Here is a 56,360-nt window from a genome sequence, read left to right as displayed (position 1 = left end):
CGCTACTTCGCGGGCAAGGAGGAGGTGGCCTTCGCCGTCCAGGAGATGACCGAGGCGCACTTCCTGGCGGCGGTGCGGGCCCGCCCGGCGCACGAGGCGCCGATGGAGGCCCTGCGCCAGGCGATCCTGGAGGGCTGGGACGAGATCCGCGAGACCGTCGAGTCGGCCGTCCCGGTCGAGCTGTATCTGCGCATGTACCGGACGATCGAGTCGACGCCCGCCCTGCTCGCCGCCCATCTGCGCCGCTCCGCGGCCATCGAGGAGACGATCGCGCGCGTGCTCGCCGAGCGCGAGGGTGTCGACGTCGCGACCGACCCTCGACCGCGCCTGGTCGTGGCCGTCTTCGGCGGAGTGATACGGGTGACGGAGCGTCAGTGGAGCACCGGCGAGGACTTCAGCCTGGAGGCGATCCGGACCCTCACCGCCACCTACCTCGACCAGGTCGGACCCGCCCTGGCCGGGAGCTGGCGCGACCACTGAGGCGGGTATCACGTCCGCCGAAACGTGATACCTGTCACTCGGTTACCGCGAGACCCTCCCGTTCTCCTAGTGTGTCCTCCCAGTGACTTCCTTCGAAACCTCCCCGCAACTCAACGTCTGGCGCGCGCTGCTCGCCCTGGGCGTGGTGTTCGTGATGCTCGCGACCACCGGTTGGACCGCCCTGCGCAGCCATCGGGAGGCGAGCGCCCTGCAGGCCTCGCTCACCAAGTGGGAGCACGGTCACCTGCACGGCCACCGGCTGCCGGACCCGGAGGCGTCCCCCGCGCGGATCGCCCGTTTCTTCGCCTCGCTGACCGCGCAGGAGAGCCGGCGCCTCGCGCACCGCTACCCGCTCGCGGTCGGCAACATGAACGGCGCCCCCGTCGAACTGCGCTACCGCGCCAACCACATCGCGCTCGACCAGGCGCGCAAGGTCGACAAGAAGCGGATGCACGACAGCCGGCTCTCGCCGGCCGGGCAGCAGCAGGCGGGCAGGCGGATGCACCGCTTCGAGGACCTGCTGGCCGGGGGCCGGAAGATCCTCGCCTTCGACCCCGAGGGCTCGGGCCGGGTCGCGGAGGTGTTCGGGAACCTGCCGAAGGCCGAGCGGATCTCCGTCGTCGTCCCCGGCGTCGACACCGACCTGCTCACCTTCCAGAAGACGTACCGCCCGTACTCGGCGCCGGTCGGCATGGCCAAGGCGCTGTACGCGGCGGAGCGGGCGGCGAGTCCCGGGGTCCGTGCGGCCGTGATCGCCTGGGCCGACTACACCGCGCCCGCCGGGCTCGGCGTGGACGCGGCCACCGCGATGCGCGCCGAGGACGGCGCCGTACGCCTGAACGCCCTGCTGCGCGCGCTCCCCGGCAGCGCGCCCGTGCAGATGTTCTGCCACAGCTACGGCTCGGTGGTCTGCGGTGTCGCGGCCCACGCGATGCCGCGCCGGGTGGCCGACATAGCGGTGGCCGCCAGCCCCGGCATGCGGGTCGCCAAGGCCGCGCACCTGCACACCCGGGCCCGGGTGTGGGCGATGCGGGACGCCACCGACTGGGTCCAGGACGTGCCGTACCTGGAGGTCGGCGGCCTCGGGCACGGCGCCGATCCGGTGTCCGGAGGATTCGGCGCACGGGTGCTGTCAGCACATGACGCCCAGGGACACAGCGGCTATTTCGAGCCGGGCACGGACAGCCTGCACAACCTCGCCGACATCGGGGTTGGCGCGTACCGCTCGGTGACGTGCGCCCGCGAAGACCAGGTCTGCCGGGCGGGTTTGTCCGGCACCGAGACGGCCTGACGCGCGTAGAGGCGAAGAAACTGCGGTCTGCGTGGGGTGGCGACGGAGGAGCGCGTGCCGCATACGATGAGCCGCATGGGTGACGTACTGGCCGGATTTCATGCCGCCTGGGAGTTCGAGTCCGACTCTGTGCTCATCCGTTACGAACGAGGGATTCGAACACCCAAGCTCTTCCAGGTTCTGGGGGAACGGCGCGTCCCGCTCGCGGCGCTCTCGGGCGTGACCCTCACCCCCGGCAAGCGCGGCACCGTCGTCCTGCGCGCCGAGCCCCGTCCCGGCGCCGATCCGCTGATGGAGGCGGCCGACGGGCAGCTGAAGGAGGGCTGCGATCCCTACCGGCTGGTGCTGCCGGCCGAGCGCGAGACCCTCGCCGAGTACTACGCGGACGAACTCCGGGCGCAGCTCAGCGAGTCCGGCCCGGCCGAACGCCATCTGGTCCCCGCCCCCGAGGCGCCCCTGCACTTCAAGGCGTACGACGCGAAGGTGTCCTTCGACGGCAGGGCCGTGCGCTTCCGCTGGTCCTGGACCGGCGCCTCCTCCACCAAGTGGAAGGCGGGGGACCAGAGTTTCCCGGTCACCGAGCTGAGCGGCGTCGAGTGGCGCTCCCCCGAGGTCTTCGAGGGCCACCTGCGGCTGCTGGCCCGGGACGCGGGCGCCGAGCAGCAGCCGCTCCAGCCGGACCAGGACCCCGCGTCCGTCGTCTTCGGCCTCGGCTACGGACCGGTGCACGAGTCGCTGCCCTTCGCGGCCGCGGTCCTCGCGGCGGTACGGGCCCGGGGTCCGGTCGCCGCGGTGCCGGCCGCGCCGGGACGCCGGGACCCCGCCGACATCGCCGAGCGGATCCGCCACCTCGGGGAGCTGCACCGGGCCGGCCTGGTGACGGACGAGGAGTTCGCCACGAAGAAGGCGGAACTCCTCGCGCAGCTCTAGGCGCTGTTCGCGGCCCGGCTCGGCTTCTCCTGTGCGTAGAAGCTGATCTTGCGGTCGAGTACGGCGAGGGTGTCCCGGAGTTCGTCGATCCGGGCCAGCACGTCCCGGCGGGTCGATTCGAGGAGTTCCTGCCGCTCGGCGTAGGTGCTCTCGCCCTCGCGCACCAGTTCCGCGTACCGGACCATGTCCGCGACCGGCATGCCGGTCAGCCGTAGCTTGTTCACGAAGTCCAGCCAGTCCAGGTCGCGGTTGCTGTAGCGGCGCTGACCGGTGTGCGAGCGGTCGATGTGGGACATCAGACCGATCCGCTCGTACCAGCGCAGGGTGTGGGCGGTCAGGCCGGTGAAGGCGACGACCTCGCTGATCGTGTAGCGGTCCTGGCCCTCGGGGCGTGGGTGCCGCCGGGGCGGGGCGGAGCAGATGTCGGCGGGGGTCGGAGCTTGCTCGGTGGCCGCGGGCGTGGTCTGCATCACCGTCATGGCCCCACGCTATGGCCTTGGAGTGCACTCGAAGCAAGCCGGTACCCGGTAAGAAGTCCACCGGTAAGAAATCCGCGGGACGCGTGGGCGGGTGATCGCTAACGTGCGGGCCATGAGTCTCGCACGCCGTGCCACGCCCGAGGACGCCCCGGAAGTACTGCGCCTGCGCCAGGTGATGATCGACTCCGTCTTCTCCGCCGGCGGTTCCACCCACTGGCACGGGGAGTCCCTGCCGACCCTGCGGACCCGCCTCGCCGAGGACGAGGACTTCGCCGCCCTCGTCGTGGACCATCCGCGGCGGCCTGGGGCGCTGGCCGCGCTGGCGGTCGGCACGCTGGAGTACCGGATCGGGCGGGCGGGCAATCCGCTCGGCACGATCGGGTTCGTCTTCAGCGTCGCCACCGACCCGGACGCGCGCCGCCGCGGGTACGCGCGCGCGTGCATGGCCGAGCTGCTGGAGTGGTTCCGCTCCCGCGGGGCGGGCCAGGTGCAGCTCACCGCCTCCGCCGAGGCCCGGCCCCTCTACGACTCGCTCGGCTTCCGGCCCAAGCCGGACCCCTTGATGGAGCTGACGCTCTGAGCCGCTTAGGCTCGACGGCATGTCGCTGCAGAGCCTGACGCTGATCGAGAACTGGCCCGTCCCCACCGCCGCCGCGGGGGTCGTACGGGCCGACGGCGCGGTCCTGGGGACCCACGGACCCGCCGGCCGGCGCTTCCCGCTGGCCTCGGTCACCAAGCCGCTCGCGGCCTACGCGGCACTCGTCGCGTACGAGGAGGGGGCGATCGAGCTCGACGAACCCGCCGGCCCGCAGGGTTCGACGGTCCGTCATCTGCTCGCCCACACCTCCGGGCTGGCCTTCGACGAGCACCGGGTGACGGCCCCGCCCGGGGAGCGGCGGCTGTACTCCAACGCCGGGTTCGAGCAGCTCGGCGACCACATCGCCAAGGCGGCGGACATCCCCTTCGCCGAGTACCTGCGCCAGGCGGTGCTGGAGCCGCTCGGCATGACGTCGACCACACTCGACGGCTCGCCCGCGAAGGACGGGGTGTCGACGGTGGACGACCTGCTGCGGTTCGCCGCCGAGGTGCAGGCGCCGCGGCTGCTGGACCCTCGGACGGTCGCCGAGGCGATGACGGTCCAGTACCCGGCGACGAAGGGCGTGCTTCCGGGGTACGGACACCACAACCCCAACGACTGGGGGCTGGGCTTCGAGATCCGGGACGCCAAGTCCCCGCACTGGACGGGCTCCTCGTCCTCCCCGCGCACCTTCGGACACTTCGGGCAGTCCGGTACGTTCCTGTGGATCGACCCGGCCGCCGGGGCGGCGGGCGTCGCCCTGACCGACCGTGCCTTCGGGCCCTGGGCGATCGAGGCGTGGCCGGCGTTCACGGACGCCGTGCTGGCGGAGCTCCGCTAGCCGGACAGCTCCCAGAGCAGCAGTTCGGCCGTGCCGACCGCCACGGCCTCCAGCCCCTTTGGCCGCGTGACGCGCGCCGAGTCCCCCGGCCCCAGCTCCTGCCCGGCCAGCCGGACCTCGCCGCGCACCACGTGCGCGTACACGTACGCCGCGTCCGGTACGGCGGTCCGCTCGCCGGGCACCAGGCGGCGCACGTGGAGCAGCGCTCCCGCCTGCGGGACGGCGTACGGGGTGGAGTCGGCGATGCCCCGGACGATCTCGTAGGCGGGGGTGCCGCCGGGTTCGAGCGGGGCCAGCCACATCTGCACGAAGGTCAGGGGGACCGGCCCGTCGTTGCGTTCCACATGGCGGACACCCGCCGCCGAGCTCAGCCGCTGCACGTCGCCCGGCCGCACCACCGTCTCGTGACCCTGCGAGTCCCGGTGCGTCAGCTCGCCCTCGACCACCCACGTGACGATCTCGGTGTGGCTGTGCGGGTGCTCGTCGAAGCCGGCGCCCGGGGCCAGACGCTCCTCGTTGCAGGCCAGCACCGCGCCGAAGCGGAGATTGTCCGGGTCGTAGTGCGGCCCGAAGGAGAAGGCGTGGCGGGACTCGATCCCGGCCTCCGGCTCTCCTCCCGGGTAGCGCTCCGCGGCGCGCCTGACGTCCATCACGGCACCACCGTAGACCCGCCCCGAACCCCGCACGGGCCCGCACCCGCCACCCACCGGCGCACGCTCCCGTCCGGATAAGGCAGTCTTGTCCCGTGCCCGAACCCGAAACACGCAAGTCCGCACCCGCGGCGCACGACGTGCACGCGCACGCCGCGACCCTGAAGCGGCTGGAGAAGTCGTCCGGCAGCCTCGCCGCGCAGGCCATCGCGCGCATGGACGAGACGCTGTCGTGGTACCGGGCCATGCCGCCGGAGAACCGCTCCTGGATCGGGCTCGTGGCTCAGGCGGGCATCGCCGCCTTCACCGAGTGGTTCCGGCACCCCGACGCCCCGCAGGCCATCTCGACGGACGTGTTCGGCACCGCGCCGCGCGAGCTGACCCGGGCCATCACGCTGCGGCAGACCGTGGAGATGGTGCGCACCACCATCGAGGTCATGGAGAGCGCGATCGACGAGGTCGCGGCGCCCGGCGACGAGCGGGTGCTGCGGGAGGCGCTGCTCGTGTACGCCCGGGAGATCGCCTTCGCGACCGCCCAGGTGTACGCCCAGGCCGCCGAGGCACGCGGTGCCTGGGACGCGCGGCTGGAGTCCCTGGTGGTCAACGCCGTGCTCAGCGGCGAGGCCGACGAGGGCGCGGTCAGCCGGGCCGCCGCGCTCGGCTGGAACTCGCCCGAACACGTGTGCGTGGTGCTCGGGACCGCGCCCGACGGGGACAGCGAGCTGACCGTGGAGGCCATCCGACGGGCCTCCCGGCACGCCAAGCTCCAGGTGCTCACCGGGGTGCTCGGGGACCGGCTGGTCGTCATCGCGGGCGGCAGCGACAACCCGATCGCCGTGGCCCGGTCACTGATCGGCCCGTTCGCCGCCGGACCCGTCGTCGCGGGGCCGGTGGTGCCCGATCTGCTGACGGCGACCCGGTCCGCGCAGGCCGCGGCGGCGGGCCTGAAGGCCTGTTCCGCCTGGCAGGACGCACCGCGCCCGGTCCTGGCCGACGACGTGCTGCCGGAGCGCGCGATCATGGGTGATCCCAGTGCGCGCGAGCAGTTGGTGGAGGAGATCTACAGACCACTGGAGGAGGCCGGATCGGCCCTCCTGGAGACCCTCTCCGTCTACCTGGAACAGGCGAGCAGCCTGGAGGGGGCCGCCCGGATGCTCTTCGTTCACCCGAACACCGTGCGCTACCGGCTCCGACGTGTGACTGACGTCACCGGGTGGTCGCCATCCGATGTACGATCCGCGTTCACACTGCGGATCGCGCTGATCCTCGGGCGTCTGGTCGATGGAGATCTTCAGCCCTAGCCTTTTGTCGGGGGCCCACAAAACCCCCTCGTGTTCTTCGTCCCTGTCCTCACGGGCGGCCTTGGCCGTCCCCAAGAGAGAGTGTGAGAGTGCTCGTACTCGTCGCTCCCGGCCAGGGCGCCCAGACGCCTGGCTTCCTGACCCCCTGGCTCGAACTCCCCGGTGCCGCCGCCCGCGTCGCCGGCTGGTCCGACGCCCTCGGTCTGGACCTCGTCCACTACGGGACCCAGGCCGACGCGGCCGCCATCCGCGACACCGCGGTGGCGCAGCCGCTGCTGGTCGCCGCCGGGATCCTGTCCGCCACGGCACTGGGTGACATCTCCCCGGGCGCGGTCGCGGGCCACAGCGTCGGCGAGATCACCGCGGCCGCCTTCGCGGGCGTCCTGGACGACACCGCCGCGCTCACCCTCGTCCGCAAGCGCGGTCTGGCCATGGCCGAGGCCGCGGCGATCACCGAGACCGGCATGTCGGCGCTCCTGGGCGGCGACCCGGAGGTCTCCGTCGCGCACCTGGAGAAGCTGGGTCTGACCCCGGCGAACATCAACGGCGCGGGCCAGATCGTCGCCGCGGGCACGCTGGAGCAGCTCGCCGCGCTGAACGAGGACAAGCCCGAGGGCGTCCGCAAGGTCGTCCCGCTGAAGGTCGCCGGCGCCTTCCACACGCACCACATGGCTCCCGCCGTCGAGACGCTCGCGCAGGCGGCCGCCGACCTCGCGCCCGCCGACCCGACGGTCACCTACGTGTCCAACAAGGACGGCCAGGTCGTCTCGACCGGCGCCGCGGTCCTCGACCGTCTGGTCGGCCAGGTGGCCAACCCGGTCCGCTGGGACCTGTGCATGGAGACGTTCCAGAAGCTCGGCGTCACCGCGCTGATCGAGGTGTGCCCCGGCGGCACCCTGACCGGCCTGGCCAAGCGCGCCCTGCCCGGCGTCAAGACGCTCGCCCTGAAGACCCCCGACGACCTCGACGCGGCCCGCGAGCTCATCGCCGAGCACGCCAACGCCTGACCCCAAGGAGCCGTACCGATCATGTCGAAGATCAAGCCCAGCAAGGGCGCCCCGTACGCGCGCATCCTCGGTGTCGGCGGCTACCGGCCGACCCGTGTGGTGCCCAACGAGGTGATCCTCGAAAAGATCGACTCGTCCGACGAGTGGATCCGTTCGCGCTCCGGCATCGAGACCCGGCACTGGGCGGGCCCGGAGGAGACCGTCGCCGCGATGGCGATCGAGGCCTCCGGCAAGGCGATCGCCGACGCGGGCATCTCCGCGGAGCAGATCGGTGCCGTGGTCGTCTCGACCGTCTCGCACTTCAGCCAGACCCCGGCCGTCGCGACCGAGATCGCCGACAAGCTGGGCACCGACAAGGCCGCAGCCTTCGACATCTCGGCGGGCTGCGCCGGATTCGGCTACGGACTGACCCTGGCCAAGGGCATGATCGTCGAGGGCTCGGCCGAGTACGTGCTCGTCATCGGCGTCGAGCGGCTGTCCGACCTGACCGACCTGGAGGACCGCGCGACGGCCTTCCTGTTCGGCGACGGCGCCGGCGCCGTGGTGGTCGGCCCCGCGCAGGAGCCGGCCATCGGCCCGACCGTCTGGGGCTCCGAGGGCGACAAGTCCGAGACCATCAAGCAGACCGTGCCGTGGGACCGGTTCAGGATCGGCGACCTGTCCCAGCTCCCCCTGGACAGCGAGGGCAACGTCAAGTTCCCCGCGATCACCCAGGAGGGCCAGGCGGTCTTCCGCTGGGCCGTGTTCGAGATGGCGAAGGTCGCCCAGCAGGCGCTGGACGCGGCCGGGATCACCTCGGACGACCTGGACGTCTTCATCCCGCACCAGGCCAACGTGCGGATCATCGACTCGATGGTGAAGACCCTCAAGCTGCCGGAGCACGTCACGGTCGCCCGTGACATCCGCACCACCGGCAACACCTCGGCCGCCTCGATCCCGCTCGCGATGGAGCGGCTTCTGGCGACCGGCGAGGCGAAGAGCGGCGACACCGCGCTCGTCATCGGATTCGGGGCGGGTCTCGTCTACGCCGCCACGGTCGTTACCCTCCCCTAGGCACTCCGTGCCGGATCATGTGGTCCGGCACGAGCGCCGCACCTCCTGCCGCTGACGCGGTGGGCGCAACACACCGTCTGGATATCTAAGAAGGAGCGCCTGACATGGCCGCCACTCAGGAAGAGATCGTCGCCGGTCTCGCCGACATCGTGAACGAGATCGCCGGCATCCCGGTTGAGGACGTCCAGCTGGACAAGTCCTTCACCGACGACCTGGACGTCGACTCGCTGTCCATGGTCGAGGTCGTCGTCGCCGCCGAAGAGCGCTTCGACGTCAAGATCCCGGACGAGGACGTCAAGAACCTCAAGACCGTCGGTGACGCCACCGACTACATCCTCAAGCACCAGGCCTGATCACCCCTCAGACCGAGGCTGCAAGGCCCCGCCACCCGGCGGTGGCGCCGTAGTCCCCGCTGACGCGGGGGTAGCCCTCCCGTATCCGTTGGAGAAAGAATTCCCGTGAGCCCGACCAATCGCACCGTGGTCGTCACCGGTATCGGCGCAACCACACCGCTGGGTGGCGACGCAGCCTCGACCTGGGAGGCCCTGCTCGCCGGCAAGTCCGGCGTCCGGCCTCTGGAGCAGGACTGGGCGGCCGAGCTGCCGGTCCGTATCGCCGCGCAGATCGCCGTCGAACCGGGTGAGATCATCCCGCGTCCGCAGGCCCGCAAGCTGGACCGGTCCGCGCAGTTCGCGCTGATCGCCGCCCAGGAGGCCTGGAAGGACGCCGGTTTCACCGCCCGGGCCGGCGAGGACCTGTCCGTGAACCCGGACCGGCTGGGCGCGGTCATCGCCTCCGGCATCGGCGGCGTCACGACGCTCCTCGACCAGTACGACATCCTCAAGGAGAAGGGCGTACGCCGCGTCTCCCCGCACACCGTGCCGATGCTGATGCCCAACTCCCCGGCGGCCAACGTCGGTATCGAGCTGGGCGCCCGCGCGGGTGTGCACACCCCCGTCTCGGCCTGCGCCTCGGGGGCGGAGGCCATCGGCTACGCCATCGAGATGATCCGCACCGGTCGCGCCGACGTCGTCGTCGCGGGCGGCACGGAGGCGGCCATCCACCCGCTGCCGATCGCCGCGTTCGGCAACATGATGGCGATGTCCAAGAACAACGAGAACCCCGAGGGTGCCTCGCGCCCCTACGACTCCGGCCGCGACGGCTTCGTCCTCGGTGAGGGCGCGGGCGTGATCGTCCTGGAGTCCGAGGAGCACGCGAAGGCCCGCGGCGCCCGGATCTACGTCGAGGCCGTCGGCCAGGGCATCTCCGCCGACAGCCACCACATCACGCAGCCCGAGCCGTCCGGCAACGGCATCGCGCACGCGCTGCAGAACCTGCTGGACAACTCCGACCTGAAGCCGGCCGAGGTCGTGCACGTCAACGCGCACGCCACGTCGACGCCGCAGGGTGACGTCGCCGAGATCAAGGCGCTGCGCAAGGTGTTCGGGGACGACGTCGACCACATGGCGATCTCCGCGACCAAGTCGATGACCGGTCACCTGCTCGGTGGCGCCGGCGGTATCGAGACCGTCGCCTCGGTGCTCGCGCTGGTGAACCGGATCGCCCCGCCGACCATCAACCTCGACGACCTCGACCCCGAGGTCAACGCGGACGTCGTCCGCGGCGAGGCACGCAAGCTCCCCGAGGGCCGTATCGCCGCGCTGAACGACTCGTTCGGCTTCGGCGGTCACAACGTGGTCCTGGCGTTCCGGACGATCTGAGCGACGCCGGTACGCAAGTGAAGGGCCCCCACCGGGCGGTGGGGGCCCTTCCTCGTGTGCGGATCCCGGCGCCGAGGTGCCGGGGTGCCGGGGTTTCTACACCACCTGGTGCAGCCAGCGGACCGGGGCGCCCTCGCCGGCGTAGCGGAACGGCTCCAACTCGTCGTCCCACGGCTTGCCCAGCAGCTTGGCGAGCTCGGCCTCCAGGTCCGTCTCGCCGCGCTGAGACCGCGTCAGCGCCGCCCGCAGCCGGTCCTCGGGGATGAGGATGTCGCCGTGGATGCCGGTGACGGCGTGGAAGATGCCGAGGTCGGGGGTGCAGCTGTAGCGCTCGCCCTCGGCGGTGGGGCAGGGCTCCGCGGTGACCTCGAAGCGCAGCAGATGCCAGCCGCGCAGCGCCGAGGCGAGCTTGGAGGCCGTGCCGGCCTCGCCCTGCCAGGAGAACTCCGAACGCCAGGTGCCGGGTGCCGCGGGCTGCCGGATCCAGTCGAGGTTGACGCGTGTGCCGAGCACCCCGGCGACGGCCCACTCGACGTGCGGGCACAGCGCGCGCGGCGCGGAGTGCACGTACAGAACTCCACGTGTCGTCACCGGGACCTCCGGGCAGAGCGGGACATCTTGCGGACTGGCTGGGCGGCAGTTGGTCGACGGCCGCGTTGATGGCGAGGCTACCGTGCGGCGGCGCAAGGAGTGTGACGTACCGTCGGTCCCAGTGCCAGGAAACCCCCGCCATTCACCCAGGGGGACGCTTGTACGGGTGTGAGCCGTTCCATGCCGCCCGCCGGGAACCCTCGCGCGTTGTCATGGGTTGGGGACCATGACGGCACGACAACAGGAGAGGGACCACGGCATGCGAAACCGACGCCGGCGCCGGCGGAGTGTCCTCGCCCTCACCGCCGTGGCGGCCCTGGGCCTGGCCGGTTGCGACGCCGCGGGCGACGACTCCCCCGCGCCGGACGGCACCCGCGCGAAGACGGCCCCGGTGCGCCCGGTGTGGAACCGCAGCCCGTCCTCGATCGCCGCCGTCGGCGACTCCATCACCCGCGGCTTCGACGCCTGCACGGTGCTGTCGGACTGCCCCGAGGTGTCCTGGGCGACCGGCACCAGCTCCCAGGTCGACAGCCTGGCGGTACGGCTGCTGGGGCGGGCCAGGGCGGCCGAGAACAGCTGGAACTACGCGGTGACCGGCGCCCGGATGGCCGATCTGCCCGCCCAGATGGCCGAGGCGGTCACCCGTCGGCCCCAGTTGGTGACGGTGATGGCGGGGGCGAACGACGCCTGCCGGTCCTCGGCCCGCGCGATGACCTCGGTGGCCGACTTCCGCACGGGGTTCGAGGAGGCGATGCGCACGCTGCGCACCTCGCTGCCGAAGGCGCAGGTGTACGTCGCGAGCGTGCCGAACCTGAAGCGGCTGTGGTCCCAGGGCCGGACGAACCCGCTCGGCAAGCAGGTGTGGAAGCTGGGCATCTGCCCGTCCATGCTGAACGACGCCGACGACCTGGACACGGCCGCCATAGTGCGGCGGGACAAGGTGCAGCGGCGGGTGGAGGCGTACAACCGGGTGCTGCAGGAGGTCTGCGCCAAGGACCGCAGGTGCCGCTTCGACGGCGGCGCGGTCTTCGACTACGAGTTCGGCACCGACCAGCTCAGCCACTGGGACTGGTTCCACCCGAGCACGGACGGCCAGGCGCGGCTCGCGGCCATCGCGTACCGGACGATCACGGCCGAGGAGCCGGTCGCCTAGGGGTGCCCTAGGGTTTTCCACATGAGCGAACTTTTCGGTGCGCTTTCCGACGGTCGCCCGGTCCACCGCTGGACGCTGGAGCGCGCCGGGGTGCGTGTGCGGGTCCTGACGTACGGCGGGATCGTGCAGTCCGTGGAGGTTCCGGACCGATGGGGGTCCCCCCGCTCGAGCGAAGTCGAGAGTGGGGGAGGGCGGGCGGCGGACGTCGTGCTGGGGTTCGCCGGCCTGGACGGTTATCTGGCGCACCCGGAGCCGTTCCTCGGCGCGCTCGTCGGCCGGTACGCCAACCGGATCGCGGGCGCCCACTTCCCGCTGGACGACCTGACCTACGCCCTGGCGCCGAACGACGGGCGCAACTGCCTGCACGGCGGCGAGCACGGGTTCGACAAGCGCGTCTGGGACGCGGAGCCGGTCGGGCACGGGGTGCGCCTGAGCCGGGTCAGCCCGCACGGCGAGGGGGGTTTCCCGGGCCGGCTGAAGCTCTCGGCCACCTACACCCTGGACGCGTCCGGGGCGCTGCGGATCACGTACGAGGCGGTGACGGACGCGCCGACCGTGCTCAACCTGACGAACCACAGCTACTTCGACCTGTCCGGCTCGGGCGACGCGGGCGGCCAGGAACTGCGGCTCGCCGCGTCCCGGTACACCCCGGTCGACGCGGAGCTGATCCCGACCGGCGTGCTGGAGGACGTGACGGGCTCCCGCTTCGACTTCCGTACGGCCCGCAAGGTCGGCGCCGGGTACGACCACAACTTCGTCCTCGACAAGGGCCTGACCGAGGCGCCCGAGGTGGTGGCCGAGCTGCACGATGCGGCGTCCGGCCGGCTGCTGACCGTCGCGACCACCGAGCCCGGGCTCCAGCTCTACACCGGTGACCACCTCGGCGCCCCCTTCGCCCCGGGCAGGGGCGTGGCCCTGGAGACCCAGCACTTCCCGGACTCCCCGAACCACCCGCACTTCCCGACCACCCAGCTGCGCCCGGGCCGGGTGTTCCGCTCGGAGACGGTGTACGGCTTCGGCGTACGGGGGTAGGGCCGCCCCGGCGCACGGGGACGGGGCCGCTTCGGCGCGCCGTGCCGCGGGGGCCGGTGGGGAGGTCGTTGGCCCCGGTCCAGGGGTCAGGTCCCGGACCGGGGCCGCTCGGTGGGGACTGTCGTCCCGGGTCAGACGTTAATCGTGGCGGCGAGACGGTGGTCGGTGAGGGAGCGGCTCGCCGTGATCTCGTACGAACCCTTCACAAACTCCCACGCCTTCGCCTTCTCGTCCCAGACCTCGAAGGCGCGTCGCGGGAGGTCGACGGTGACCTCGACGCTCTGGCCGGGTCCCGCCTCGGCGCCCGCGAAGCCCGCCAGCCAGCGCGCCGGGCGCTCGGCGTCCGGGGCGCCCGGGGCCAGATAGACCTGGACCACTTCCCGCCCCACCCGCGCCCCGGTGTTGCGGACGCGGATCCGCGCGGTCGTCCCCTCGACCTCCAGTGACTCGTACGTCCACTCGGTGTAGCCGAGGCCGTGCCCGAAGGCGTACGACGGGGTGCGGCCCGCCTTCTCCCAGGCCCGGTAGCCGATGAACACGCCCTCGGTGTAGGCGAGCGCGCCGTGCTCCGGGACAACCCGGGTGACCGGGGCGTCGCGCAGGGAGCCCCAGGTGGTGGGCAGCCGGCCGCCGGGCTCGTGCGCCCCGGTCAGCACGTCGGCCAGGGCCGCGCCGCCCTCCTGGCCGGGGAACCAGCTCAGCAGCACGGCCGCGACCTCGTCGCGCCAGGGCAGTTCCACCGGGGAGCCCGAGTTGACGACCACGACGGTGCGGGGGTTGGCGGCGGCGACGGCGCGGACCAGGTCGTCCTGGCGGCCGGGCAGCCGCAGGTCCCGGCGGTCGAAGCCCTCGGACTCGACCCGCTCGGTGGTGGCGACCACGACGACGGCGGTGTCGGCGCCCCGGGCGGCCTCGGCGGCCTCCGCGATCAGTTCGTCCGGGTCCCGCGGGGGGCCCTGGTGGGCCAGGGCGAAGATGACGTTCTTGAGGGGGACGCCCCGCGGGTGGGTCACCACGTGGGTGAGGGAGACGTCGACCGGTTCGCCCGCGGTGAGTTCGGCCTGGGCGCGGGGCACCGGGGCGTCGAAGAAGACGGCGAAGGGGTCGCCGCCGGACGGGCGCTGGACGTCGTCGTAGTACGTCGTGCCGCCGACGGTGAGCGTGAACGCGCCCAGGCCCTTGATGCCGAAGGTGTGCGGGCCGCTCTCGCGCGGGGTGAAGGTGCCGGTCAGTTCCACGGTGTGCAAGGCCACGTGACTGACGCCCGTGGGCAGGTCGGAGCCCAGCCACTGGATCTGGCCGCCGGGGGCCGTGCCGGTGCCGAGGACGTTGCCCGCGGCGTCGCGGCAGACGGCGCGCAGGGTGAAGTCGCGGCCGCCGACGGCGAGTTCGGTGTCCGGATCGGCGCCGACCGCGTAGCTCAGGGCGCCGTCGGGGAGGGCCGCGGTGAGGCCGTCGAGGGGAGAGACGATCCGGGCCGGGAAGACGGTGGCGGAGCCGCCGCCGAGGACCCGGGCCTCGCGGGCGGCGGCGCCGGTCAGCGCCACGGTCGCACCGGCCGTCAGGGGCAGGGCACCGCGCTCGTTGCGGACCAGGACGAAGGCGCGGCGGGCGATCTCGCGGGCCAGGTCCGCCCCGTCGACCGGCCCGGGCACCTCGGTGACCGCGGGTTCGGCGCCGTCCAGGACGCCGACGCGGGCGGCGAGCCGCAGCACGTTGCGTACGGCCGCGTCGACCGCGGACTCGTCGACCTCGCCGTCCCGCACGGCCCGCGCGAGGGGCGCGCCGTACACCGTGACCGGGCCGGGCATGGCCACGTCCAGGCCGCCGGTGAGGGCGCCGACGGTCGACCGGGCGGCCGTCCAGTCGGAGACGTTGACGCCGTCGAAACCCCATTCGCCGCGCAGGACTTCCTGGACCAGGTGGCGGTGTTCGGTCATCGTCGTGCCGTTGACCTGGTTGTAGGCGGTCATCACGCCCCAGGGCCGGGCCTGCGCGACGATCGCCTCGAAGGGCGCCAGATAGAGCTCGCGCAGGGCGCGTTCGCCGACGAGGTTGTCCACGGTGAAGCGGTCGGTCTCGGCGTCGTTGGCGACGAAGTGCTTGACGGTGGTGGCGACGCCACCGGACTGCACGCCGGTCACATAGCCCGTGCCGATGCGCCCGGTCAGGTACGGGTCCTCGCTGTAGCCCTCGAAGTGACGGCCGCCGAGCGGGGAGCGGTGCAGGTTGACGGTGGGCGCGAGCAGGACGTGGACGCCCTTGCGGCGGGCCTCCTGCGCGAGCAGGACGCCTGCGCGGCAAGCCAGTTCGGGGTCCCAGGTGGCGGCGAGCGCGGTCGGGGAGGGCAGGGCGACGGACGGGTCGTCGGCGGTCCAGCGCACGCCCCGGACGCCGATCGGGCCGTCGGACATGACCAGGGAGGCGAGGCCGATCTCCGGCAGGGCCGGCAGGCTCCACATGTCCTGGCCGGACAGGAGCCGGGCCTTGGCGTCCAGGTCGAGTCGTCGCAGGGCCGCCTCCACGACGGCCTCACGGGCCGCGTCCGCTCGGGCGTTGCCGGTCTCCGCCACGGTGGTACCTCCTCGTCGAAGTCCGCTGGGTACCTCCCATCGTGTCCATCACCCGGTCACTGCCGCCAGACGACCGCCAGTGCCTTGCTGATCGCGCAGACCAGTGCGAAGGCGATCCCCCAGCCCACCGCCCCGGCGGCGAACAGGGCGAGCACCCCGGCCCCGAACCACAGCAGTTCGAAGCCGACGCGGACCGCTCCGCGCGTCTTGTACGACGCCTTCCGCGAGCCGAACAGCGCCCAGAGCACGACGAGTACGGCGGGCGCGGCGAGTCCGAGCAGCCACCGCGCGGGGGTGGCCGCGTCCCGGGTGAAGCCCCAGCGGGCGGCGGCCGCGAGGGCGCCGAGTTCTATCAGGAACAGGACGCCCAGGTTCACGGCCTTCGCTGTCTTCATGCGCGGCAGTATCACCTGCCGCCGGGCACCGCCGCCACGATCTCGATCTCGACCAGGGCCTTGGGGCGGAACAGCCGGGGCACCTCGAAGGTCATCCTGCTGCCGGTGCTCGACGAGCACGCCCCCGCGCGGGCGGTGTACGCGGCGACGCCGCGGGGGCGGTCACTGGCCTCGGCCACGGAGGCGTTCCTGGCGGGGCTGCGGGAGGCCACGGCGAGGATCCCACGCCCCATGGCGTAGACCACTCCCGTCACGCGATACTTCCGCCGTCCCGCACGAGGCACCCACCGCGACGGAAGGACCTGAACTTCCTTGACCTCCTTACGCGTTCGGATCGGCTTCCTCTCCATGGCCCTGCTGGCGGGCCTGTCGGCCCCCGCTTCGGCGGTGTCCGCCGACGGCGCCCCTGCCCCCGTCCCCGCCCCGACCGTCGAGGAACAGCGGCTCGACCGGGCCGTGCCCCAGGAGATCCTGCGGCGTTCCGGATTCGACGCCGTGGCACCGGAGTTCGCCCGCGCGCTCGACTCGGCGGACTCCTTCGCGCGGGCCCGCCACATCGTCGTGCGCGAGGGATCCGCGCTGTGGCGGCGGGCCGTCGACCGGGCGCAGAGGCGGGGTCCCGCGGCCGGCGACCTGAGTCCGGACGACGACCGGCCGCTGTACTGGGCGCGGTTGGGAATGACCCGGCATGTGCGGACGTGGGAACCGGGGTTCGGGCTGAGCCAGTCGCAACGGGCGGCGCTGCTGGACGGGTTGGAGCGCGCCTCACGTGGGGAGACCGACCTCCGCCTCCCGCACGGCAAGGGCGTCCGGCGCATCCTCGTCACCGGCTTCGACCCCTTCACCCTCGACCGGGACATCCGCATCTCCAACCCGTCCGGTGCCACCGCGCTGGCCCTGGACGGCACGGTGATCGAGACGGCGGACGGTCCGGCGCGGGTGGAGACCGCCGTGTTCCCGGTGCGCTGGCAGGACTTCGCCGAGGGCACGGTGGAGCGGACGCTGCGGCCGTACCTGCCGAAGGCGGACCTGTTCGCGACCGTGAGCCAGGGCCGCGTCGGGCGCTTCGACATCGAGCGCACCAACGGGGCCTGGCGGGGCGGCTTCCCCGACAACGACTCCGTCGGCCGGACGGAGACGATCCCGGTCACCGAGCCGGCCGCGCAGCCGCAGTGGACGACCACGACGCTGCCCTACGCGGCGATCGTGGCCGCGCACACCGGGCGCTTCCCGGTGTACGACCACACGGAGGTGACCGAGATCCCGGCGGGCGGCACCGAGGCGGTCGTCCGCCCGGACGGACCGACGCCCGGCTCGACCGCCCGTGCCGGGGGCGGCGGCAACTACCTCTCGAACGAGATCGCCTACCGCGCGACCCTGCTCCGGGACCGTCTCGGCCTGCACGACACGCTGCCGGGCGGGCATGTCCACACCCCGGTGCTGCAGTTCGGCACCGGCAACACCGACCCGTCGACCGGCACGGTCACGGACCCGGAGTTCGTGCGCAACCGGCTGGACATCATCGCGCAGGTGCGGTCGATCGTGACGGCGGCGGCGGACGCGACGTTCAGGAAGTGACCTGCCGGTCCTCGTCCGCGGCGTCGCCGTCGTCCTCCGTGGCGCCCTCGGCGATCTCCTCGCCCAGCAGGTCGCGGGCGAGGAGCGTGGCGCCCGCGACCGCGCCCGGCATCAGGAACACCGCGACGAACGGGACCAGGAAGGCCAGGCCGAGGGGCGCGCCGAAGCCCCAGACCAGGGTCTTGCGGGAGCGCAGGAGGCCGAGGCGGGCGCGCAGTTCGACGCCGCGGCGCTGCAGGGCGACGGCGGCGAGCTCCTCGGTGAGGAAGAAGCCGGTGACGAGGAAGCCGAGCACCGGTACGGCCGTCTGGCCGACGAAGGGCAGGAAGCCGAGCGCGAACAGCAGCACGCCCCAGACGGCGGCGCGGGCCAGGATGCGCAGGCTGTCGCGGGCCGAGATCCACAGCTCGCGCCAGAGCGGGAGGCCGGACTCGGGCGCGGTGCCGTCGGGCGACACGTCCCGGTCGACCTTCTCGGAGAGTTTCTCGTAGAAGGGCTGGCCGATCAGCAGGGTCACGGCGGTGAAGGTGAGGACGGCCATGAGCAGGCCGAGCGCGAAGAGCACCGCCGTGAGGAAGCCGCGGAACAGGCCCTGCCAGGGGCTCGACCAGTCGTCGGCGAAGGGGGTGGCCCAGGAGACGAAGTCCTCGCCCCAGATGGCCAGCGCGACGAGCGCCGCCCCGTACAGGACCAGGGCGATCAGGCCGGGCAGCAGGCCGAAGTTGTACTGCTTGCCGTGCCGGGCCACCCATCGCTGGCCCTTCAGCAGATAACCGAATCCCACCCCAAGATCGCGCATGGCCAAAACTTTACCGGGGGTCTGCGGAAGGTCCCAAGGGCCCGGGGGCCCGAGGGCCTGTCCGCCGGGTCAGTCCTGGGCGCCCAGCATCCGGCGAAGCAGGTCCCGCAGGGTCAGCCGCTCCTCGTCGGACAGTCCGGCGAGGGGTTCCCGGGCGAAGCGCAGGCCCTCGCGGAGGTCGAGGGAGACACCGCGGCCCTCGTCGGTGGCGGCGGCGAGCTTCACCCGGCGGTCCGCCGGGTCGGGGCGGCGCTCGACCAGTCCGCGGGCCTCCAGGCGGTCCACGATCCCGGTCACGTTGGACGGCTCGCACTTCAGCTTCTGCGCGAGCTTGCGCATCGGCAGCGGCTCCAGCGACAGGAGGTTCAGCAGCCTTGCCTGGGCCCCGGTGAGCCGGTGCTCGCCCGCCGCCTCCTCGTAGTCCGCGTAGAACCGGGCCACGACGTCCCCGATCAGCTCGACGACCTCCATGGTCAGCTCATCGGGGCGGGAGATCTGGCGGGAGATCTTCTGTGGGCTCGACATGTACTCCAGAGTACCCGGTTACTTGACATCATGAAATATTCAGGCGCATGGTTGTTTCAGGTACTGAAGTAAATCCCGAAAGGCACAGGTCATGATCAACCGCGAATGGCACCTCCTCAGCCGCCCCGTCGGCTGGCCGAAGCCCGAGGACTTCGCCCTCGTCGAGGCGGAGGTCCCGACGCCGGGCGAGGGTCAGGTGCTCGTGCGGAACAAGTACCTCTCCGTGGACCCGTACATGCGCGGCCGAATGAGTGCCGCGAAGTCGTACGCCGCCCCCTTCGAGCTGGGCAAGGTCATGCAGGGCGGCGCCGTCGGCGAGGTCGTCGCCTCCAACGCCGAGGGTCTCTCCGTCGGCGACCACGTCCTGCACTTCTTCGGCTGGCGCGAGTACGCGGTCCTGGACGCGCAGCACGCCGTCAAGGTCGACCCCGAGGCCGCCCCGCTGTCCACGTACCTCGGCGTCCTCGGCATGACCGGCCTCACCGCCTACGCCGGTCTGCTGCGCACCGCCTCCTTCAAGGAGGGCGACTCCGTCTTCGTCTCCGGCGCCGCGGGTGCCGTGGGCAGCCAGGTCGGGCAGATCGCCAAGCTCAAGGGCGCCTCGCGGGTCATCGGCTCCGCCGGGTCCGACGAGAAGGTCAAGCTGCTGGTGGAGGAGTACGGCTTCGACGCCGCCTTCAACTACAAGAACGGCCCCGTCGGCGAGCAGCTGCGGGCCGCCGCCCCCGACGGCATCGACGTCTACTTCGACAACGTCGGCGGCGACCACCTGGAGGCGGCCATCGGCTCGCTCAACCAGGGCGGCCGGATCGCGGTCTGCGGAATGATCTCCGTCTACAACAACACCGAGCCGGCCCCCGGCCCGCGCAACCTCGCCCGCCTCATCCAGACCCGCGGCCGCATGGAGGGCTTCCTGGTCGGCGACCACTACGACCTGCAGCCGCAGTTCGTGGCCGAGGTCGGCCCCTGGGTGGCCTCCGGCCGGCTCAAGTACCGCGAGACCGTGGTCGAGGGCATCGAGAACAACCTGGAGGCGTTCCTCGGGGTCCTGCGCGGCGACAACACCGGAAAGATGATCGTCAAGCTGTAAGGCCCGCGGGACTTCCCGGCTGTTTCCGGCATGCGGTAACTTCTTTCCGAAATCCGTGGTGATCGTGGGCGCGAGTCGCCGCGGACCGAGGAGGAGGACAACCGCATGCCCAGCACCCCCATTGGCCCGTCCGACGTCCTGTACACCGCCGTCGCCACCGCCGAGAACGGCCGCGACGGCAGGGTCGCCACCGACGACGGCAGGCTCGACGTCGTCGTCAATCCGCCCAAGGAGATGGGCGGGAGCGGCGCGGGCACCAACCCGGAGCAGCTGTTCGCCGCCGGTTACAGCGCCTGCTTCCAGGGCGCGCTCGGGGTCGTCGCCCGTCAGGAGGGCGCCGACGTCTCCGGCTCGACCGTCACCGCGAAGGTCGGTATCGGCAGGAACGACGACGGGTTCGGGATCATCGTCGAGATCTCGGCCGAGATCCCGGGCGTCGACGCGGACACCGCGCGCGCTCTGGTCGAGAAGGCCCACCAGGTGTGCCCGTACTCGAAGGCGACGCGCGGGAACATCACCGTGACGCTGGTCCGAGACCGGTCGTCGCGCTGAGCGGGGGCCGCACCCTTGGGGACGGGGGTGCGGCCTCTCGTCGTCAGCGGGCCAGTGCCGCCCGGTGCACCGCCCCCGCCAGCCGGTCGTTCTCCGGGGCCGCCCCTCCCGGGAACGCGAAGCGGCGCCGCGTGTAGCCGTAGGCGACGCCGCTGCGCGGGTCGGCGAAGGCCTGCGAACCCGCCGCGCCGCTGTGGCCGATCGCGCCGGCGCCCAGGAAGGTGTGCCAGGTGTCGGCGGTGGCCTGGAAGCCCAGGCCGTACGACTTGTGGGCGCGGGCCACCAGGTCGTACCCCACGGAGTGGTACTGGCCGAACTCCGCCACCGTGTCCTCCTTCAGCAGCGGTGCCTTGCCGTCGATCTCGCTGAGCAGCGCCGCGTACATCCCGGCCAGACCGCGCGCCGAGGCGACCCCGCCCACCGAGGCCGGGCCCTTGGCGCGGATCAGCGGCTCGTTGAGCAGGGACTCCAGGTCGGTGGGCTCGGCCGCGTGCTCGTTGAACGCGATCGCGGCGAGCGTGTGCGGGCCGGACGGGACGGTGTCGAGCAGCGCGCGCTGCTGGGCCGTCGGGAGCATCGGCAGGGTGCTGCGCAAACGCGGCTCGTGCGCGGATGGCAGGCCCAGGAAGAAGTCGAGGTCGTAGGGAGCGCGGACCCGCTCCTGGTACACCTCCTGCAAGGTGCGGCCCGTCGCACGCCGCACGACCTCGCCGGTGAGCGCGCCGATGACCAGGGCGTGGTAGCCGAAGGCCGTGCCGGGGCGCCAGAACGGCCGCTGGTCGGCGAGGCGTTCGGCCATCGCCCGGTCGTCGGCCAGCTCCGCCGGGGTGAATCCGGAGTCGGTGCCGACCAGACCCGCCCGGTGCGCGATCAGCTCGCGCACGGTCAGTGCCCCCTTGCCCTCGGCGGCGAACTCCGGCCAGTAGTAGGTGACCTTGCGGTCCAGCTCCAGCGTGCCGTCCTGCACGAGGATCGCCACCACCAGGTGGGCGGCTCCCTTGGTCGACGAGTACACGCCGTAGAGGCTGTCGCCGTCGACGCCGTCCCCGGCCCACAGGTCGACGACCCGTCGCCCGTGGACGTACGCGCACAACTGGCCCTCGTAGTCGGCGCGTTCCGTGGCGATGAACGCGGTGAACTCCTCGCGCACCGGCTCATAGCCCTCGGCGACCGTGCCGTGGACGGTGATCTCCTGCGTCATCCGCTCTCCTCAACCGAGCCGCTGCTCGCTGCTCCCATTGTGAACAACGCCCTTCCGACCTGGGCGAGTTCCCCCTTCGGGTGGTCCCGGAAGAGGGGTTCGGTGCCGAACAGCACCGCACGCGGGCCGCTCACCACCGAGGCCTGTCCCGCCGCCGCGCCCGGCCCGCCGAAGCCGTCGGCCCCCGGCCGCCAGTGGCCGGCGAGAAGCGGGTTCCCGGTCGCGTACGACTGCTCGACCCGGACCCCCGGCCCGAGGTCGGTGAACCAGACGGGTGCGTAGACGAAGGAGTGGTCCGGGGCGCCGGCGGTGACCGGGCCCGAATTCACCACGCGCACCACCCCGTTGGCGTCCGGACTGCCTTCGGCCGGCTTCGCGGCCAGCCCCGCCGCCGAGCCGAGCGCCGCCCCGACCGCACCCCGGCCGACGAGGCCGTGTCCGGCGAGGAAGGCGTCCAGGGCCCGGCGGGCCGGTGCGTCCAGGTCGTCGCGGTCCAGCCCGGCCGACACGAACAGCACGTCCGCCCGCGACCAGTCGAAGCCCGCGTCCAGGAGCTCGGTGGAGACGGGCACGACGTCGAAGTTCATCTCCCGCAGCGCGAACAGCTCGCCGGGGGTGACGGCGGCCGCCACGCGCGGGCGGCGCAGGGCCGCGGTGGCGGGCCCGAGGGTGGTGGCGTCGAAGGAGACGTCGTACGTCCGGGCCGCGTCGGCGGCCGCCGCGCGCGCCGAGGCCGGGACCACGGCGCTGCCGTCGCCCGCGAGACGTACGGACACGTGCTGCGCGAGCAGCGCGTTCAGCGCCGCAACCTCCCGTGGGTCGTCCAGCCGCAGCCGCAGGTCGCCGCTCGGGGCGACGTGTCCGACGGCGGCGGCCTCGTGGACGGCGCCGACCGGGAGCCCGGACAGCCGGCCGTCCGGTACGGCCTCGACGGTGGCGCCCCACAGCCGGCCCAGGCTCCAGCCCGAGATGTCGTACATCACCGACACCTTGTCGCTGATGTCCCGGCCGTCGGCGAGCAGCGCGTTCGCCAGACCGCGCTTGGGCTGGTGCAGGTCGACGAGGTAGGAGCCGCTCGGGTAGGTCCGTCCGCCGAGCCGGAAGTCCCCGGTGGCGCGGCCTACGCGGACGTCGTTGGCGAGGAGGTGGTCGACGAGCCGGGCGGCGGCGGAACGCTGGGTGCGGCCCGCCGGGACGACGTACGCCCGCGGGAACGTCGTCGTGTAGACGTCCTCGGGCCCGATGCCGGGCACGCCCGGCACGGTCTTCGGCGACACCGGCACCTGCGCGGCGCCCGCCGTCCCGCGCCGGAAGACCTCGATCTGGTCGGCGATGAGCGTCGTCCGGTGCGAGCGGGCGTAGTCGAGCGTGGCGCGCATGGCGGCCTCGGCGACGGCCACGTCGATCGCGGCCCTGCGCTTCAGTTCGGTCGCCGGCAGGGTGTCGTAGGCCGCGTTGTTGACGGCCAGGGGGATCTCGACGGTGTGCGCGGCGACCGCGCCGTGGAAGGCCGCGTACTGCGGGGTGAAGACCGGGGGCCAGTCGTCCCAGCCCTCCCGCTGGTCGCGGAAGGGGATCTGGACCGGTGCGACGCCGTCCTTCGCCGGGGTGTAACGGAGGCCGTTGACGGCGGCCTCCATGCCGAGGGCGTTGGCGTAGGTGTTCTTCAGGAACAGGTCGTACTCGTAGTTCTCGCCGTGCGGCGGGGTGGCCGGCTCGATGAGGGTGCCGTTGACGTAGCCGTGCAGGTCCAGCATGACGGCCGGCTGCTTGTCGATCTCGATCTGCCGCAACGCCCGCACCTCGGGCTGGGAGGCGGTGACGAAGTCCCGGTTCAGGTCGAAGCCGTTGGCGTTGGCGCGGGTGCCCGCGATCCGGCCGTCCGGGTTGGCGGTGAGGTCGAAGTACAGGCGGCTGTGCGCGAGGAGGTCCGCGGTGCTCGCGTCGTTCGCGGTCGCGAGCCGCTCGATGAGCTTCAGGGCGGCGTCGGTGCCCTCCCGCTCGTCGCCGTGGATGTTGCTGTTGAAGAAGACCGGGGTCTTGTAGGACGCCTTGATCGCGGGGTCCTCGGCGGCCGCGGCGGGCGCGTTCTCGATGCGGTCGCGCATCTGCTCCTGGGCTTGGGTCTCGGCGGCGCTCTCCGGGGCGGTCACGGTGACGAGGTAGAGCCGGTGGCCGCCGGCCGAGTGGCCCGCGACCTCTACGCTCACCCGGTCGCCGAGGCGCTGGAGGGCGTTCAGCCGGGGGGCGATGGCGTGGTACGGGACGAGGCCGAGCTTGAGGGAGCGGTCGGCGGCGTTCTCCGGGTCGGGGGCGAGGACCTGTTGGCGCGGGTAGCCGCGGCCGGCGTCGGCGAGGTCGGGGAGCCGTGCGGTGAGGGCCGTGCGGGCCGCTGCCGCCGGGGCGTCGGCCGCCCGGTGCTCCGTGGCGGAACCCTCCCGGAGGGCGGGGGCGACGCCGGCTCCGGCGGTTCGGGCGGGGTCCACTCCGGTGGTACGGGCGGGGGCGGCCGCGGTGGCGAGCGCCAGGACGGCAAGGGTCGTGATCAGAACGGATCTCGGGGGAACGGCTCCTGCGGTGGGGGGCACGCGTACCTCCTCTGACGATTCCTGAGAGCGGTACGGCGAGACGTACCTGTTCGACTCAACAGCAACAGGCGAGCCTGGGTGTCACCGTTGCCCCGGATGGCCGATGCGAGAGGGGTCGGACGGGGCATGCTGTGGGCGGGTCCGCGCGGTGGGTGCGAGTCGAGCCGTCGGGCAGAGGCCGAGCAGAGGGCGGGAGGGCCCATGGCGACGATTCCTTCGCTCCCCAGCAGGGACGAGGTGCTGCGCATGGCACGCAGCACCACCGACATCACCGGTCAACTCCTGGACACGGCCGGGAACATCACCAAAATCGCGATCAACACCCTGGACCCGCGCGACGGTTCGGGCACCGAACTGCTGCGGGTGCTGCGCGAGACGACGGCGGAGCTGGCCGAGGCGAGCGCGTCACCACAGGCGCAGGAGGCGTTCTACCGGATCGTGGACACGCTGACCCGGCTGGGCACGAGCGGGATGCCGCTGGCGGCGCACCCGGTCAGCGAACCGGCCCAGGCCCTGCTGGCCGCCCTCGGCGACAGCCTGCTGCCGGTGCTGGACGCGGTGGAGCCCGCCGTGGAGGAGTTCGCGGCCGTGCTCGGGGAGCTGGCCGAGGCGATGTCCCCGCTGCTGCCCACCCTGGCCGGGATGGCGGCGGGCGCGCTGCTGGCCCTCACCCCCGCGATCCGGGCGGCGGCCGAGGTCCTGCGCGAGTCCTCCCCGGAACTGCGCCGCATCGCGGACGCCGTCACGGCGGCCGTGGCTCCCCTCCTGCCCGCCCAGGTGGCGCTGGCGGAGCGGGCGGCCACGGTGGGCGCCGGTCTCGTCCGCGCCGCGCTCCCGCCTCTGGCCGATGTGACGGAGGCGGCCGCCGCGGCGACCAAGGCGGCCCGGCCCGTGCTGATCGCCGGCGAGGAGCTCCTGGTGACGGGCCTGGAGCAACTCCAGCCGCTGCTCCTGACGACAGCCGCCCGTACCGGACGCGTGGCACGGGCCACGGCGATACGGGTGTCGGCGGCGGTGAGCCCGGCGGCGGAGCCGGGGGTGGTGGTGGCGGTCACGCCGGTCTAGGCCCGGTCGGCCGCCCTCGCGGTCACACCGGTCCAGGCCCTGGCGGCCGCCCTCGCGTTCGCGCCGTCGCGGCGGGGAACGCTCAGGTGCACCACCACAGGAACTGCTTGCACGTCTTCGACGGGGAAGGAACCGGTGCCGGGCCGGACGGCGTCGGGTTCGCGCTCGGGGTGGACGCCGGCCGGGAGGTGGCCGGGGACGTGGGGGCCGTGGTCGGCCCGCCCGTGCCCGCGACGGCCGACTGCTCCGACGCGTCGGTGCTCTTGTCGTCGGGGGACTTCGACGCCTTGTCCTTCGCGGACTCGGAGGCGGACGGGGAGGCCGAGGCGTCCGGTGAGGCGGATCCGGCCTTCGTACCGGCGGACGCGTCGTCCAGGGGCTTCGCCGACTCCCCCGAGTCCGAGGAACTCGCGCCGCCGTCCGTGGAGTCGTTGCCGGCCGCGGCCGGCCGCTGGCTGGAGAACGGGGCGTCCATGCCGAGTTCGGCGAGGCTGAGGCCACCGGCCGCCAGGACGAAACCCGCGGTTATCAACAGGGTCCGGCGGCGGCGTCGGCGGTGGGCCGCGGCCTTGCGGTCGCGGCGGCTGCCCTCGGCGCCCGCCGGACCCTCCTCGTCCCCGCCCCGCCCACGCCCACGGCCCCGGCCGCGCGTCTGTTCCCGGCGCCGGGCCGCACGCCCCGACGGCTCGGCCTCGTCGCCGCGCGCGTGGTGTTCGTCGGCGTCGGCGTCCTCGTCGTCGTAGCCCTCGCCGGAGTCGGCGTGCTCGTCACCGTTGTCCCCGCCGTCGCGGTCGTCCCCGTCGTCGTAACTGTCGTAGGGGTTCTGGTTCTTGTACGGGTACGGCTCGTACGGGCGCGCGCCCGATTCCTCCGGGTACGCGCGGAGCTGTTCGACGGGAGTGCCGCACCCCGGGCAGGCGAGAGCGCCGTTGAGGTGCCTACGGCACGGGAGGCAGTAGTCCATGACGCGGGAAGACTAAGTTCCCGGAGGGTCACGTTCCTAGGCGCCCCTGTGAAGGTTCTGTGGGAGACCGAAAGAGTTCTCGACATCCTTGCCGAAACCGATATCTGTTCGCCCCATTGACACCCCCGCCGCCCCATCCTTACTGTCACGCCAACATTTCGAACGTGTGACGAAATCTCGAACAGCTGAGGGGCAACTGCCGTGCGCATCACCGGAATCAGCACACACGTGGTCGGGACGCCGTGGCGCAACCTGACCTACGTCCAGGTGCACACCGACGAAGGGATCACGGGAGTCGGCGAGACCCGGATGCTCGGCCGCACCGACGCGCTGATCGGCTACCTGCGGGAGGCCGAGGCCAACCACATTCTCGGATCGGACCCGTTCGCCGTCGAGGATCTCGTGCGCCGCATGAAGTACGGCGACTACGGGCGGGCCGGCGAGATCGTCATGTCCGGCATCGCGGTCGTCGAGACGGCCTGCTGGGACATCAAGGGCAAGGCGCTCGGCGTTCCGGTCTGGCAGCTGCTCGGCGGCAAGGTCACCGACCGGGTCAAGGCGTACGCCAACGGGTGGTACACCACCGAGCGGACCCCGGAGGCCTACCACAAGGCCGCGCAGGAGGTCGTCGCCCGCGGGTACCGGGCCCTCAAGATCGACCCGTTCGGCACCGGGCACTTCGAGCTCGACCACGAGCAGACCCTGTACTCCGTCTCCCTCATCGAGGCGGTGCGCGACGCGATCGGCCCGGACACCGAGCTGATGCTGGAGATGCACGGCCGCTTCTCCCCTGCCACCGCCGTCCGGCTGGCCCACGAGCTGGCCCCCTTCAAGCCCGCGTGGCTGGAGGAGCCGGTGCCGCCGGAGAACCTCAAGGCGCTGGAGAAGGTCGCGGCGAAGGTGGACCTGCCGGTGGCCACCGGTGAGCGGATCCACGACCGGATCGAGTTCCGCGAGCTCTTCGAGAGCCAGGCCGCCGACATCATCCAGCCGGACGTCGGCCACATCGGCGGCATCTGGGAGACCCGGAAGCTGGCCGCGACCGCCGAGACGCACTACGTCCTCGTCGCCCCGCACAACGTGGGCGGCTCGGTGCTCACCGCCGCCTCCCTCCAGGTCGGGTTCACCACCCCGAACTTCAAGATCCTGGAGCACTTCAACGACTTCGCCGACGCGGACATCAAGAAGGTCGTCAAGGGCGCGCCGGAGGTGGTCGACGGCTACTTCCACCTCTCCGACGCACCGGGTCTCGGCGTCGAGTTCGACGCCGACGCGGCCGCCGAGTTCCCGCAGCAGCAGGCCCGGTTCGACCTGTGGGCCGACGGCTGGGAGCAGCGCAGGCCGAAGGGCACGCAGTGAGCACCGCGGTCGTCGTCGAGGCGCCGGGCGAGCACCGCGTCGTCCCGCACGAGCCGCGCGAGCCGGGTCCGGGCGAGGCGCTGGTCGCCGTGCACGCCGTGGGCATCTGCGGCAGTGACCGCGAGCTGTACCAGGGCAACCGGCCCGAGGGGTACGTCCGTTACCCGCTGACGCCCGGCCACGAGTGGTCCGGGACGGTGCGGAAGGTGGGCGCCGGGGTGCCGGACTCCCTGGTCGGCCGCAAGGTCGTCGGCGAGGGCTTCCGCAACTGCCAGGTGTGCGACCGCTGCCACGCGGGCGAGACCACCCTGTGCACCGCGGGCTACGAGGAGACCGGCTTCACCCAGCCGGGCGCCATGGCCACCACCCTCACCCTCCCGGCCCGGCTGCTGCACGTCCTGCCCGACGCGGCCGACCTCACCGCCGCCGCCCTCCTGGAGCCGGCCGCCTGTGTCGCGGCGGCCGCGCTCAAGGCGGACGCCCGGCCGGGCGAGCGGGTCGCGGTGGTCGGCACCGGGACGCTCGGGATGTTCGCCGTACAGTTCCTGCGGGCGATCTCCCCGGCCGAGCTCCTGGTGGTCGGCACCCGCGACGACCGGGAGGCCCTCTCCCGCCGGTTCGGCGCCACCGACTTCCGTACGAAGGACCAGCCGCTGCCCGACGACTTCGACGTCGTCGTCGAGACCGCCGGGTCCGCGTCCGCCGCGCGCACCGCCGCCTCGCTGCTCAGGCGCGGCGGACGCCTGGTCCTGACGGGCATCCCGGCGCCGGGCGCCGAGGGGCTCGACCCGACCGACCTGGTCGTACGGCAGCTGGCGGTGCAGACCGTCTTCGGGGCGCCGCCGGACGCCTGGGCGCACACGGTACGGGTCTTCGGCGCCGGCCTGCTCGAACCGCTGCCCCTGGTCACGCACCGGCTGCCGCTGACCCAGTTCTCCCGGGCCGTCGAGCTCGTGGGGTCCGGCGACCCGAAGGTCGGCAAGGTGCTGCTCAGGCCCTAGTTCTGCGCCGGTCGCGGCGTTACCTGATCGCGCCGCGACCGGCGTACCACCGGGCCCTTTCCCTGCCCCAAGGCCCGAACCATGTGCGAAATATCGAACACGAAGGACAGCTTGTGACCGACGCTTCCGCCACGGCAGCCCGCAGGCCCGGTGAGCAGGCACTCACCGCCCTGGGCCTGGGCGCGCCCGCCCTCGACCCCGCCGACGCCTCCGCCCACGGCTTCCCGGGCGGCGGCCGCTGGCGCACCGAGATCCCCTCGTGCGAGGGTCCCGAGGCGCTGGCGGCCGTCCTCAAGGAGTCCTCCCGGCTCGACGTGCCGATCCACCGGATCAGCCAGGGCAGCGGCGTGTGGATGCTGACGGACGCCGAGATCACCGAGATGGTCGAGGCCACCGACGAACGCGGCATCGAGCTCTGCCTGTTCACCGGCCCGCGCGGCACCTGGGACATCGGTGGCTCGGTGCGCACCGACTCGCGGGGGGCCGGCCTGCGCGCCCGCGGCCACGACGCGGTCGCCGGTTGCGTCGAAGACGCCGTCCGGGCCACTGAGTTGGGCGTCAAGTGCCTGCTGGTCGCCGACGAGGGCGTGCTGTGGACCCTGCACCGGGCACGGCGGACCGGGATCATCCCGGCCGACACCACGCTCAAGGTCTCGGCGCTGATCGGGCCGGTCAACCCGGCCGCGTACGCGGTGTACGAGCGGCTCGGCGCCGACTCGATCAACGTGCCCAGCGATCTGACGCTCGATCACCTCACCGAGATCCGCCGGGTGTCCGGCGCCCCCATGGACATGTACATCGAGGCCCCCGACGACCTCGGCGGATACATCCGGATGTACGAGGTCGCCGAGCTCATCCGGCGCGGCGCACCGCTCTATCTGAAGTTCGGCCTGTCCAGGGCTCCCGGCATCTACCCGTGGGGCACCCATCTGCGGGACGTGACCCTGGACACCGCCCGGGAGCGGGTGCGGCGCGGCCGCCTCGCCCTGGACCTGCTCGCCCGGCACGGCGCGGACGGCGACATGGCGCCGCTCGGCTCCCGGCTGCCCGGCCCGCTCCACCGCTTTCCCACCGGCGCCTGAAGCGCCCGGGACCTCCCACGTCGAGAAGACCGTCGCGCAAACCCCCGAGAAAACCGTCGCGAAGACCGCCGAGAAGACCAAGGACTGATCACATGCGCAACCGCAGAGCCGCACTGGCCGCCGTGGCCTCAGCCGCCTCCCTCGCCCTCACCCTGTCCGCCTGCGGCCAGAACAGCGAGGGCGGCAGCAAGGACAAGGGCGGCGACGCCAAGGGAGCCACGATCGGCATCGCGATGCCGACCAAGTCCTCCGAGCGCTGGATCGCCGACGGCAAGAACGTCGTCAAGGACCTGGAGGCCAAGGGCTACAAGACCAAGCTGGTCTACGGCGAGGACGACCCGGACCAGCAGGTCTCGCAGATCGAGAACCTGATCACCCAGGGCGTCAAGGGCCTGATCGTCGCGGCGATCGACAACAAGTCCCTGAACAACGTGCTCCAGGAGGCCGCGGAGGCGAAGATCCCGGTCATCGCCTACGACCGGCTGATCCTCGGCACCGGGAACGTCGACTACTACGCCTCGTTCGACAACACCAAGGTCGGCGAGCTCCAGGCGAGTTACATCGTCGACAAGCTCGGCCTGAAGAACGGCAAGGGCCCCTTCAACATCGAGCTGTTCGCCGGCTCCAACGACGACAACAACACCAAGTACTTCTTCAACGGCGCGATGAGCGTCCTCAAGCCGTACATCGACAGCAAGAAGCTGGTCGTCCGCTCCGGCCAGACCGAGCTCACCAAGGTCACCACCCTGCGCTGGGACGGCGCCACCGCGCAGAAGCGCATGGACGACATCCTGACCTCCTCCTACAAGAGCCGGCGGGTCGACGCGGTCCTCTCCCCGTACGACGGCATCTCCATCGGCATCCTGTCCTCGCTGAAGTCGGACGGCTACGGCTCCAAGAGCAAGCCGCTGCCGGTCGTCACCGGCCAGGACGCCGAACTCGCCTCGGTGAAGTCGATCATCGCCGGTGAGCAGACGCAGACCGTCTACAAGGACACCCGCAAGCTCGCCGATGTCGCCTCGACGATGGTCGACGACGTGCTCCACGGCAAGAAGCCCGAGGTCAACGACACCAAGACCTACGACAACGGCAGCAAGGTCGTCCCCTCCTACCTGCTGCAGCCGGTCAGCGTCGACCGAACCAACTACGAGGACGTGCTGGTCAAGGGCGGCTACTACACCGCCGCCGAGCTCAAGTAACCGCCCCGACCCACGGATTGGAAGGCACGACCATGGCGGGACCCGTCCTGGAAATGCGCTCGATCGTCAAGACCTTTCCCGGTGTCAAGGCGCTGTCGGACGTCTCACTGACCGTCCGTCAGGGCGAGGTCCACGCCATCTGCGGTGAGAACGGCGCCGGAAAGTCCACCCTGATGAAGGTGCTCTCCGGCGTCCATCCGCACGGCAGCTACGAGGGCGAGATCCTCTTCGAGGGGGAGATCTGCCGCTTCAAGGACATCCGGGCCAGCGAGCACCACGGCATCGTCATCATCCACCAGGAGCTGGCGCTGGTGCCGTACCTGTCCCTCGCGGAGAACATCTTCCTCGGCAACGAGCACGCCAGGCGCGGGCTCATCAACTGGAACGACACGCTCAGGCACGCCACCGAACTGCTGCGCCGGGTCGGGCTCGACGAGCACCCGGAGACCAGGGTCGCCGACATCGGCGTCGGCAAGCAACAGCTCGTGGAGATCGCCAAGGCGCTGTCGAAGTCGGTGAAGCTGCTCATCCTCGACGAGCCGACGGCGGCCCTGAACGACGAGGACAGCGGCCAACTCCTCGACCTCATCCTGGAGTTGAAGAACCAGGGCATCACCTCGATCATCATCTCCCACAAGCTGGGCGAGATCCGCCGGGTCGCCGACTCGGTGACGATCATCCGCGACGGGAAGTCCATCGAGACCCTCGACGTGAAGGCGAAGGAGACCAGCGAGGAGCGGATCATCGCCGGCATGGTGGGCCGCGACCTGGACCACCGCTTCCCCGAACGCACCCCGCACGAGGGCCAGGAGGGCGCCGCCCCGGCGCTGGAGATCCGCAACTGGACCGTGCACCACCCGATCGACCAGCAGCGCAAGGTCGTCGACGACGTGTCGATCCAGGTGCGCCGCGGCGAGATCGTCGGCATCGCCGGACTGATGGGCGCCGGCCGCACCGAGCTCGCGATGAGCGTCTTCGGGCGGACGTACGGCCGGTACGCGGGCGGCACGGTCCTCAAGGACGGCAAGGAGATCCGTACCAAGACCGTCCCGGAGGCGGTCGGCCACGGCATCGCCTATGTCACCGAGGACCGCAAGCACTACGGCCTCAACCTCATCGACACCATCAACCGCAACATCTCGCTGACCGCGCTCGGCAAGGTCGCCAGGCGGGGGATCGTCGACGAGCACGAGGAGCGCCAGGTCTCCGAGGGCTACCGCACGTCCATGAACATCAAGGCGCCGACCGTCTTCGAGCCGGTGGGCAAGCTGTCCGGCGGCAACCAGCAGAAGGTCGTCCTCAGCAAGTGGATCTTCGCCGGTCCGGACGTACTGATCCTGGACGAGCCCACGCGTGGCATCGACGTGGGCGCCAAGTACGAGATCTACACGGTCATCGACCGGCTGGCCGCCCAGGGCAAGGCGGTCGTCTTCATCTCCTCCGAGCTGCCGGAGCTGCTCGGCATGTGCGACCGCATCTACACGATGGCCGCGGGTCGGCTGACCGGTGAGGTGCCGCGGGCCGAGGCCACGCAGGAAGTGCTGATGCGCCATATGACGAAGGACAAAGAGGTAACGCGATGAGCACGGACGTCACCGCCAAGACCCCGGCCCCGGCGCCGCCGGGCGGGAGCGGATCGGCCACGGGCGAGGGCCTGCTCGGGCTGGTGCTGAGCGGCCTGCGCCGCAACATGCGCCAGTACGGCATGCTGATCGCCCTCGGCCTGATCGTCGTGCTCTTCGCGATCTGGACCGACGGGGACCTGCTGCTGCCGCGCAACGTCTCCAACCTGGTGCTGCAGAACAGCTACATCCTGATCCTCGCGATCGGCATGATGCTGGTGATCATCGCGGGCCACATCGACCTGTCGGTCGGCTCGCTGACCGCGTTCGTGGGCGCCTTCGCGGCCGTGCTGACCGTGCAGCACGGGCTGGCCTGGCCGATCGCGCTGGTGCTGTGTCTGCTGGTCGGCGCGGTCGCGGGCTCGATCCAGGGCTTTCTGATCGCGTATCTCGGCATACCGTCGTTCATCGTCACCCTCGCCGGCATGCTGCTCTTCCGCGGACTCACCGAGATCCTGCTCGAGGGGCAGACGCTCGGCCCCTTCCCCGACGGCCTGCAGAAGATGGGCAACGGCTTCCTGCCCGAGGCCGGCCCCAGCACCAACTACCACAACCTCACGCTGCTCCTCGGCCTCGTGCTGATCGCGGCCGTGGTGTGGCAGGAGGTCCAAGGGCGGCGCCGGCAGCAGGAGTTCGCGCTCGACGTGCTGCCCGGCCGTCTCTTCCTGCTCAAGCTGGTCGCCCTGGTCGCCGCGATCCTCACCCTCACGATGCTGCTCGCCAGCTACAAGGGCGCACCGATCGTGCTGATCATCCTCGGCGTGCTGGTGGTCGGGTACGGCTACGTCATGCGCAACGCCGTCTTCGGCCGCCACATCTACGCGATCGGCGGCAACCTGCCGGCGGCCAAGCTGTCCGGCGTCAAGGACAAGAAGGTCACCTTCTACGTCTTCCTGAACATGGGCGTGCTCGCGGCCCTGGCGGGTCTGGTGGTCGCCGCCCGCCTGAACGCGGCCTCGCCGAAGGCGGGCGTCAACTTCGAACTGGAGGCCATCGCCTCCTCGTTCATCGGTGGCGCGTCGATGAGCGGCGGTGTCGGCACCGTCCTCGGCGCCATCATCGGCGGTCTCGTCCTCGGCGTGCTGAACAACGGCATGAACCTCCTCAGCGTCGGCACCGACTGGCAACAGGTCATCAAGGGGCTCGCCCTCCTGGTGGCGGTCGGCTTCGATGTGTGGAACAAGCGCAAGTCCGGTTCGTAATTCAGATCGGGCCCCGTCGGATTCGGTACGGGGCCCGACCTCCATTTGCTGAGCACGGTCGTCGTCTCGACACCGGCTCGGGCGCCCCGGAGGCGAACCGAGCCGCAAAAAGGGAGTGCTGTATATGGAACTGAACAGACGTACGGTCATTGCAGGCGCGGCGGCCGCGGGTATCGCCGCCACCACCCTCGGCACCACAGCGACATCAGCCGCTGCCGCGGCGGGCGCCGAGGCCTCCGCCGGCAAGTCGCCGGTGAAGTCCCTCTTCGGGAAGCTCGCCGACGGCACCAAGGTGTACCGCTGGTCGCTGGAGAACGGCGGCACCCGGCTGAAGGTCCTGAACTGGGGCGGTGTCGTCCAGGGCCTGGAGCTCCCCGACCGGCACGGCCACTACGCCAACGTCTCCCTGGGCTTCGACAACATCGACGACTACGTGGCGAAGACCCCGTACTTCGGCGCCCTGATCGGCCGTTACGGCAACCGCATCGGCAAGGGCCGGTTCTCCTTGGACGGCACGTCGTACCAGCTGTCCGTGAACGACGGCGTGAACAGCCTGCACGGCGGCAAGCAGGGCTTCGACAAGCACATCTGGGACGTCGAGCCGTTCACCAAGGGCTCCGACGTCGGCCTGCACCTGTACTACACGAGCGTCGACGGCGAGATGGGCTACCCGGGCACGCTCCGGACGAAGGTGACGTACACCCTCACCCGGCGCGGCGACTGGCGCATCGACTACGCGGCCACCACCGACAAGGCCACCGTCGTCAACCTCACCAGCCACGTCTACTGGAACCTGGCCGGCGAGGGCAGCGGCACGATCGAGAACCACGAGCTCACGATCGCCGCCTCCCGCTACACCCCCACCGACTCGGGCCTGATCCCCACCGGCGAACTCGCCAGGGTCCACGGCACCCCCTTCGACTTCCGCGAGGCGAAGACGATCGGCCGGGACATCCGGGCCGCCCACCCCCAGCAGGTGCAGGCCAAGGGCTACGACCACAACTGGGCGCTGGACAAGGGCACAACCGCCCGGCCCGAGCACGTCGCCACCCTGCGCGACCCGCACTCCGGCCGCACCCTGCGCATCGCCACCGACCAGCCGGGGCTGCAGTTCTACTCCGGCAACTTCCTCGACGGCACCCTCACCGGCACCGGCGGCCGCACCTACCGCCAGGGCGACGCGCTCTGCCTGGAGACACAGCACTTCCCGGACTCGCCGAATGAGCCGGCGTTCCCCTCGACCGTGCTGCGGCCGGGGCAGACCTACCGGACGACCACGATCCACACGTTCGGCGCGTGAGCGGCCGTACCCGGAGAGTCGCGAACTCACACTTCTTTCACATGAGTTGAACAGCGTCACGCTCGTCCCCGTACTCATGGGCGGCCCGTGCTCCCCCGCACGGGCCACCCTTAGACGACGAGCCCGGTCGTCCCCGCCGGGCTCGCCTCATACGGAGGTTCCATGGCCGACAACGTCACCTCGCTGTTCCGCAGCACCGCGGCGCACAGCCCGTCGATGGCTGCGTTGACGCGAGAGGGCGGCGAGGGGGCCGGGCCGGTGGACTTCTGCATACCCTGCAATCCGTACTTCCCCACCCCGGCCATGTTCGAGGAGATGTCGGCCAGGCTCCGGGACATCATCACGTACTACCCGAGCAGCGCCGACACGATCACGGCCGAGCTGTGCAACCTGCTCCAGCTGCCGCCGCAGTGCGTGGCGATGGGCAACGGCTCCACGGAACTCATCACCTGGATCGACCACCTCCTGGTCCGCGAGTCCCTGGCCGTCCCGGTCCCCACCTTCGGCCGCTGGACCGACCAGCCGATGGAGACCGGCAAGCGGGTCGACATGTTCCCGCTGCAGGAGTCCAGCGGTTTCGCCCTGGACCTGGCGCAGTACGGGGAGTTCATCCGCAAACGCGGCACACGCGTGGCCGTCGTCTGCAACCCGAACAACCCCGACGGCGGGTACATCCCCCGCCAGTCGCTCGTGCAGTTCATGGACGCGATGGCCGACCTGGACCTGGTGGTGATCGACGAGTCCTTCCTGGAGTTCGCCGACGCCGAGGCCGAGCCGAGCGTCGTGCAGGAGGCGATGCTGCGGCCCAACGTGGTCGTGCTCCGCAGCCTGGGCAAGAACTTCGGCCTGCACGGCATCCGCTTCGGCTACCTGGTCGCCAACCCGTCGCTCGCGGGCCGTATCCGCTCGATGCTGCCGAAGTGGAACCTCAACTCCTTCGCCGAGCACGTGGTGTTCATGCTGCGCGAGCACGGCGCGGAGTACGCGCAGAGCCTGATGCAGGTGCGCCGGGACCGCCTGGAGATGGCCAGCCAGCTCTCCGCCCTGCCCGGCCTGACGGTCTACCCCTCGCAGGGCAACTTCCTCTTCGTGCGCCTTCCCGTCGGCGCCGAAGGCACCGTGGTCCGGGACCGGATGCTCACCGAGCACCGGATCCTGGTCCGCGAATGCGGCAACAAGATCGGTTCTTCCAGCCGCTTCCTGAGGCTCGTGGTGCGCCCCCAGGTCGACGTGCGTCGCCTGGTGTCCGGCCTGGAGTCGGTGCTCTACGGGTCCAGGAGGGGAGCCGCCGTATCCGAGCTGGGCACCGGGACCAGCTACAGCTCGGGTACGGCGGCGGTGGACCGGCTGGTGAGCGAGACCAATGGCGCCGGAATGCTGGGGCTTGCCGCGCAGGCCGTCGGTGCCGGCGCCGCCCCGGGGCCGGCCGTCGCCCCGGCCGCCGGCACCGGCATGCCGCTCCCCGCCGCCGCCCAGCCGGCCGGCGGCGGGATGCCGATGCCGGCGGCAGCCCAAGCGGCACCGGTGCCGCAACAGCCCATGTCCGCGCCCATGCCGGCGCCCATGCAGATGCCGGCGCCCGCGCCGATGCCGGTTCCGATGCCGGTGCCCGCCGCGATGCCGGCTCCGGCTCCCGTCCCCACTCCTGTACCGGCCGCCGCCCCGATGGCCCTGCCCACACCGGTGCCCGCGCAGTTCCCCACACCAGTGCCCGCACCGTTCCCCACGCCGGTGCCCGCACCGTTCCCCGCGCAGGCCCCCGTGTCGGTTCCGGCGCCGGCCGCCGCGATGACCGGGCCGACTCCGCCCGGGGTCCCGGCCCGGGGCGGGCTCACGGCCGCGCAGGTCCGCGGCATGACGGCACCGGCCGGGGCCCCGGCTCCCGGCCTGACCCCGGCCCCCGCGACCGGGTGGCCCAACGCCCAGAGCTGGCCGAACGCGGCGGGCATGGGGCAGGCGGGGTAGGCCCTGCCCCGAGCCCGGCCAGGAGCGGGCGGCGACGCGTGACGCCGCCCGCTCGGCACTCCCCCGTTGCTCCCGGTTCCTAGACCGGCGTCAGGACGTCGGGCACTGCTTCCACGCGAGGTGGTACACCGTGCTGATGTCCCCGTCCGTCGAGTCCATGGTCATGAAGCTGACCTTGCCCGGTGCGGAGGTCCCCGCGTTCACGCGGAGCTCCGTGTTGATGTTGAAGTTGCGCAGCACGCCGCAGGGCGACCACACCAGCTGGGCCCAGTCGGTGCTGTCGGTGGCCTGCCAGTCGTCGTTGTACGGGCCGCTGAACGGGTGGGTCTTGGACGCGGTGTTCGGCGAGCCCTGGAAGTAGTACGACGCTCTCTGCGTGCTGCTCGCCCCGGACTGGAGCGACGCGAAGCCCCGGTAGTCGGCGCTGGCGATCGCGTAGGTGAAGCCCTGCGGGACGTGGACGATCAGGTTGAGCTGACAGTTCTTGCGGAACGCCGTCGGGTCGGAGTTCCCGCCCGCCTGGGCGAGGTAGTCGCTGTAGGTCACCGTGAAGGCGGTGTTGTCGGGGGAGACGGCGACGGCGGCCGTGCCGGCCGGACAGCCGGAGCCGTTCACCGTGGCGACGTCGATGACGATCTTGTCCGGGGGCGGGTTGTCGATGACGGGCGAGGAGGACGAAGCAGGTATCGCGGTGGTGAGCAGAGCGGCTACGGCACCGCTCAGCAGGAGTCCACCAGCCATGGATTTCTCCCAGTAGTCGAGTGGGGGGTTGACCGCCTCGACCCCTGGAGAAACTGTGCGGATCCTGTGAAGGCCGAGGCGGCGCTCGCAACGTAGCGAGCCGCACGCGCACCGGTCAGGGCGAACTCAGGCCATTCACAAAAGCGGATTTCACACCGCCCACCGCGCCGACCTTCCCGACCTTCCAGGCCTCACCGACTTTCTCGGCCATCCCGGCCTTTCCGGCTCTCAGGGGTTCTCCCAGGCCGACGGTTCCGCCGCCAGCTGTCGTACCGGGTCCGGCAGTGCGTCCGCCGCGATGTCGGCGATCGTGACGCCCTCCAGGATCCGGCGGACGTTGGCCCGCAGGGCGATCCACAGGGGGAGCAGGGGCTCGGCCGTGCCGGTGTAGGCGAGCCCCGTCGGGCGTTCGCCGCGTACCGACACGATCGGGCCGTCCACCCCGCGGATGACGTCCGCCACGGTGATCTCCGACGCCGCGCGGGCCAGCCGGTAGCCGCCGCCCCCGCCGCGCCGGCTGTCCACGACCCCGGCGCGCCGCAGGTCGGCCAGGATGCCCTCCAGGAACTTGTGCGGGATGTCCTGCGCGGTGGCCAGTTCCTCCGCCTTCACCGGGCCCGGGCCCTCTCCTTGCCGCACGGCGAGCTCCAATACCGCCCGTACCGCGTAATCCGCCCGTGCCGAGATCCTCATGCGTCCATTGTGGGGCGTGCCCGCGTGGACAATGGCCGGACCCGCGCCCCGTAAGATCGCCCGGGAGGATCCCTTGGCGCTCAGCAGACGTACCTTCAGTGCCCTCGCCGGCTCGACCGCGCTCGGCTTCGCCCTGGGCGGCAGCGGCGGCCCAGGGGCGCCCTCGGCGTACGCGGCACGCGGCGTGCCGACCGGCCCCGCGCCCGCCCCGCCCACCGCGGACGGCCGGCGGCACACGATCGGGTGGGACAACTACTCGCTCGTCGTCGACGGCCGACGGCTGGTCCTGTGGTCCGGGGAGATGCACCCGTTCCGGCTGCCGAGCCCGTCCCTGTGGCGCGACGTCCTGCAGAAGATGCGGGCGCACGGCTACAACGCGGTCAGCATCTACGTGTCCTGGAACTACCACTCCGCCGCCCCCGGGCACTACGACTTCTCCGGCATCCGGGATCTGGACCTGTTCCTGCGCATGGCCGCCGAGACCGGGCTGTACGTCATCCTGCGTCCGGGGCCGTACATCAACGCCGAGATCGACGGCGGCGGCTTCCCGGGCTGGCTCACGGCCACGAAGGGCACGGCACGGACCGCCGACCCGACCTATCTGGCGTACGCCGACGAATGGCTCACGGCGGTGAACCGGATCGCCCGCCGCCATCTGTTCACCGAGGGCACCGGCACGATCCTGCTCTACCAGATCGAGAACGAGTACGACGCCCATGTGAAGGAGCCGGCCGGGCGGGACTACATGTCCCATCTGTACCGGAAGGTGCGCGCGGACGGGATCGACGTACCGCTGTTCCACAACGACAAGGGGCGGAACGGGTACTGGATCCCGGGCTCCTTCGACACCGGGGCGGAGCAGGACGGCTGGCTGTACGGCTTCGACGGGTACCCGTCGCCGAGCCAGCCGCCGCCCGACTGGGGGCACTTCGGGATCGGCGGGCTCAAGGGCGGCGCCACCGCCAGTCCGCATACGCCGGGGTTCGTGCCGGAGTTCGGGGGCGGCTGGTTCGATCCCTGGGGCGGTGTCTGGTTCGACGGCAAGGGGTACGCCGAGTCGCGGCGCACCCGGGACGCGGCCTACGAGCGGCGCTTCTACCTGACCAACCTGGCCAACGGCATCACCCTGCACAACGTCTACATGACCTTCGGCGGCACCTCGTGGGGCTGGCTGCCCGCGCCGGTGGTCTACACCTCGTACGACTACGGCGCGGCCATCGACGAGGGCCGCAAGGTCACCGAGAAGATCGCCCCGATGCACGAGCTCGGGCATCTGCTGCAGCGCGTGCCCGACTTCGCCAAGCTGGACCGGGCGGCGGACGTGCGCGCCGACGGGCTGAAGGTGTACCACCTCACCAATCCGGACACCGAGGCGCATGTGTACGTGGTGCGCAACGACGGCACGGAGGAGGTCACCTCCCGGGTGCCGACCGCCGCGGGCGACCTCGAACTGACCGTCCCGGCCCACGACGCCCGGCTGCTGACCACCGGACTCTCCCTCGGCGGGCGCAAGTTGAGGTACTGCACCGCGCAGCCCATGATGTGCCTGACCGCCGGACGGCAGGACATCGCGGTGTTCACCGGGCAGACCGGGGAGATGGCGCACCTGGTGCTGGAGTGCCCGAGCGAGCCCTACGTCACCCGGCTGGACGCCGAGGCGGCCTGGGTCTACGACCGCAACGCCCTGCACGTGAACGTGCCCCTGGGCAAGGGCGGGCTCACCCGGGTGCTGGTCGAGCGCGGCGAGAGCGAGACCCCGCTGCTGCTGCTCTTCGCCGACCACGCGACCGCCGTCCGCCTGTTCCCGTACGACACGCCCTCGGGCAGCCTGCTGGTCTACGGACCGGCGCTGCTGCGCCACGCCGAGCTGAACGGCGGCACGGTCAGGCTGACCGGTGACCTCGTGGAGCAGACCGGCCTGGAGGTGTGGGGGCCGCGCGGGATCGAGAGCGTCGAGTGGAACGGGCGCCGGGTGCCCACACGGCTGGCCCTGTCCAAGAGCCTGGTGGCCGAGACGCTGCTGCCGGGCGCGCCCGAGGTACGACTGCCCGAGCTGGGCGGCTGGCGGATGCGCACGGAGAACCCGGAGGCCGGGCCGAACTTCGACGACTCCCGGTGGCGGGCCGCCGACCGGACGTCGTCGTTCAGCACCACCGCGGTGCCGAAGGGCGGGCCGGTGCTGTTCGCCGACGACTACGGCTTCCACTACGGCGACGTCTGGTACCGGGGCACCTTCACGGACTCCGCGGCCGTCGAGGAGGTCTCGCTCGCCTACAGCACCGGCACCCAGGGGCTGCTGATGGCGTGGCTGGACGGGGAGCCGCTGGGCACGCACCGCATGCCGGTGCCGGACGACAGCACGGTCCGCAAGGGCAGTTGGGCGGACACGGCGGTGTTCCCGGTGCGCGAGCAGCTGCGCGGCCCCGGCCGGCACGTGCTGTCCGTGCTGGTCCGGCGCATGCAGCACGACCAGGACGGCAAGGCGCTCGACACCCACAAGGTGGCGCGCGGACTGACCGCGGTCACCTTCAAGGGCGCTTCCCCCGAGGTGAGTTGGCGCATCCAGGGCGAGCGGGCCGCCGACCCGGTGCGCGGTCCGCAGAACAACGGCGGGCTGTTCGGGGAGCGGGAGGGCTGGCATCTGCCCGGCTTCCCGGACCGGGACTGGAAGACCGTGGCCTTCCCGCGCGCCGAGCGGCGGCAGGGGGTGACCTGGTACCGGACCTCGTTCCGGCTGGCGGTGCCCGCCGATGTCGACGCCTCGGTGGGGCTCGTGCTGGAGGACGACCCGTACCGGTCCTACCGTGCGCAGATCTTCCTCAACGGCTGGAACATGGGCCAGTACATCAACGACGTCGGCCCGCAGCACACCTTCGTCCTGCCGAACGGCATCCTGCGCACCCGTGGCACCAACACCCTGGCGCTGGCCGTCCTGTCCGAACTGACCACGCTGTCGGGCCCGGGACGGGTGCGGCTGACGCTGCTGGGCAGCGCGGCCGGAGGGGTTCCGGTGACACCGGTGCTCTCCCCCGGCCGCTGACGGCCGCGCCCCGGGCGAGATTTTCGGACGGCCGGATCGCATGACGCGAACACATCCGGGCGCGTAATCTCGGACAAGCCGCCGCCCGGCGGTGAGAAGGGGGAACCCATGGACATCGCGGGCGCGCGACAGCGGGCGGCCCGGATCGCCGCGCGGTGGCGGCGGCGCCGTCCCCCCTTGTCGATGCGCGGCCTCGCCGTCGACCTCGCCCGTGCGGTGCGCGCGCGGCCCCGCCCCCCGGACGACGTACGCGCGTTGTGCCGGGCGCTGTGCGAGGAGATGAGCGCGCGCCGCGACGGGCGGCCCGTCGAGCTGCGGTTCGAGCGGTTTCCCGACGAGATCGAAGTCACCGGCCTGTGGGTGGAGTTCGCGGACTTCGATCTGGTCATCGTGGAGGAACGTGCCGAATCGTTGCAGCAACTGGTGATACTCGGACACGAGTTGTGGCACATGCAGGCTGGCCACCGGCACCACTACGGCGTCGGCGCGGCCACCGTGCACGCGCTGGCCGGCCGCGACGACATCGCCCTGACCGTGGCCGCCCGCAACGGCTCCCACGAGGCCGAGGAGGCCGAGGCCGACGACTTCGGGCACCGGCTCGCCGCGGCCTTCCGGCCCCTGCTGTCGGGCCGGGGGCCCGATGCCCGCCTCGACCCGGTCCAGCGCTCCATGGGCTACCGCGGAGGGGGGACACGGTGACGTACGCCCTCGACCTGCCCGGACCCGACCTGTCCCGCGGCCTGTACATCTCCTTCTGGCTGCCGACGGTGGTCCTCACCGTCGCACTGGCGATCAAACTGCCCAGCATCATCAAGATGTGGCGCGACCCGCTGCTGCGCGCCGTCGGCGGTCTGCTGCTGTTCGCCTGCGCGGTGTTCGTCTTCGCGGCCCCCAAGACCATCGCCTGGACCAACCGGGTCACTGGCGTGCCGAACATCTCGGCGCCCTGGGTGTACTCCCTGCTCACCGCGCTGTGCGCGTCCTGGCTGCTGCTGATCATCGCCTGGCGCAACGGCCTGTCCGACCGCTCGGCCGCGACCCGCCACGCGACGCGCTGGGTCGTCTCCGTCTACGCCGGTGTGGTGATCGCCCTGTGGGTGCTGTTCGCCCTCGCGGACGTCCCCGTGGAGCGCCTCCAGGACCTGGACACCTACTACGCCACCACGCCGTTCATGCGCGAGGAGATCCTGCTCTACCTCGTCGCGCACACCGTGGCCTGCACCATCACCGCCCGGCTGATCTGGAACTGGATCCGCACCGACGGCCTCGACGCCTGGCTGCGCTGGGGACTGAGGTTCCTGGGCGTCGGCTACGCGACGAACCTGCTCTTCGACGCGTCCAAGCTCAGCGCCGTCGGCGCCCGCTGGACCGGCCACGACCTGGACTGGCTGAGCACCTACCTGGCGCCGTCGGCCGCCTGTGTCTCCGCCACCCTGGTCGCCGTGGGCTTCATCATCCCGCACGCGGGCCAGTACCTCGCCGAGCGCTGGCGCGTCCGCGTCAGCCACTGGCAACTGCGGCCCCTGTACCTGCTGATGCGCACCGCCACCGGCAACCGCGAGCCCTTCACGCCTCGCTCCACCGGCGAACTGCGCCTCATCCGCCGCGAGACGTTCATCCGCGACGCGCTCCTCCAGCTCTCCCGGCACCTCGACGAAGGCCTGCGCACCCGGTCCTACGCGGCCGCCCTGGCCCTGGGATCCGATCCCGGCCGGGCGGAGGCGCTGGCCGCCGCCGTGACGATCCAGGACGCCGTCGAGACCCGCAAACGGTCGCCGGAGACCGACGGCACCGCCGCCTCGTCCGGCCCGGACACCACCTATCTGCTCCAGAAGATCCAGGCCGTGTCCCGGGTTCTCCGCCACCCCGACGACATCGAGGCGGTGCGCGCCCGAGCGACCGCCCCGGCAGAGAGTGCCCGCGCATGAGTGAACGTTCCGCCCCCGCCGTCAGAACCGCCGTCGTGCTGGGGGGATCCCATACCGGCATGCTCGCCGCGCGGGCCCTGGCCGGCTTCGCCGACCGGGTCGTGGTCGTGGACCGCGACGTCCTGCCCGACGGTCCCGAGCCCCGCCGCGGGCTGCCGCAGGCCCGGCACGCCCACATGCTCTGGTCCGGCGGGGTCCGGGCCGTGGAGGACCTGCTGCCGGGCATCACCGAGATGTTCCTGAGCGTCGGCGCCCACCGGCTGCCGGTCACCACGGACGTGGTCGCGCTGTCCTCGCAGGGCTGGTTCCGCCGCTGGCCCGAGTCCCACCATGTGATCCTGGCCGGCCGCGACCTCCTGGACGCCACGATCCGCGCCCAGGTCCTCGCCGACGAGCGCGTCGAACTGCTCGGCGGGACCGAGGTGGTGGGGCTCACCGGGACGGGCACGCAGGTCACCGGCGTACGGATCCGCACCCGGGACGAGGAGGAACGCACCCTCGCCGCCGCCCTCGTCGTGGACGCCACCGGGCGCGGCTCCGGCGCACCCCGCTGGCTGGCCGCGCTCGGACTGCCCGCCGCGGAGCGGCGCGAGGTGGACTCCGGGCTGGTGTACGCGAGCCGGCTCTATCTCGCTCCCGACCAGGCCCGGGACGGCTTCCCGATCGTCAACGTGCAGGCCGACCCGCGGGCCGGCGTCCCCGGCCGCTCGGGCTGGCTGGTGCCCATCGAGAACGGGCGCTGGATCGCCACCCTGTCCGGCACCCGCGGCGGCGAACCCTCCGCGGACAACGACGACTTCATCCGCTTCGCCCGGGACCTGCCGCACCCGGTGATCGGCGACCTGCTCGACAACGCGGAACCGCTTTCCGACGTGTCGGTCACCCGCGCCACCCTCAACCGCCGTTACCTCTACGAGCGGATGCCGGTGTGGCCGGAGAGCTTCGTCGTCGTCGGCGACGCGCTCGCCGCGTTCAACCCGATCTACGGGCAGGGTCTGGCGGCCGCCGCCCAGAGCGTCAGGATCCTGCGGGACGTGATCCGGCGTCAGGGCTGGGGCAGTACTGGGCTGTCCCGCCGTGTCCAGAAGGCGGTGGCCCGGCCGGTCCGGGCGGCCTGGGACCTGGCGATAGGCCAGGACGTGTTCTATCCGGGCGCGACGGAGAACGGCCCCACGCTCCGGGACCGGATCGTGGCCGCGTACGTCGACCGGCTGATGCGCACCGCCACCGGCAACGGCCGGGTCGCCCGCAGGGTCACGGACGTGACGTCCCTGGAGCGGGGCGCGGAGGTGCTGCTGACCCCCGACGTGCTGCTGGCGGCGGCGATCGGCCCGCTCAAGCCGCAGTTGACCGGGCCGCCGCTGACGGCCGAGGAGCGCAAGGCCGGCGGGCTGTTGTAGCGCGCCGCCGGCCGCGGACTCCCCGGCCCGGGCGTCAGCCCGCGAACGCCGGCTGCGGCAGCCCCTTTCCGGCGCCCGGCACCACCAGCAGCGATCCCGAGACGGGGTGCGGCCGGTCCAGTCCGGTCCGGGCCGTGGTGATGTACAGGTCCGTCAGGTCCGGGCCGCCGAAGGCACAGGCCGTGGTGCGCGGGGCCGGCAGGAGGAGCACCCGGTCCAGGTCGCCGTCGGGCGTGTAGCGGCGGACCGCTCCGCCGTCCCACAGGGCCACCCACACGCACCCTTCGGCGTCGACGGTGAGGCCGTCGGGGAAGCCGGCACCCTCCTCGATCTCGGCCAACGGGCGTCTGTTCACGGCCCGTTCGCCGTCGAGGTCGAAGACGTCGACGCGGCGGGTGGGGGAGTCGACGTAGTACAGGCGGTTTCCGTCGGGGCTCCAGCCGATGCCGTTGCTGACCGCGACGGAGGGCAGGACCGTCTCGACGGCCCCGTCGGCGGTCAGACGGGACAGCGTGCCGCCGCCCGCCGCCTCGTCGTAGCGCATCGTGCCCGCCCACAGGGAGCCGTCGGGCGCGACCGCGGCGTCGTTCGCGCGGCGGCCGGGGACCGGCTCGTGGTGCAGCCATCGGAAGGTGTCGTCCGGGTCCAACAGGCCCACGCCGTCGCGGAGGTTGAGGACCAGTCCACTGCCCGCCCTGGGCTTGGCCGCGCCCACGTGCTGGTCGGTCGTACGGACCGTGCGGCGGCCGGTGGCGGGGTCGTAGGTGTGCACGCGCGAGCCGAGGACGTCCACCCAGATCAGCCGGCCGGCCGCCGGGTCCCAGGTGGGGCCCTCGCCGAGGCTCGCCGCCGCCCGTACCGCGACCTCGTACGCCGTCATGCCACGCCCCGGTGGCCCAGGCGCTCGGACAGCTCGGTGGCGCCCTTGACGGCGAGCTCCTCCAGCTCGGCGCGGCGCTCGTCGCTCCAGCGGATCATGGGCACGGAGATGGACAGGGCGGCGACCACCTGGCCGGTGCGGTCGCGCACCGGGGCGGCCACGCAGCTCACGTCCGGGTTGGACTCGCGGCTCTCCAGCGCGATGCCGTGCTGCCGGATCTCCGCCAGAGCGGCGCGCAGGGCGGCCGGTTCGGTGATGCTGTTGGGGGTCATCGCGGCCAGCTCGGCGCCGTCCGGGATGCGCGAGGCCAGCTCCTGCTCGGGCAGCGAGGCCAGCAGCATCTTGCCGACCGAGGTGCAGTGGGCGGGCAGCCGGCGGCCGGCGGCCGACACCATCCGCACGGCGTGCGTGGAGTCGACCTTGGCGATGTAGATGACGTCGGTGCCTTCGAGGATGGCCACGTGGACCGTCTCGTCGCAGGTCTCGGCGACGGACCGGGCCACCTGCTGGCCCTCGGCGGCGAGGTCGAGCTGCTCGGCGTAGCGGCTGCCGAGCTGGTACGGGCGCACGCCGAGCCGGTAACGTCCGGGTTGTCCGGGCACGGGCACGATGTACGAGCGGGCCGCGAGCGTGGTGACCAGTTCGTGCACGGTGGTGCGCGGCAGCTGGAGCTTGCGCACGATGTCGGGGGCGGAGAGTGTCCCGTCACCGTCGAGGAAGAGCTCAAGAATGTCGAGAGCCCGGGTCACGGCAGGTACGAGGCGTCCCATGTCCGGCCCCCTCCCTTGGGTCTGCGCCTGTGTTCGAGATTTCAACAGACGATCGGCATGACGAACACAGGCTAGTCATGGAGGGTTGCGCGGGCAATGGTCTAGCCGTGTGCTCGCGCATCGCCCAGTTGTCCGCGCAGTCGGCGCGCCCGCAGGACCAGCTCCAGTTCGAAGCGGCGGTCCGGGTCGTCGATCTCGTCGCCCCACAGCTCGCGGATCTGGCGGAGCCGGTAGCGGACGGTCTGCGGGTGGACGCCGAGCCGGGCGGCCACCTCCGGGGCTCCGCCGCGCGTCTCCAGCCAGGCCAGCAGCGTCTCCGCGAGCCTGCGGCCGTGCGTCGGCCCGCAGTGGGCGAGCGGTGCCAGGCAGCGCAGCGCCAGGTCGTCGATCAGCTCCTCCGGCTGCAGGAGCACCAGGGCCTCGGTGTGCTCGGTGCAGTACAGCACCTCCCCGCCCGGCAGCAGGCCCCGTTCCATCAGGCGTACGGCGGCCAGGGCCCAGCGCAGCGACTTCGCGGCGTCGGCCAGTGCCACCGGGGGCCCGATCGCCCCGGACCAGCCGGTCAGCGCCCGGTGCAGCAGTTCGGGCCGCCCGGCCGCGTCCGGCTCGGGCACGACCATGCGGGGCTGCTCGTACTCCATGTCGAGCAGCACCCCCTGCCCCACGGCGGGCGCCACCGCCTCCCGGGCCGGGCGCAGCAGCACGCCCACGGCGACCTTCGCGGGCAGCGACCAGCCGACCCGGGCGGCCCGCTCGGCCAGCGCGTCGGCCGGATCGCCCCGGTGGCGTTCGGCGAGGAGCAGTTCCATCAGCCGGCGCTGCAGGCGCAGGCGTTCCCCGGCCCGGCGGGCGGCGGCCTCGGCGTAGCCGCGCACGGACTGGTCGACCAGGCCGTCCAGGTACTCGTAGCCCGCGTCGACCAGCTCGTACATCGCCGGCGGCGGGATCTCGACGCGCTGGCCGATCTCGGCGAAGCGGCGCCAGGCGAGCCGTACGCCCATGCGGTACATGGCCTGCAACGCGTCCAGGCTGCGGCCGCCCATGCCCTCGCCGCGCCCGAACTCCTGGAAGACGCCGGGCGGTACGGTCGGCCGGCCCTCGGAGTGCTCCAGGTGCTGCACGAAGACCTCGATGGCGCGGCGGATGCCGATGAGGGCCATGGGTTCGCCGCTCTCGTCGAGGACGACGGGCAGGGCGGGGTACTCGCGACGGATCTCCCGCAGGATCTCCTCGGCCAGCGCGGGCGCCTCGGCCATGGCGAGCGCGGCGAACCGGCGGACCTTCAGGCGGGGCACGTCGTGCCAGGCCGAGCGGGCGGACACGGCCGGGGAGCGGGCGGGCACGGTTCAGTGCCCCCGGCCGGCGGGCGCGTACGGCTTCTCGCGCGACGTCACGGCCACGGCTCAACTCCCCTGGCCCGCTTGCTCGTACGTGATCAGCGGGGTGTTCGGCTGGTCGGGCCGGGCGTCGAGCAGCGCGACGATGCCGAGCGCGGCGCCCACCGCGAGGGCGGCGGCGGCCACGACGGTCAGCGCGGCGGCGAGCAGTCTGGACATCGCAGGGTCAGCCTCTCTGTCCGGAGTTCGTCCCCCGCCCCGGGCCGCGCCACCCCTGTCTGTCCGGCCCAGTGTCGGCAGTCATTGACACTCCGTCAAGAGGCGCCTACGGTTCCCGGCCCATAGGGGTGGGTCGACTCGCACGCGCACTGTTCCCTCTCGGACCTGGAGTGCCGGATGCGCCGTACAGCCTCGCCCTTTTCCCTGATCACCCTGGGCCTCGGCACGTTTTTGCTGGTGCTGGCCCCGCTGCTGGCGTGGTACGTCGAGCCGCGTGCCGCGGTGAATCCGATCGACATCGACACCACCGCCGTCTACACCGGCACGGGCAGCTATTTCGACACCGGGCAGATCCGGACCGTGGCCGACCGGCGGATCACGATCACCCAGGTGGTGCGCGGGGACGTCGAGGACGGCGAGCGCAGCGGGCGGGCGGTGTGGGACGTGACCACGACCGTCGACACCGACCGGACCCTGCCGGCCGCCGATCCGCACGACGCGCTGGAGTTCTTCCTGAACCGCTGGGTCACCGACCGGGGCACCAACAAGCCGGTGCACTGCTGCCGGGAGAACCCGTACTTCGAGGGCGACGCGTATCTGAAGTTCCCCTTCGACGTGCGCAAACGCTCCTACCAGTGGTGGGACAACTCCCTCGGGTCGACGGTCACGCTGCACTACGCGGGCACCAGGAAGATCCAGGGCTACCGCGGCTACCGGTTCACCGGGACCGTGGCGCCGACCCGGATCGGCGAGCGTCTGGTGCCGGGGAGCCTCGTCGGACTGCCGAAGCGTCCGCAGGTGCAGGCCGAGGAGTGGTACGCGAACCACGGCATCGAGCTGGTCGCCGACCAGCGCACCGGCCGGGTGATCTACGCCCAGGTCGGGCCGCGGCGGACACTGCGCGCGCCGGGGACGACGAAGGACGCGGTGGTCCTGCTGGACAGCGAGAAGCTGGGGTTCACCACCGGGACGCAGAAGGAGCAGGTGAGACTGGCGAAGAAGGAGAGCGGCCTGCTGCGGCTCGTGGGGCGGACCCTGCCGGTCGGTGCCGCTGTGGCCGGATTCGTCCTGGCGGCGGTGGGGGGCGTTTTGGTGGTACGCGGCCGGAGGCGTCCGGATACATCCGAAAACACCGCCCCCACACTCACGATGTGACAGGGCGTCAGCTCCAACAAGCCCCGAAATTGTCACCCCGGTGAGTAGCCCTGGCGGACGGCGGGGCGAAAACTGTCCACCCCACCCCGCGCACAGGCCGCCCACACCCTGCTCTCAGGAAGTACCCGAACCAGCCACAGAATCGATCCTCCCCCCACTGAGTTCCGCACCCCGAGACGAGTTGGAGCTCCCATGCCCCAGCACGTACCGTCCTCGCCGCGCGCCGCCTCACCCCAGGGCACGCGGCACCTTTCGGCGCTCCCCCCACAACCGCGCCGGATCGTCTTCCTCGCCCACCGGGACCTCGGCAACCCCTCCGCCGGCGGCTCCGAACTCCTCGTCGACCGGCTCGCGGACGGGCTGACCCGCCTCGGCCACCAGGTCACCCTGCTGTGCGGCGGACCCCCGGCCTTCCGGGACTACCAGGTGGTCTCCGCGGGCGGCACCTACGACCACTACCTGCGCGCCCGGTCGGCCTTCACCCGCCGGGTCGGGGACTGCGACCTGCTCGTCGAGGTGTGCAACGGCATGCCGTACTTCGCGCCACGGTGGCACCGCGGCCCCACGCTGTGCCTGGTCAACCACGTCCACACCGACCTGTGGCGGATGCGGCTGAGCGGGCCGCTGGCGCCGGCCGCACGCATCGGCCGAAGACTGGAGCGGTGGGCGCTGACCGGCGCCCAGCACCGGAGCCTGCTGGTCGCCGTCTCCCCCTCGACGGCCCACGCGCTGCGCGCGATCGGTGTGGAGCGGGACCGCATCCGGGTCGTACACAACGGCGTGGAGGAGCCGGGCCCGAGCGCGGACCGCTCGCCCGAGCCGCTGTTCGTGGCGGTGGGGCGGCTGGTCGAGTACAAGCGGATCGATCTGCTCCTGCGGCTGTGGGAGCGGGTACGGCCGGTCACCGGCGGCCGTCTCGTGATCGTCGGCGACGGGCCCGAGCGCGGACGCCTTGAGCGACTGGCCGGTCCCGGCGTGGAGTTCACCGGCCATGTCACCGAGGCCGAGAAGCACCGGCTGCTGTGCGAGGCCTGGCTGCTGCTGCACCCGTCGGCGTTGGAGGGCTGGGGTCTGGTGGTCACGGAGGCGGCGGCGCGTAAGACGCCGACGATCGCCTTCGACGTGCCGGGCCTCAGGGACTCCGTGGTGGACGGCGAGACCGGCGTGCTCGCGCGCGGCGAGTCGTCGTTCGCGGCGGCCTGGTGCACGGTGGCGCTGTCCGCGCGTCGGCGGGAGGTTCTGGGCAAGGCTGCCCGCGATCGTGCGGCGCGCTATCGCTGGGACGGCACCGTGAGACAGTTCCGTGCGGTTGCCGCCGAGGCGGTGCGGGGTTGGGGGCGGTGACGCCTATGCGCCGTGTCGGTAAGGGCGTGGCGCGACTGCCGGTTCGTTTTGGCTGGTCGCGCAGTTCCCCGCGCCCCTATGGGGGCGCTACGGGGCACCGGGGTTTGAAGGATCCCTCCCTTCGGCGCTCGCTGGCTCTCTTCCGTGCCTTCCGGCATGAGCAGGACGACCCCGAGGCCTGCTACTGCCTGCTCGCGCGGGACGCCGTCGACCAGGTCGAGGGCTACGACGGGCCGGTGGTCGGGCGGATCGTCGTGGACGTCGGTGGGGGCGGCGGGTACTTCACCGAGGAGTTCCGGCGCCGGGGCGCACAGGCCTACTTGTTCGAGCCGGACGTGACCGAGCTGGGTGAGAAGCCGCCCGACGGGACGGTGATCGCCGACGGCTATCTGCTGCCGCTGGCCGACGGGGTCGCCGACGTGACGTTCTCGTCCAACGTCCTGGAACACGTGGCGGATCCGCGGACGTTCCTCAGCGAGCTGGTGCGGGTGACCCGGCCGGGCGGCCTGATCTACGTGTCGTTCACCAACTGGCTGTCCCCGTGGGGCGGTCACGAGTGGGCGCCCTGGCACTATCTCGGCGCCGACCGGGCCCGCGCCCGCTACCGCCGTCGTACCGGACGGCCGGCGAAGCACACCCTGGGCGAGAACCTGTTCGCCGTGCACATCGGAGCCACCCTGCGGCAGGTGCGCGCCCGGGACGACGTCACGGTCGTCTCGGCCCGCTCCCGCTACTGGCCGTTCCTCGCGGAAGCCGTGGTGAAGGCGCCCGGCATCCGCGAGCTGGCCACCTGGAACCTCCTCCTCGTCCTCCGGCGGTGTCCCGCATGACCACCACGGTCCAGGCCCCTCCCCCGGCAGCCGTCCCCACCACCACGGCCGGCTCGGGCCCGCCGGAGGGCCCGCGGTCGCGGCGCTGGCTGCTGGGGTTCTGGGCCGTGCTGTTCGTGCTGTTCCTCGCGGTGCGCCCGGGTCGGCAGACGTTCGACACCAAGCTGGGCGTCACCGTCGACCCGGGCCGATTCCTCTCGGATCTCGGCCAGTTGTGGCACGACCAGGGATCCTTCGGCGGGATCCAGGACCAGTACGCCGGCTATCTGTGGCCGATGCTGCCGTTCCACTGGCTGTGCCACGCGGTGTCCCTGCCGGTGTGGCTCGTGGAGCGGCTGTGGCTGTCGCTGATCGTGTCGGTGGCGTTCTGGGGTGCGCTGCGGCTGGCCGAGCGGCTGCGCGTCGGAACCCCCGCGTCCCGGCTGCTCGGGGCGGTGGCCTATGCGCTGTGGCCGGTGTTCACCGTGGTGGTCGGCTCCACCTCGGCGGCCGCGCTGCCCGGCGCCTTCCTGCCGTGGGTGCTGCTGCCGCTGGCCGACGAGCGGTACACCGCCCGGGTCGCGGCCCTGCGCTCGGCACTGGTCGTGCCGTTCATGGGCGGCGTCAATGCGGCCGCGACCCTGGCCTCCCTGCTGCCGGCCGGGCTGTACCTGCTCTCCCGCCCGCCCGGACCGCGGCAGCGCAAGCTGATCTCCTGGTGGGTGCCCGGAGTGCTCGTGGCGACGGCCTGGTGGTGGATCCCGCTGCTGCTGCTCGGCGTGTACGGGGAGAACTTCCTTCCCTACGTGGAGACTTCGCAGACGACGACGGCGACCATGTCGGCCACGGAGGCGCTGCGCGGCGGCGGGAACTGGGTCGCCTATCTGCATCTCGGCGAGGCCTGGCTGCCCGCGGGCTGGAGCGTGGCCTCCGCGGTCGTGGTGATCGTCTGCTCGGCGCTCGCCGCCGGGCTCGGGCTGGCCGGGCTGGCCCGGCGCGACCTGCCGGAGCGGCGCTGGCTGGTGCTGACGGTGCTCACCACCGTGCTGATCACGCTCGCCGGGTACGGCGGCGCGTTCGGGGCGCCCTTCCACGGGGTCGCGCAGGACTGGCTGAACGGCCCGCTGGTGCCGTTCCGCAACATCTACAAGTTCCAGGCGGGCATGGCGCTGGCGCTCGTGCTCGGGCTGGCCCATCTGGTGGGCGTGGCCGCCGAGCCGCGCGGCGCCCGCCCGGTGCGCGGGCGTCGCTTCGCCCCGCTGGTCGCGGCGGTCCTCGTGCTGCCGGGGCTGCTGTGGCCGTACCTCAACGGGTCGATCCTGAATCCCGGTTCGTTCCAGCAGCTGCCCAAGTACTGGCAGACCACGGCCGACTGGCTGAAGAAGTACTCCCCCGACTCCCGCGCCCTGGTCGTCCCGGCCACCGCGCACGGCCTCTACACCTGGGGCTCCCCCGTCGACCACCCCCTGGACGTGCTGGCCGACAGCCGCTGGGCGCAGCGGGACTTCGTGCCCTTCGGCACCCCGGGCAACCGGCGGGCGATGGACGCGGTCGAGCAGGCGCTGCTGAGCGGTGGCGAAGTCCCCGGCCTGGCCGACTACTTGAGCCGCGCCGGGATCCACTACGTCGTCGTCCGCAACGACCTGGACCCCGACCAGATCGGCTACGTCCCGACCACGACCGTCAAGCGCACCCTGGAGCAGTCCGGGTACCAGCGGGTGACCGGCTACGGGCCGGTGATGACCGGCGGCCGGATCGCCCACGGCACCCCGCTCCAGGTGGAGGGGCTGTACCCGAGGCAGCGGGCGGTGGAGATCTACGAGCCGGTGGACCAGGACGTGCCGCGGCCCGGCCAGGCCCGGCTGCTGTCGGCCGCGGACACGGCCGTCGTCTCCGGCGGCCCCGAGGCACTGCTGCCGCTCGCCGCGCGGCTGCGCGACCGGGCTACCGTGCTCACCGGCGACAACCACCCGGGGGTCGGCTCGCCCGGCCTCCAACTGGTCGGCGACGGACTGCGGCGGGCGGACACCCGGTTCGGGCTGGTCGACGCCAACACCTCGTACACGTACACCCGCGACGAGCGCAACGCGCCCGACGCCGTGCAGGACGCGGGCGACAAGCCGCGCCAGATCCTGCCCACCGACGGCATCCGCCACCAGACCGTGGCCCAACTGCGCGGCGCCCGCTCGGTGACGGCCTCGTCGTACGGCAACTGGCTCTTCCACCTCCCGCAGTACGACCCGGTGAACGCCTTCGACGGCGACCCGGCCACCGCGTGGGCGGAGGGCGCGCCCGGCTCGGCGAAGGGGCAGTGGCTGCGCGTCGGCTTCGACGGGCCGTACGACATGCCGTCGTCCGTGAAGGTGACGCCGTTGCCGCAGCAGAGCGTGCGGGCCGCCGCGACCCGGGTGCGGGTGACGACGGAGAAGGGCTCGGTGAGCAGCTTCCTGCGGCCCGACGGCATGACGCAGACCGTCAAGGCCCCGGCGGGCACGACGCGTTGGATGAAGCTGACGATCGTCGACTCGGTGGCCCGGCGCTCCGGCCTCACCGGCGCGGGCTTCTCCGAGATCGCCCTGCCTGACGTGCGGGTGACCCGCATGCTGCGGCTGCCCACCGACGCCGACGGCTCCGACGCGGCGGCCGAGGTCGTCTCCCTGCACCGCGCGGCCGACCCGACCGGGCTGTCGGCGACCGGCACCGAGGTGGGGCTGCACCGCGCCTTCGCCACGGGGACGGCGGGGTCGTACCAGGTGGCGGCGAGCGCGGTGCCGGTGCCGGGCGAGGCGCTCGACAAACTGCTGTACCGGGTTGCGCCGGACCAGAAGAACCGGATCACGGCGACCGCGGACTCCACCGCGGCCCTGGGCGCGGGCCTGTCCGCGCGCAATCTCACCGACGGCGACCTGACGACGGCGTGGATCGCGGGCGACCGTCCCACGATCCATCTGAGCTGGAAGGGCAAGCAGCCCGTGGGCGAGCTCGTGCTGGTCCCCGCGGGCGGCCTGTCGACCCGTCCGACCGAGGTGGACATCAGCTCCCCGGACGGTGCGACGACCGCGGGCGTCGACGAGAACGGCATGGTCCGCTTCGACCCGATCACCACGGACCGGCTCGACATCACGATCACGAAGACGGCGCCGCTGACCCTGCACAACCCCGTCGCCGACGAGGACCTGCAACTCCCCGTCGGACTCACCGAGGCGTACCTCCCGGCGCTCGACGGCTATCGCACCCGGCAGCCGGCCCCCACCCGGACGTTCTCCCTGCCGTGCGGCCAGGGCCCGGTGCTGGCGGTGGACGGCGAGCTGTACCCGACGAGCGTGAAGGGGACCGTACGGGACCTGGTGGAGCGCCGGCGCGTGGCGGTGACGCCCTGCCAGGAAGGCAGCGAGGACGCGGCGTTGGAGCTGACCGCGGGCACGCACCGGGTCGAGGCGGGGGACACCGGTCCCCTGGTTCTGACGGACGTGACGCTGACCCGCGGGGCGGTGAACGAGGCCGCCGGTCCGGGGCGTGAGCTGCGGATACGGGACTGGCTGGGCGACCGCCGCGAGGTGACCGTCGGCTCGGGCGCGGCCACGTACCTGACGACGTACGAGAACTACAACGACGGCTGGCGGGCCACCCTGAACGGCAAGGAGCTGACCCCCCTCCGGCTCGACGGCTGGCAGCAGGGCTGGCGTGTCCCGGCCGGGGCGGGCGGCACGGTCAAGCTGTCGTACGGACCGGCGACGACCTACGAGGGCGGCCTGATCGGCGGCGCGGTGGGGCTCGCGGCCCTGGTGGGCCTGGTGTTGTGGCGGCGCCGCGCGCCCAATCCGGACGAGCCGCAGCCGGTGCCCGCGCCGCCCGGCGTGTGGCTGGGCACGGTGGCGCTGACGCTGGTCGCCGTGGTGATCGCGGGCTGGTTCGCCCTGCTGGTGCCGGCCCTGGCACTGCTCGCCCGCCGACGGCACGCGCTGCTGGTGCCGCTCGCCCTCGTGGCGCTCGCCGGAGCCGGGATCGCGGCGGCGACCGGTGCCGGGGAACCGGTGGCCGCCGGTCACGGCTCCTTCGGCCATCCGGCCCAACTGCTCGCGCTGATCGGGCTGTTCGCCGGGCTGGTAAGCGTCCGGGAGGTCCCGCCACCGGGCGGGGATGGCACGCCCGACGACTCGGAGGCGCCGACGGCGCCGCTGCCGCGGCGGATACGCGGCTCCAGTCCCCTGGGCGCGCCCGCGCCGGGGCCCGCCTCCGCCGCACCGGAGGAGAAGTCCCCGCCGGGCGCCGCCGGACCGACCGTCTCCGCCCGTGGACCCGGACACCCCGACGGAGGTGCCCCCGCATGACCGCGCTCCAGCACCGGCCGGACGGTCCGGCACGGCCCCCGTCCCGGGTCCCGTTCCCGGTCGTCGACGAGGTCGCCCGGCACTGTCTTCAGGACGCGGAACCGGAGACCGTGCACATCGAGCTCCACCTGCCCGGCCGACTGGATCCCGCGCGGCTGCGCACGGCCTTCGGGGAGGCGCTGCGCCGCCATCCGCGCAGCCTGATGCGGGAGGCTCCCCGGCCCTGGTACCGGGCCCGGTACGAGTGGGAGCTGACGGCGGAGCCGGACGTGGAGGTGATCCGTTTCCCGCCGCCGGAACCGGACGCCCGGGGGCGGGCCCGGCAGCGCGCCCTGGACTGCGCTCCCCCGCTCTCCTCCGCCCCGCCGATCCGCCTGGATGCCGTGCCCGAGGGCGACGGCACCGTGCTGATCCTCACCGTCAACCACACCGCCCTGGACGGCCCGGCCTGCCTGCGCGTCGTGGCCACGGCGGCGGAGCTGTACGGCGGCCGGGACAACTCCCCCGCCGCACCCCCCGTACGCACGCAGGACGCGCGGCGGGAGTC

General features: G+C 72.3%; 49 protein-coding genes and 1 pseudogene (1 of these 50 running past the window's edge). 33 read left to right on the top strand and 17 right to left on the bottom strand.

All coding sequences use genetic code 11. The features are described from left to right. From IPZ69_RS13455 to IPZ69_RS13445, 3 genes are all read left to right on the top strand, one after another. On the top strand, positions 1-480 hold the 3' portion of the coding sequence (locus IPZ69_RS13455; RefSeq protein WP_235454329.1) for a TetR family transcriptional regulator. Its footprint begins 147 nt before the window's first position; 480 of the gene's 627 nt are visible here — the last part of the coding sequence; its start codon lies beyond the left edge, outside the window; the stop codon is at positions 478-480. 82 nt (positions 481-562) lie between these two features. Then, complete coding sequence (locus tag IPZ69_RS13450; protein WP_235454328.1) at positions 563-1,771, top strand: alpha/beta hydrolase; 1,209 nt, start codon at positions 563-565, stop codon at positions 1,769-1,771. A 66-nt stretch (positions 1,772-1,837) separates the two neighbouring features. Continuing rightward, positions 1,838-2,701: a DUF4429 domain-containing protein gene (locus IPZ69_RS13445; protein ID WP_235454373.1), complete on the top strand. Its 864-nt coding sequence runs from the start codon at positions 1,838-1,840 to the stop codon at positions 2,699-2,701. On the opposite strand, the gene IPZ69_RS13440 is transcribed toward IPZ69_RS13445, so the two are convergent. Continuing rightward, on the bottom strand, positions 2,698-3,180 hold the full coding sequence (locus IPZ69_RS13440) for a MerR family transcriptional regulator (protein WP_235454327.1): 483 nt from the start codon (positions 3,178-3,180) through the stop codon (positions 2,698-2,700). The two genes, IPZ69_RS13445 and IPZ69_RS13440, sit on opposite strands and share 4 nt — an antisense overlap. A gap of 112 nt (positions 3,181-3,292) precedes the next feature. Between IPZ69_RS13440 and IPZ69_RS13435 the strand changes: the two genes are divergently transcribed. Continuing rightward, on the top strand, positions 3,293-3,760 hold the full coding sequence (locus tag IPZ69_RS13435; protein WP_235454326.1) for a GNAT family N-acetyltransferase: 468 nt from the start codon (positions 3,293-3,295) through the stop codon (positions 3,758-3,760). 19 nt (positions 3,761-3,779) lie between these two features. Continuing rightward, the gene (locus IPZ69_RS13430; protein ID WP_235454325.1) at positions 3,780-4,598 is read left to right on the top strand and encodes a serine hydrolase domain-containing protein; all 819 of its coding nucleotides are present in this window, start codon (positions 3,780-3,782) and stop codon (positions 4,596-4,598) included. Here IPZ69_RS13430 and IPZ69_RS13425 read toward each other — a convergent pair. Further along, positions 4,595-5,248, bottom strand: a complete 654-nt coding sequence (locus IPZ69_RS13425; protein WP_235454372.1) for a pirin family protein — start codon at positions 5,246-5,248, stop codon at positions 4,595-4,597. The genes IPZ69_RS13430 and IPZ69_RS13425 overlap by 4 nt on opposite strands. A 95-nt stretch (positions 5,249-5,343) precedes the next feature. On the opposite strand from IPZ69_RS13425, the gene IPZ69_RS13420 reads away from it, so the two are divergent. The 5 genes from IPZ69_RS13420 (at position 5,344) to fabF (ending at position 10,330) form a co-directional block, all read left to right on the top strand. Continuing rightward, a complete protein-coding gene (locus IPZ69_RS13420) occupies positions 5,344-6,549 on the top strand; it encodes a PucR family transcriptional regulator (RefSeq protein WP_235454324.1) in 1,206 nt (401 codons plus the stop codon). 89 nt (positions 6,550-6,638) lie between these two features. Next, positions 6,639-7,556 (top strand): ACP S-malonyltransferase, encoded by a 918-nt coding sequence (locus tag IPZ69_RS13415; RefSeq protein ID WP_235454323.1) that lies wholly within the window; start codon positions 6,639-6,641, stop codon positions 7,554-7,556. Positions 7,557-7,577: 21 nt separating this feature from the next. Next, on the top strand, positions 7,578-8,609 hold the full coding sequence (locus IPZ69_RS13410; RefSeq protein ID WP_235454322.1) for a ketoacyl-ACP synthase III: 1,032 nt from the start codon (positions 7,578-7,580) through the stop codon (positions 8,607-8,609). A 104-nt stretch (positions 8,610-8,713) separates the two neighbouring features. Continuing rightward, positions 8,714-8,962, top strand: coding sequence for an acyl carrier protein (locus tag IPZ69_RS13405; protein ID WP_015660680.1), 249 nt, complete (start codon positions 8,714-8,716; stop codon positions 8,960-8,962). Positions 8,963-9,067: 105 nt separating this feature from the next. Further along, positions 9,068-10,330 carry a beta-ketoacyl-ACP synthase II gene (gene fabF, locus IPZ69_RS13400; protein WP_235454321.1) on the top strand — a complete coding sequence of 421 codons (1,263 nt, stop codon included), beginning with the start codon at positions 9,068-9,070 and terminating at the stop codon, positions 10,328-10,330. Positions 10,331-10,426: 96 nt separating this feature from the next. Here the strand turns inward: fabF and IPZ69_RS13395 are convergent, their stop codons facing one another. Then, positions 10,427-10,921 carry a DUF3145 domain-containing protein gene (locus IPZ69_RS13395; protein WP_235454320.1) on the bottom strand — a complete coding sequence of 165 codons (495 nt, stop codon included), beginning with the start codon at positions 10,919-10,921 and terminating at the stop codon, positions 10,427-10,429. Positions 10,922-11,180: 259 nt separating this feature from the next. Between IPZ69_RS13395 and IPZ69_RS13390 the strand changes: the two genes are divergently transcribed. Both IPZ69_RS13390 and IPZ69_RS13385 read left to right on the top strand, forming a co-directional pair. Beyond that, positions 11,181-12,074 carry an SGNH/GDSL hydrolase family protein gene (locus tag IPZ69_RS13390; protein WP_235454319.1) on the top strand — a complete coding sequence of 298 codons (894 nt, stop codon included), beginning with the start codon at positions 11,181-11,183 and terminating at the stop codon, positions 12,072-12,074. Between the two features lie 21 nt (positions 12,075-12,095). Beyond that, entirely contained in the window at positions 12,096-13,106 is a 1,011-nt protein-coding gene (locus IPZ69_RS13385; protein WP_235454318.1) for an aldose epimerase family protein, read from the top strand. 131 nt (positions 13,107-13,237) lie between these two features. Here the strand turns inward: IPZ69_RS13385 and IPZ69_RS13380 are convergent, their stop codons facing one another. From IPZ69_RS13380 to IPZ69_RS47390, 3 genes are read right to left on the bottom strand one after another with little or no spacing between them, the layout of a single operon-like run. After that, complete coding sequence (locus IPZ69_RS13380; RefSeq protein ID WP_235454317.1) at positions 13,238-15,679, bottom strand: beta-glucosidase family protein; 2,442 nt, start codon at positions 15,677-15,679, stop codon at positions 13,238-13,240. A 56-nt stretch (positions 15,680-15,735) separates the two neighbouring features. After that, entirely contained in the window at positions 15,736-16,074 is a 339-nt protein-coding gene (locus tag IPZ69_RS13375) for a YrdB family protein (RefSeq protein ID WP_235454316.1), read from the bottom strand. 11 nt (positions 16,075-16,085) lie between these two features. Then, a complete protein-coding gene (locus IPZ69_RS47390; RefSeq protein WP_308407455.1) occupies positions 16,086-16,328 on the bottom strand; it encodes a hypothetical protein in 243 nt (80 codons plus the stop codon). Between the two features lie 58 nt (positions 16,329-16,386). On the opposite strand from IPZ69_RS47390, the gene IPZ69_RS13365 reads away from it, so the two are divergent. Further along, positions 16,387-17,652: a pyroglutamyl peptidase gene (locus tag IPZ69_RS13365; protein WP_235454315.1), complete on the top strand. Its 1,266-nt coding sequence runs from the start codon at positions 16,387-16,389 to the stop codon at positions 17,650-17,652. Here the strand turns inward: IPZ69_RS13365 and IPZ69_RS13360 are convergent. Then, positions 17,642-18,451, bottom strand: a complete 810-nt coding sequence (locus tag IPZ69_RS13360) for an EI24 domain-containing protein (protein WP_235454314.1) — start codon at positions 18,449-18,451, stop codon at positions 17,642-17,644. The two genes, IPZ69_RS13365 and IPZ69_RS13360, sit on opposite strands and share 11 nt — an antisense overlap. A gap of 69 nt (positions 18,452-18,520) precedes the next feature. Next, positions 18,521-18,976 (bottom strand): MarR family winged helix-turn-helix transcriptional regulator, encoded by a 456-nt coding sequence (locus IPZ69_RS13355; RefSeq protein ID WP_235454313.1) that lies wholly within the window; start codon positions 18,974-18,976, stop codon positions 18,521-18,523. 91 nt (positions 18,977-19,067) lie between these two features. Between IPZ69_RS13355 and IPZ69_RS13350 the strand changes: the two genes are divergently transcribed. Together IPZ69_RS13350 and IPZ69_RS13345 are read left to right on the top strand one after the other, a co-directional pair. Then, positions 19,068-20,066: an NADP-dependent oxidoreductase gene (locus IPZ69_RS13350; protein WP_235454312.1), complete on the top strand. Its 999-nt coding sequence runs from the start codon at positions 19,068-19,070 to the stop codon at positions 20,064-20,066. Positions 20,067-20,171: 105 nt separating this feature from the next. Then, on the top strand, positions 20,172-20,618 hold the full coding sequence (locus IPZ69_RS13345) for an organic hydroperoxide resistance protein (RefSeq protein WP_235454311.1): 447 nt from the start codon (positions 20,172-20,174) through the stop codon (positions 20,616-20,618). A 43-nt stretch (positions 20,619-20,661) separates the two neighbouring features. On the opposite strand, the gene IPZ69_RS13340 is transcribed toward IPZ69_RS13345, so the two are convergent. Beyond that, positions 20,662-21,819, bottom strand: coding sequence for a serine hydrolase domain-containing protein (locus tag IPZ69_RS13340; protein WP_235454310.1), 1,158 nt, complete (start codon positions 21,817-21,819; stop codon positions 20,662-20,664). Continuing rightward, positions 21,816-24,407, bottom strand: coding sequence for a M14 family zinc carboxypeptidase (locus IPZ69_RS13335; RefSeq protein WP_235454309.1), 2,592 nt, complete (start codon positions 24,405-24,407; stop codon positions 21,816-21,818). Before IPZ69_RS13335 ends, IPZ69_RS13340 begins: the two co-directional genes overlap by 4 nt. Before the next feature lie 201 nt (positions 24,408-24,608). On the opposite strand from IPZ69_RS13335, the gene IPZ69_RS13330 reads away from it, so the two are divergent. After that, a complete protein-coding gene (locus tag IPZ69_RS13330; RefSeq protein WP_235454308.1) occupies positions 24,609-25,472 on the top strand; it encodes a hypothetical protein in 864 nt (287 codons plus the stop codon). Positions 25,473-25,554: 82 nt separating this feature from the next. On the opposite strand, the gene IPZ69_RS13325 is transcribed toward IPZ69_RS13330, so the two are convergent. Continuing rightward, entirely contained in the window at positions 25,555-26,436 is an 882-nt protein-coding gene (locus tag IPZ69_RS13325; RefSeq protein WP_235454307.1) for an SCO2400 family protein, read from the bottom strand. A 201-nt stretch (positions 26,437-26,637) separates the two neighbouring features. On the opposite strand from IPZ69_RS13325, the gene IPZ69_RS13320 reads away from it, so the two are divergent. From IPZ69_RS13320 to IPZ69_RS13285, 8 genes are all read left to right on the top strand, one after another. Continuing rightward, positions 26,638-27,795 (top strand): mandelate racemase/muconate lactonizing enzyme family protein, encoded by a 1,158-nt coding sequence (locus IPZ69_RS13320; protein WP_235454306.1) that lies wholly within the window; start codon positions 26,638-26,640, stop codon positions 27,793-27,795. Beyond that, the gene (locus tag IPZ69_RS13315; RefSeq protein ID WP_235454305.1) at positions 27,792-28,796 is read left to right on the top strand and encodes a zinc-dependent alcohol dehydrogenase; all 1,005 of its coding nucleotides are present in this window, start codon (positions 27,792-27,794) and stop codon (positions 28,794-28,796) included. The genes IPZ69_RS13320 and IPZ69_RS13315 overlap by 4 nt, the downstream gene beginning before the upstream one ends. Positions 28,797-28,909: 113 nt before the next feature. Further along, positions 28,910-29,878, top strand: coding sequence for a hypothetical protein (locus IPZ69_RS13310; protein ID WP_235454304.1), 969 nt, complete (start codon positions 28,910-28,912; stop codon positions 29,876-29,878). Positions 29,879-29,970: 92 nt separating this feature from the next. Next, positions 29,971-31,077, top strand: coding sequence for a multiple monosaccharide ABC transporter substrate-binding protein (gene chvE, locus IPZ69_RS13305; protein ID WP_235454303.1), 1,107 nt, complete (start codon positions 29,971-29,973; stop codon positions 31,075-31,077). A 32-nt stretch (positions 31,078-31,109) separates the two neighbouring features. Continuing rightward, the gene (mmsA, locus tag IPZ69_RS13300; protein ID WP_235454302.1) at positions 31,110-32,660 is read left to right on the top strand and encodes a multiple monosaccharide ABC transporter ATP-binding protein; all 1,551 of its coding nucleotides are present in this window, start codon (positions 31,110-31,112) and stop codon (positions 32,658-32,660) included. Continuing rightward, positions 32,657-33,901, top strand: coding sequence for a multiple monosaccharide ABC transporter permease (gene mmsB, locus IPZ69_RS13295; RefSeq protein WP_235454301.1), 1,245 nt, complete (start codon positions 32,657-32,659; stop codon positions 33,899-33,901). The genes mmsA and mmsB overlap by 4 nt, the downstream gene beginning before the upstream one ends. Positions 33,902-34,025: 124 nt before the next feature. Beyond that, positions 34,026-35,201: an aldose epimerase family protein gene (locus tag IPZ69_RS13290; protein WP_235454300.1), complete on the top strand. Its 1,176-nt coding sequence runs from the start codon at positions 34,026-34,028 to the stop codon at positions 35,199-35,201. A 162-nt stretch (positions 35,202-35,363) separates the two neighbouring features. Further along, positions 35,364-37,166 carry a pyridoxal phosphate-dependent aminotransferase gene (locus tag IPZ69_RS13285; protein WP_235454299.1) on the top strand — a complete coding sequence of 601 codons (1,803 nt, stop codon included), beginning with the start codon at positions 35,364-35,366 and terminating at the stop codon, positions 37,164-37,166. A 90-nt stretch (positions 37,167-37,256) separates the two neighbouring features. On the opposite strand, the gene IPZ69_RS13280 is transcribed toward IPZ69_RS13285, so the two are convergent. Continuing rightward, the gene (locus IPZ69_RS13280; protein WP_235454298.1) at positions 37,257-37,907 is read right to left on the bottom strand and encodes a DUF4360 domain-containing protein; all 651 of its coding nucleotides are present in this window, start codon (positions 37,905-37,907) and stop codon (positions 37,257-37,259) included. 228 nt (positions 37,908-38,135) lie between these two features. Next, positions 38,136-38,600 carry an RrF2 family transcriptional regulator gene (locus tag IPZ69_RS13275; protein ID WP_235454297.1) on the bottom strand — a complete coding sequence of 155 codons (465 nt, stop codon included), beginning with the start codon at positions 38,598-38,600 and terminating at the stop codon, positions 38,136-38,138. A 73-nt stretch (positions 38,601-38,673) separates the two neighbouring features. On the opposite strand from IPZ69_RS13275, the gene IPZ69_RS13270 reads away from it, so the two are divergent. From IPZ69_RS13270 to IPZ69_RS13255, 4 genes are all read left to right on the top strand, one after another. Then, positions 38,674-41,640, top strand: a complete 2,967-nt coding sequence (locus IPZ69_RS13270; protein ID WP_235454296.1) for a beta-galactosidase — start codon at positions 38,674-38,676, stop codon at positions 41,638-41,640. A gap of 108 nt (positions 41,641-41,748) precedes the next feature. Continuing rightward, entirely contained in the window at positions 41,749-42,339 is a 591-nt protein-coding gene (locus tag IPZ69_RS13265; RefSeq protein WP_235454295.1) for a toxin-antitoxin system, toxin component family protein, read from the top strand. Continuing rightward, the gene (locus IPZ69_RS13260) at positions 42,336-43,568 is read left to right on the top strand and encodes an MAB_1171c family putative transporter (RefSeq protein ID WP_235454294.1); all 1,233 of its coding nucleotides are present in this window, start codon (positions 42,336-42,338) and stop codon (positions 43,566-43,568) included. Before IPZ69_RS13265 ends, IPZ69_RS13260 begins: the two co-directional genes overlap by 4 nt. Beyond that, positions 43,565-44,968, top strand: coding sequence for an FAD-dependent oxidoreductase (locus tag IPZ69_RS13255; RefSeq protein ID WP_235454293.1), 1,404 nt, complete (start codon positions 43,565-43,567; stop codon positions 44,966-44,968). Before IPZ69_RS13260 ends, IPZ69_RS13255 begins: the two co-directional genes overlap by 4 nt. 34 nt (positions 44,969-45,002) lie before the next feature. On the opposite strand, the gene IPZ69_RS13250 is transcribed toward IPZ69_RS13255, so the two are convergent. The 4 genes from IPZ69_RS13250 to IPZ69_RS13235 form a co-directional block, all read right to left on the bottom strand. After that, the gene (locus tag IPZ69_RS13250) at positions 45,003-45,848 is read right to left on the bottom strand and encodes an SMP-30/gluconolactonase/LRE family protein (protein ID WP_235454292.1); all 846 of its coding nucleotides are present in this window, start codon (positions 45,846-45,848) and stop codon (positions 45,003-45,005) included. After that, a complete protein-coding gene (locus tag IPZ69_RS13245; protein WP_235454291.1) occupies positions 45,845-46,618 on the bottom strand; it encodes an IclR family transcriptional regulator in 774 nt (257 codons plus the stop codon). The genes IPZ69_RS13250 and IPZ69_RS13245 overlap by 4 nt, the downstream gene beginning before the upstream one ends. Before the next feature lie 101 nt (positions 46,619-46,719). Continuing rightward, positions 46,720-47,961 (bottom strand): helix-turn-helix domain-containing protein, encoded by a 1,242-nt coding sequence (locus IPZ69_RS13240; protein WP_235454290.1) that lies wholly within the window; start codon positions 47,959-47,961, stop codon positions 46,720-46,722. 60 nt (positions 47,962-48,021) lie between these two features. Continuing rightward, the gene (locus IPZ69_RS13235; protein ID WP_235454289.1) at positions 48,022-48,174 is read right to left on the bottom strand and encodes a hypothetical protein; all 153 of its coding nucleotides are present in this window, start codon (positions 48,172-48,174) and stop codon (positions 48,022-48,024) included. Positions 48,175-48,351: 177 nt separating this feature from the next. Between IPZ69_RS13235 and IPZ69_RS13230 the strand changes: the two genes are divergently transcribed. The 5 genes and pseudogenes from IPZ69_RS13230 to IPZ69_RS13210 form a co-directional block, all read left to right on the top strand. After that, a complete protein-coding gene (locus tag IPZ69_RS13230) occupies positions 48,352-49,329 on the top strand; it encodes a DUF3068 domain-containing protein (protein WP_235454288.1) in 978 nt (325 codons plus the stop codon). Between the two features lie 192 nt (positions 49,330-49,521). Then, on the top strand, positions 49,522-50,673 hold the full coding sequence (locus tag IPZ69_RS13225; RefSeq protein WP_235454287.1) for a glycosyltransferase family 4 protein: 1,152 nt from the start codon (positions 49,522-49,524) through the stop codon (positions 50,671-50,673). Positions 50,674-50,777: 104 nt separating this feature from the next. Continuing rightward, positions 50,778-51,503 carry a class I SAM-dependent methyltransferase gene (locus IPZ69_RS13220; RefSeq protein ID WP_235454286.1) on the top strand — a complete coding sequence of 242 codons (726 nt, stop codon included), beginning with the start codon at positions 50,778-50,780 and terminating at the stop codon, positions 51,501-51,503. After that, positions 51,500-55,813 (top strand): alpha-(1->3)-arabinofuranosyltransferase, encoded by a 4,314-nt coding sequence (locus tag IPZ69_RS13215; RefSeq protein ID WP_235454285.1) that lies wholly within the window; start codon positions 51,500-51,502, stop codon positions 55,811-55,813. Before IPZ69_RS13220 ends, IPZ69_RS13215 begins: the two co-directional genes overlap by 4 nt. After that, positions 55,810-56,360: pseudogene (locus tag IPZ69_RS13210) on the top strand (condensation protein); the annotation flags it as partial. The gene IPZ69_RS13215 and the pseudogene IPZ69_RS13210, both read left to right, overlap by 4 nt.

This window comes from Streptomyces olivochromogenes, assembly GCF_021538895.1.
GTDB lineage: Bacteria > Actinomycetota > Actinomycetes > Streptomycetales > Streptomycetaceae > Streptomyces > Streptomyces olivochromogenes_A.
The sequence above is the reverse complement of the archived record's forward strand: the minus strand, read 5'-3'. Positions and strand labels throughout refer to the sequence as shown.

What these genes read in the sequence shown, in the direction of transcription:
- IPZ69_RS13290 (WP_235454300.1), top strand. Translation starts at nt 34,026, where the DNA reads ATGGAACTGAACAGACGTACGGTCATTGCAGGCGCGGCGGCCGCGGGT.
- IPZ69_RS13410 (WP_235454322.1), top strand. Translation starts at nt 7,578, where the DNA reads ATGTCGAAGATCAAGCCCAGCAAGGGCGCCCCGTACGCGCGCATCCTC.
- IPZ69_RS13285 (WP_235454299.1), top strand. Translation starts at nt 35,364, where the DNA reads ATGGCCGACAACGTCACCTCGCTGTTCCGCAGCACCGCGGCGCACAGC.
- IPZ69_RS13325 (WP_235454307.1), bottom strand. Translation starts at nt 26,436, where the DNA reads ATGGACTACTGCCTCCCGTGCCGTAGGCACCTCAACGGCGCTCTCGCC.
- IPZ69_RS13275 (WP_235454297.1), bottom strand. Translation starts at nt 38,600, where the DNA reads ATGAGGATCTCGGCACGGGCGGATTACGCGGTACGGGCGGTATTGGAG.
- IPZ69_RS13255 (WP_235454293.1), top strand. Translation starts at nt 43,565, where the DNA reads ATGAGTGAACGTTCCGCCCCCGCCGTCAGAACCGCCGTCGTGCTGGGG.
- IPZ69_RS13355 (WP_235454313.1), bottom strand. Translation starts at nt 18,976, where the DNA reads ATGTCGAGCCCACAGAAGATCTCCCGCCAGATCTCCCGCCCCGATGAG.
- IPZ69_RS13265 (WP_235454295.1), top strand. Translation starts at nt 41,749, where the DNA reads ATGGACATCGCGGGCGCGCGACAGCGGGCGGCCCGGATCGCCGCGCGG.
- mmsA (WP_235454302.1), top strand. Translation starts at nt 31,110, where the DNA reads ATGGCGGGACCCGTCCTGGAAATGCGCTCGATCGTCAAGACCTTTCCC.
- IPZ69_RS13350 (WP_235454312.1), top strand. Translation starts at nt 19,068, where the DNA reads ATGATCAACCGCGAATGGCACCTCCTCAGCCGCCCCGTCGGCTGGCCG.
- IPZ69_RS13280 (WP_235454298.1), bottom strand. Translation starts at nt 37,907, where the DNA reads ATGGCTGGTGGACTCCTGCTGAGCGGTGCCGTAGCCGCTCTGCTCACC.
- IPZ69_RS13385 (WP_235454318.1), top strand. Translation starts at nt 12,096, where the DNA reads ATGAGCGAACTTTTCGGTGCGCTTTCCGACGGTCGCCCGGTCCACCGC.
- IPZ69_RS13345 (WP_235454311.1), top strand. Translation starts at nt 20,172, where the DNA reads ATGCCCAGCACCCCCATTGGCCCGTCCGACGTCCTGTACACCGCCGTC.
- IPZ69_RS13445 (WP_235454373.1), top strand. Translation starts at nt 1,838, where the DNA reads ATGAGCCGCATGGGTGACGTACTGGCCGGATTTCATGCCGCCTGGGAG.
- IPZ69_RS13235 (WP_235454289.1), bottom strand. Translation starts at nt 48,174, where the DNA reads ATGTCCAGACTGCTCGCCGCCGCGCTGACCGTCGTGGCCGCCGCCGCC.
- IPZ69_RS13250 (WP_235454292.1), bottom strand. Translation starts at nt 45,848, where the DNA reads ATGACGGCGTACGAGGTCGCGGTACGGGCGGCGGCGAGCCTCGGCGAG.
- IPZ69_RS13330 (WP_235454308.1), top strand. Translation starts at nt 24,609, where the DNA reads ATGGCGACGATTCCTTCGCTCCCCAGCAGGGACGAGGTGCTGCGCATG.
- IPZ69_RS13405 (WP_015660680.1), top strand. Translation starts at nt 8,714, where the DNA reads ATGGCCGCCACTCAGGAAGAGATCGTCGCCGGTCTCGCCGACATCGTG.
- IPZ69_RS13230 (WP_235454288.1), top strand. Translation starts at nt 48,352, where the DNA reads ATGCGCCGTACAGCCTCGCCCTTTTCCCTGATCACCCTGGGCCTCGGC.
- IPZ69_RS13425 (WP_235454372.1), bottom strand. Translation starts at nt 5,248, where the DNA reads ATGGACGTCAGGCGCGCCGCGGAGCGCTACCCGGGAGGAGAGCCGGAG.
- mmsB (WP_235454301.1), top strand. Translation starts at nt 32,657, where the DNA reads ATGAGCACGGACGTCACCGCCAAGACCCCGGCCCCGGCGCCGCCGGGC.
- IPZ69_RS13375 (WP_235454316.1), bottom strand. Translation starts at nt 16,074, where the DNA reads ATGAAGACAGCGAAGGCCGTGAACCTGGGCGTCCTGTTCCTGATAGAA.
- IPZ69_RS13440 (WP_235454327.1), bottom strand. Translation starts at nt 3,180, where the DNA reads ATGACGGTGATGCAGACCACGCCCGCGGCCACCGAGCAAGCTCCGACC.
- IPZ69_RS13340 (WP_235454310.1), bottom strand. Translation starts at nt 21,819, where the DNA reads ATGACGCAGGAGATCACCGTCCACGGCACGGTCGCCGAGGGCTATGAG.
- IPZ69_RS13430 (WP_235454325.1), top strand. Translation starts at nt 3,780, where the DNA reads ATGTCGCTGCAGAGCCTGACGCTGATCGAGAACTGGCCCGTCCCCACC.
- IPZ69_RS13435 (WP_235454326.1), top strand. Translation starts at nt 3,293, where the DNA reads ATGAGTCTCGCACGCCGTGCCACGCCCGAGGACGCCCCGGAAGTACTG.
- IPZ69_RS13245 (WP_235454291.1), bottom strand. Translation starts at nt 46,618, where the DNA reads ATGGGACGCCTCGTACCTGCCGTGACCCGGGCTCTCGACATTCTTGAG.
- IPZ69_RS13360 (WP_235454314.1), bottom strand. Translation starts at nt 18,451, where the DNA reads ATGCGCGATCTTGGGGTGGGATTCGGTTATCTGCTGAAGGGCCAGCGA.
- chvE (WP_235454303.1), top strand. Translation starts at nt 29,971, where the DNA reads ATGCGCAACCGCAGAGCCGCACTGGCCGCCGTGGCCTCAGCCGCCTCC.
- IPZ69_RS13225 (WP_235454287.1), top strand. Translation starts at nt 49,522, where the DNA reads ATGCCCCAGCACGTACCGTCCTCGCCGCGCGCCGCCTCACCCCAGGGC.
- IPZ69_RS13215 (WP_235454285.1), top strand. Translation starts at nt 51,500, where the DNA reads ATGACCACCACGGTCCAGGCCCCTCCCCCGGCAGCCGTCCCCACCACC.
- IPZ69_RS13390 (WP_235454319.1), top strand. Translation starts at nt 11,181, where the DNA reads ATGCGAAACCGACGCCGGCGCCGGCGGAGTGTCCTCGCCCTCACCGCC.